Source organism: Terrisporobacter glycolicus ATCC 14880 = DSM 1288 (assembly GCF_036812735.1).
Taxonomy (GTDB): domain Bacteria; phylum Bacillota; class Clostridia; order Peptostreptococcales; family Peptostreptococcaceae; genus Terrisporobacter; species Terrisporobacter glycolicus.
Genome location: NZ_CP117523.1, coordinates 634385 through 692055, shown reverse-complemented (window position 1 = coordinate 692055; position 57671 = coordinate 634385). Strand labels below are relative to the sequence as shown.

Sequence of the window (57671 nt, the reverse complement as noted above, 5' to 3'; positions counted from 1 at the left end):
AAAATGACGGAATCTAAAGCTAAGTCAAAAGGCTATAGACCTTGTAAAAGGTGTTGGAGGTAATATATAAAAAAGACATTATCAATTTTGATAATGTCTTTTTTGTGATTTTATCACATAATAAAAGGTTATAATTTGTTTAAATAAACAGAAATTAAACACTTTAACCATAGTATTATATTAATTTTTCGGATATGATTTATATAAACAAATCATAAAAATTTACTTGCCATGTTAAGACTTCAAGATTTACACTTAGCTAAGGTAATATTATTTACCACATGATTTAATTAGAAAATATAAGACTTATATCAGGATTTGATTTCGGCAAATTAACTTTACTTAATATATCACCACAATATCCATCAGTTTTTAATATAGGATACATGGGATTATTCATTACTGGAGTTTTATTTATGCTATTTAGATACTTTCTTCCGAAATCAATCCTGAAAAATAATTTTGGAGGATATATAATGGATAAAGAGTATTATCTTAAAGAAACTCTTCCTTTTTTTAAGAATCTAAATAATGAGGAGAAGAATGAATTAATTTCAAAAAGCTCTATAGGCAAATATGAAAAAGGTGAACTTGTTCATTCTAAAGATTCATCTTGCACAGGACTATTGATTACTATGAGTGGAAATTTCAGAGTATTTATTTCTGCCCCTAGTGGTAGACAAATTACCTTGTTCAAGCTATATGACAGAGATGTTTGTATGTTGTCGGCTTCTTGCGCATTTAAAAATATAACTTATGATGTTAATTTAGAGGCCCAAAATGATGCTAGCGCTATAATTATTGATAGTTCATTATTAAAAAAATTGTCTCAATCTAATATTAATGTTATGAACTATATCCTTAGCCTTACACAGGATAAATTATCTGAAGTAATGTATGTATTGGAACAGGCAACCTTCTTTAGCTTGGATGAAAGAATTACGGATTATCTATTAGAACAAAGTAGATATCTAGATTCAAATATACTTTACATTACTCATGAAAATATTGCTAACGAATTAGGCTCCTCTAGAGAAGTTATTAGCCGTATACTTAAGAAATTTGAAAAAGAAGGAAAAATAGAGGTTTCTCGAGGAAAAATTAAACTTATTAATTTGTAGTAGTTAAAAAAGAGTTATTTCAACAATTATAACTATGTTGAGATAACTCTTAATCTTTCTAGTGTATTAATCCTACTGGGCTATGATTTCCATAATGTCAAACCCATATGTGTTAACATTATGGAAATCATAGAAGCCGTTAATATTGATACTTTTGCTAAGTTTATAACATTTTCATCATATACAGTTTAGCTGCTATATAACTAAAAGATACTACACCAAGTGGTTTTCCAATAACTAAACCACATATTATTTCTTTGCACTATTATTAGCAATTAATACAGAAACTACTGTTATAGCAATAAGTACTATGCCTGGTAAACACCTCTTATTGTTCTATTTTTTTAATTATGTCCTTCGTTACATCGATCTCCCATATTAGTTCTGTATACAAAGTACTTTTCTAGCATAGTTCCAAAACATGTTTTAGTCAACGTTTTTACGCAATAAGGTTAGATTTTTACATGTTCTTTACAAAATATATATGAGAGAGTCATGTAATTCTTTTATTTAACTTTCTTTATTATTTAAATCTAATCCCAAATAAATTACATCCTTTATAGGACTATTATAATATTCCTTTATTTCATTAAAACCTAGTTTATAATATAAATCTACAGCTCTTTCCAAGTGCAAGAATGTATCTAATACTATTAAGTCATAATTTAATTCTTTCCCATCCTTGATTATGTATTCCATAAGCAATTTTCCTATACCCAAGCTTCTAAATTGATTTCTTACATATAATCTTTTCACTTCACAACAATAATCATCTAATGGTCTAAGTCCAACACACCCAGCAATTTTACCATCATATTTTGCAATGTATAATCTTCCCTTTGGTAATGCATATTTATCCTTTAAAGTATCTAACTCCTCTTGAAAGCTTACAAAACAAGAACTTACCCCTTCCACGTCCTTATATGTTTCTACTAGCATATTTCTATATTCTGTAAATAGCTCTTTTATTGAATCAATTTCGTCATAAGCCAATTTTATTTGAATTTCTTGTTTTTCCATAATAACACTTCCTTTTTGCTCATTGTTATATATTTATTTCATCTTATTAATAATAATTTCCTCTATTAATGTAAAAAACGTATTGAATTAACAATACGTTTTTTAACCTTTTATTTTTCTTCATGCACATTTAAATCAATAATCACTACATCTCTTGGCACAAATCTTTCTCCCATAAATTCATTTAACATTTTACAATATTCTTCTACCCATTTAGCCTTTGATATATTTTTGTACATATGATCATCAACAATATTTAGAAAAACTAATTTAACCTTATATCCCTTTTTCATAAGTTGGTGCATAAAAGTAAACCTATTAGCTATTTGGTAATAAGTATCAAACCATTTATTAAAATCACCTTTTATTCCAAGCTCATCATAAGTTTCTTTCATTGAATCTAATATTAATCTTTTATTATTCTCATTTGTAGACGCTAACTTACTTCTCAATTCTTTAATACTGCTTTTATTTTCCACTAAGACGATCATTTTTTCCTGTGAATCTTTTATAGCTGCCAAACCGATTCCATCCCATACAGGCTCTCTTTGTGGCCAAAAACTCAAATCTTCTTTTTTCAATGCAACTCCATTATTGTTTAACTTCTCTAGGAGAGAAGGTGAATTTAGCATATACTCTCTAAAATTCTCATTTTCTAGAGGTGATAGCCACTCTATAGACTCAATTCTTGTATCTCTATTAATTATTCTTTCATTCAAGACAGATCCATTATTCTCTTTAATAACCTTTCTTATCCAGTACTTCCCACTTACTTTTTCATTTAAATCAATGCTCACGCAAATTCCTCCTCATAATTGCATTTATATACAATGAAGGATTTATTTATGGTCTAAATTTTTAAAATAGACAATAAAATTCTTTCCTCATATACTTTTATATGATTCCTTCATATGAAAAGTGATTAAATAAGACATATTTAATCAGACTTCACCTTATAATTATCATAATTCGGCTTAAAGTTGTTTATTCTCTATCCAAAGTTCCCCCTGACTTTTCTTCTACATTATGCATTATTGATATATTATCCACCACCATTTCTTATAGTAAAAACTACTTGATAATATGTAAAAATATTTGAAAATATTACAATTGTTAGTATGTAGTTTTTAATAAATTTGATAAATTTTCTCATTTAAAAAGGCTATAATTATACTTTTGCTTCAAAATATAAAAATCGTATCAAAATTAAATTGATACGATTTTTATGTGTTAATCTCTTTTTTTAGCTTTATGATAAAGTTTTTCAGTTTTAGTTTTATTTGTACCACAATCTCTAGCGCCTATTTTTTGTCCATTTTCTATTCCAATGTCTGCTCCATGCTCAGAATACATTTTTCTAAGTTCTGGATTTGATTTTGGTCTATCTTTCATTCTATTTTTATTGTTATCCATAATGTAATTCTCCTTGATGATATTTTAATTATAATTTATCCAATAAAAATCGCTTCTATTCTTTTAAAATTATTTCCTATTTCTTAAAATTTGTAAAAATCCTTTAACATAATGTTTATTTAATAAATTCACAAATCCTTGTATTGATTTGCGATTTATCGCTCCTCTAGTTACCATAGCAATTAGCCTAAAAGGTTGATCATTTAATGATTCTTTTACTGTAATTTCCATGGCTTTATCTCCACTTACAAATTTATTTGCCTTTTTATTTATGGCAGATATAATTAAATCACCACCATAAATACTTTTAATATCATTTATTGTAGAATTTGTAGTAAATGGATATATTTTCTTGTTAATAATCGGTAGTTCCTTATTATATATATTCTCAAATTCTGACTCTGTTGGATCTAGTTTCTTTTTATATAGTTCATAATAAGATGGAGATTTTGCTTTATAATCAATAGTTTTCACACTATCTCCTCTTTTATTTACTACTGTAGAAAATTTAATATTTCTACATGATGAACCAATACTTATACTATATTGTCCTTCTTCAACTTCATATTGATTGCTTTGAATATTATAATAAGCAAAGCAATTTTCATCTAAAATAAAAGTTACTTCTTTACTTTCCTTAGGTTTTAAATTTATTTTTTTAAATCCTTTTAACTCTTGCTTTACTCTAAACAATTTTGAGTATAAACAAGAAATATAAAGTTGGACTACTTCTTTCCCTTCCATATTACCAATATTGGTAACAGTTATGGATACTTCCATATTATTGTCATTATTATATTTTATTTTCATATTACTATATTCAAAAGTTGTATAAGAAAGCCCAAAACCAAAAGGATACTTTACATTAATATCTGCACTATCAAAATATCTATATCCCACAAATATACTTTCTCTATATTCAACATAATTATTATCTCCAGGGTAGAATCCTATCGATGGATAATCGTCAAAAGTATTTGCATAAGTTTCACTTAGCTTACCTGATGGGTTTTCCTTTCCTAATAATAGATTTACGGTCGCATTTCCGCCTCTACAACCACTTAAATGAGTTAGTAAAATAGCTTTAGGAATGTGACTCCATGGCATTTCCACAACAGATCCACATTGTAATATTACTACTAAATTTTTATTAATTTTGCTAATTTCATAAACTAAATTATCATGAGACTTTGGCAATTTTAAATTTTTGCGATCATATCCTTCTGCCTCATAATATTTAGGTAAACCTACAAATAAATACACTATATCCTTATTTTTTGCCACTTCTATAGCTTCTTTCAGTAAAACTTCATGAATTTCATCATTTTCTAAATAATATCCATCAGCATAATTTATATTGCAATTATTATCTAAAAATACATCATATGCATTGTCTATAGTATTAGAATTAACATGTGAACTACCCAATCCTTGGTATACAGGTTCTTTTGCAAGCCTTCCTATTAATCCAATTTTTTGTAAATTATTTCCTGGGAGAATATTATTATCATTTTTAAGTAATACTGCACTACTTTCAGCTATTTCCTTTGCCAAGTCAATATGTTCTTTAAAATTACATTTATATGGTATTTTCTTACCTTCTTTATATTTTAAAATTAGTTCAATTACTTTTGTAACAGAATTATTTAATATTTTTTCATCTAATTTGTTATTTTCTACAGCCTTTTGTAAAATCTTATAATAATCATCTTTATATCCTGGCATTTCTAAATTTAATCCATTATTTATACTAGAAATAATATCATTAACACCTCCCCAGTCACTAATAATACATCCTTTATAATTCCATTCATTTCTAAGTATGTCTTGTATTAAATATTTATTTTCACAACAGTACTGCCCATTTAATCTATTATATGCCATCATTACAGACCAAGGATGAGCATCTTTTATGGCTATTTCAAACCCTTTCAAATATATTTCCCTAAGAGCTCTTTCATCAATAATTGAATTAATAGTCATACGATATTTTTCCTGGCTGTTTCCTGCAAAATGCTTTAAACAAGCTGCTACGCCTTTGTTTTGTATTCCTCTTATAAGTGCTGCTGACATCTTGCCACTTAAATAAGGATCTTCACTAAAGTATTCAAAATTTCTTCCACAGATAGGTAGTCTTTTTATATTAATTCCTGGACTTAAAAGTACTGCCACATCCTCTTTTCTACATTCCTCACCTAGTGCCTTTCCCATACGATTTATCAATTCTTCATCAAAGGTGGAGGCTAAAGCTGTAGCTGTTGGAAAGCAAGTTGATTTTATGACTTTAGGGCTCATAAACATAAAACTATCTATATCTTCTTTTCTAAGACCATGAGGTCCATCACATAACATAATTGATGGGATATTTATTTCATCTATTCCAAATGAATGCCAGAAATCTACTCCACAACAAAATTTACACTTTTCTTCTAAAGAAAGTTTTTTCACTATGGAAGAAGCCTCTTCATACAAGTTCATACTCTCCCCCCCAATACAACTAATTTTGTCTTATGTTATATTTTATGTTTGTGACTATAATAGGTTGTTAAATTTATTTTTATGTACATATGTAAAAGGGTTATAACAATTATTTTATTTTGTTATAACCCTTTTATATTCATTATATTTTTATTTATATAATTTCAGATTCACTATGAAGTTGTAATGTTTTGCTAAAGGATAATTTAATCAAGAAATAACTTAAAATAATTCCTAACATAACTATAAATAATTCATTAAATTTACTTAAAAAGTCAAATAGTACCCATGTGTAATCTTTAGTCAAACAATTCCCCACCATACTATTAACAAATATTAATATAATCCACGTTAGTACTCTTTTCTTTTTAATTTTATTGTATTTTGTAGGAATCATTACACAAATAGTAACAACTGACATGAATAATTCTGCTATAAATCTGATTAAATAATTTGCTTGTATACCGTTATTTTGTACAATATGATTACTTATCCAAGATAATAAAAATATTTCTGAATCTGAATTAGAAATATTTTCTGCAATTAAAATTAAAATCATTGCAATTAAAAAAAACATTACTATGAAAATCAATTGCATAAATGAAGAAATATATTTATAAGAAACATATTCTTTATTATTTATTGGAAGAGTTTGTATTAAATTATTAACTTTTTTACGGTTATCATCAGTTTCAAATCCATAGTAGAAAACCAATATTACAAGTCCCATATTAAATGACATATTACCAAAAACAAATAGCATAATAAAAAATACAGGTATGTACATCCTATAATATTGTTTTAAAAATTTCAAATCTAATCTTAATAATTTTTTTATCTCTGTCATTACTTATTCCCCTTACTAAATATTAATACATCTTCTATTTTAGGTATTTCATATAAAACTTCTTGCCCAAATATATCTTCTGCTTCTTTTTTATTATTAGAAATTCCTCTAAATCCAAATTCATTTTCCACTATATGTTGAAATACTTTTTTGGTTTCTTCATTTAATAGTACTTTTGATCCCTTTACAATAGTATAATTATTTCTTATATTTTCACTATCTTCATTAAAAATAATTTTTCCTTTATCCATTACAACAAAGTAATCTCCTATTTTATCCAAATCACTTGTAATATGAGTACAGTATAAAGTTGTAGATAAATCTTTTTCCATTCGTAATTGAAGAACTTCTAAAAATTCAGTCCTAAATATTGGATCTAAATTTGCTGTTGGTTCATCTAAGATTATTAATTTGGGATGATAAGACAAAATCATAGCTAAATCAAATTTCACTTTTTGTCCTTTTGATAAATCTTTATATTTTTCCTGAAGATTTAAATTAAAGTCTTCAGTATAATCATAAAATAGCTTTTCATCCCAATTTTTATAAAATATGCTTATAGTTGATTTTATGTCATCTAAGGTAAAATCTTCTGGATATAGTGTCTCATGCCCTAAATACCCTATTAATTCTTTAATATGTTTTTTGTCTTTATTGAAATTTTCTCCCAATATTTTTATGCTACCTTCCTCTTGATTTAATATATTCATTATTAATTTCATTAAAGTAGTTTTTCCAGCTCCATTTGTCCCTATAATACCTGTAACAAAGCCTTCTTTTATTTCTAATTTTTCTATATTTAATTTAAAATCTCCCATAGCTTTTTTTAAATTATTAATTTCTATTAAATTCATAATGTACCCCACTTAATCACTTAAATTATATAGTTCTTTAAAAATCTCCATTCCTTCATCTAAGGAAATATCTAATTCTTTAGCTCTCTTTACTATCTCTTCTAGTTTACATTCCCACTCATATATGGCTAGTTGCCTCATTTTTTCTGTATTTTTTGCTGAAACAAAGCTACCTTTTGATGGAACTGTTTCTATATATCCTTCACTTTCTAAAATATCATAAGACTTTTTTACAGTAATTATACTTACCTTAATTTCTCTTGCTAAAGTCCTAATTGAAGGCAGAGGCTGTCCTGGCAAAAGTTTTTTAGAAACGATTTGTGATATAATTTGATTTTTTATTTGCTCATAAAGAGCCACTGGTAATGAATCAGAAACTACTATATCCATATTTTATCCTCTCCGTTATATTTCGTATATGTTGTATATATACAGAATATAACACAGTATATACAAGTGTCAATGTTCTTTTTATAAAAAATAAAAAAGAATTGCAAAACTGTTTGCAATTCCTTTTTGTTTAATCCATAAATTCAATTATTTTTACATTACTTTTGTTAATGGAAAAGTTACTCCCCAAGTCTCTACCAAATAAAACTAATGATGGAACTACACTTCCCTCATTAAAATCTTCCATCCAATCTATTAAAGATCTAAAATTTCTAACATTACTTTCTTCTACTATTCTTTCAAAATTATTTTTATATAGTATTCTTATTCTATCTTTTTTCAATTAACTCATCTCCTAGCTACTCAACTAAGTAATATTATAGTTTTATTTTTACTATAACTCAATGATCTTATTAATATTACCCAGTTTTACAATAACATAATTTTTTTAATAAGTTGAGCTCTCATATTATTAATAATATTAACATAAGATAGTTTTTCTTCATAAATTAGAAGAAGATATAAATTTAATTTAGATGGGGGTTATTATGTCTGATTCTAATAATAAAGTTGTTGTAGACAGTTTGTCAGCAAATATAGTTGATAAAAACTCAAAAGATAAAGTAATTTTAGTAGGAATTTTTCCTTATGAAAATAGTTCTTATAGTCAAAACCTTGAATTAGTTGTAAATCCTGAGGTTGGATATCCAGTTAATATGCAACTACCTTATTCAGGTTATGATATACAGTTATTCTGTGGAGATTTTACAAATGACGGCAAAGATGAAATTATGGTAAGAGGTAGCTTTGGAGGTTCTGGTGGATTTGAAATTGGTGTAATATATAAATTTGAAAATAACAAAATCAAAGAGATTTTTAATCAAGATGATATTTCGAAAAATAACCCTTGTAGTGCAAAGTTTAAAGATAATTACAAGGTTCATGTAAGTTGCGGTGAAAAGAAATATTCTATTAACCTAGCTACTAGGCCAAAAGATTATTTGGAGTTAGCCTATGATAAAGATGGAAAAGTACTTCCTGGCGTGGAGGCTTATGTCGATGCTCCTAATGCACTTTTCCCAATAAAAGACGTGGATAATAGTTACTATGAATTACTTATACAACAAAGAATTGTTGGTGTAGTTAATGCGGATACTTTAGGTATTATTCAAACTGTATGTAATTTTTTAAGTAATAAATTTAATGTAGTTACTAAAGGATTGTACTTTACCTTTGACTCCGACAAAAAAGAAAGTTAGCAAAAAATTCAAGGTTGAACTACTACATAGTCCAACCTTTTTCTTTTTATAAAATTTTAAACTTCTTTGCTTTCTTTTAATTTAATAAAACTTATAACAAAAAATGTTATTGATAAAATAATCATTGCATTTAGGTATATATTTATACTATCTAAATCATTAGTTTGTTGCAAATTTTCTAGACAAATATATACCCATCTAGTTGGCATAAATCTTCCTATTACTTGGAAGTTTTTAGGCATTATATTAAAATCCCAAAATACCCCACTTAACATACAACATGGAACTATTATAAGTACATTTAACATTGATGATGTATGTCTTCTTCTAGTAAAACTAACTATGCACAAGTTAAAACTTAGCGCAACAAGATTTAGTAACAACATAACAACTAAGAAGTCTATTATATTTACCATTCCAAAGTCTAATTTGAAAATTATTAATATACCATAATATATTAAAGTTGACATGGAACACATTATATAAAAAGTAACTATTAGTGATAAATAATATTTCCATTTGCTAATTCCATAACTGAGTTTCTTAATTCTTCCTTTATTTTCTATATCCTCAATTAAGAAGTTAGATACTTTTCCAGCTACAATAAATATTATAAATATAATTAAACCTAATGAACTTTCTATATACCCTCTTTTTTCATTGACATCGTTTAAACTTAATATTGTGTTTTTATCAGCGTAATTTTGGTTTATTTCCTTAAATTTATTTATATCTCCTTCGCTCATTTTTGCAATCATAGACAAGTCTTCACATTTCATATCTATCATAGATTGAGCAACTAATTTTACATCGTTTTCATTTATAGTTTTAATTTTTATTTCATTATCTTTTGAGTTTAGCAATTTATTTTGAAAATTATCATTTATAATAACAACCATTTGAATTTGCTGTGTTATTAGTAAAATTTCAGAATCATCTTCTTTTATTTTTATACTTTGAATACCTTCCAAATCATCAATAGTTTTTATTATTTCATTAGATCCATAGGAATTATCATTGTCTATTACACCTACTTTAAGCTTATGATTTCCTGTAAATTCAAAACTAAAAAATACAGCTATAAATATAGGTATAATAATTGCAACCATTATATAACTTTTCTCTCTAATCAAGGCTCTCATTGTATTTATTATTAATTTAATCAAAACTTCCACCTGCCTTCAGTTTTGATATTAACCTTCCTAGAATTAGCATTAATAATGATAAACTTAATGAAATAAATATGGAAAAAATATAATATTTTGTTTTTATATCATAACTTAAGCTAAGTATAGATATATTTGCCCAATAACTTGGAATAATTTTAGATAGAAAGCTTGTAATCCTCTCTGACTTTACTAAACAAATTGGTACATAAGAACCGCCTAAAAATCCCATAATTATAATTAATATATTATTTACCATATAACATGTTTTTTTATTTGAGAAAATAGTAGCCATAAATATTCCAAGTATGGAACTAAATATTATAAGAGAAATTAATACCATAAAAATGTATAATAAATTTTCTCCCCAACTTACGTCAAAAAATTTAGTGCTAGTAATGTAAACTATGATTATTTGTAAAATACCTATAACTATTCCAAAAACTATCTTAGACAATAATATATTTATTTTCTTTTTCTTATGACGTTCAATTTTTGTTATTGTATGTAAATATTCACCCTTATACATTGATACAGACGTAAGGTTGGATATATATAAAATAATTAAGATAAGTTCTGCAAAGGTATAGTATGCAAATGCATTTACTTGCTTTTGATCTATACTTTCATCTTTTAACCATATTTTAATATCATAATCTAAAACATCTTTTATTTTTTCAGTATTTGATTTATAAATTGATTGTAAAAAAGTATATTTTTTCATATATTGCTCGTACAAATTTCTAAATATTATACTTTCTGTACTCTCTATTTTTTTATTCCTAAAATAATTAATATCATTATCATAAATATCCATGAAACAAATTGCTTTATTATTGTTTACATCATTTGTAGCTTTTTTATAATTATTATTTTCTATAAAATTAACATTTGTGTTTTTTTCAAAATGAATCATAAAATCATAAAAACGTTGCAAGTCAACTTCATTTTCAATTGGAGTATTAACTCTATAATATATAATTTTATTATTAAATATGTTTTTATCCATGCTTACAGGTCCATTAAGTGATTTCCCCATTATAAAAATAAGTATAATTGGAAATATAAACATCATAATTATATTAATCTTATGTTTAAAAAACTGCTTAACTTCTTTTTTTATAAGAACTAACAAAATAAAATTTTAACCTCCTTATTTGCTAATTTTTTAGATTATCACCAATAAAATTTAAAACTCGTTTTCATAAGTGTTAATATTATTTTTTATGTTCTATTAATATTTATGAATTTATAAAGCTGTCTATTACTAGCAAGTTTGTAGATTCATTCAATATATCTATATTCGTGATACCATAATAAAAAATGCACCTCAGTTCTAAGAGGTGCATTTCAATTACTGCGCAATAATATTTACCTTAACAAGTTTTAAACATTATTTAAAATATTTCATATATATAATAAATTTATTTTCTTCTCTATCAAAATTTCCATAAATAGTGATATGTTTTCCTTCATATAGATTTTGTATATATTCAATACATTTTGGAGTGATATCATATGCCGTAGCCTCTAGTTTATATATATCATTACCTTTCAACTTTATTCTTAAAATATTATTTTTTTCATCAAGCTCAATATGCGATATTACACCCTTTAGCTTTATGTATTTTCCCTCATATTTTTTATCTGACCAATATTCGCTTCTTTTATAAGCATCTAATAACTTATCCACGTCCATTTCTATCTTTACCTTCTTGCTTAAACTAAAAATATCACTTATAAATATGATTGATATAAACATAGCAATACAGTAAAGTATAATAATATCTATAGTATTACTACGAAAAAATATCATGGGCATAAGCATTAATAAAGATGAATATATTATTTCCTTTGAGCCTGGTGAAATCTTTAATTTACTGCACCTGATTATTTTTTGCAAAGAATCTCCTCCTCTTAAAATAATTTTTACTTATGTAAACAATTAAATTACTATATACTAGGCTATTTTTAAATTTATTATAATTTCTTTAATAAGCCATACAATTTAATTATATGATTTATCTATACAAAGTGGTATTATTATGAAAAATTAATTTATTCAAAGAGTTATTATAAGTATTAAAAAAGCCCCTTATTATTATAAGGGACTTTTTATTTTATTTAAAATTCTATGCAGTAACATCTTGTGAATCAGATTTAGCGTTAGAGCTATTTGATTTAATAAAGAATCCAATTGTAGATGCAACTAATACTGGTACTACCCAGTTAAATCCTAATGAATGTAATGGTAAACTATTTATCACTGGAACTTTTATACCAAAGTTACCTAGTATATTTAATATTCCCATTGCTAATGCTGTATATGTTGCAAATTTAAATATATTATCATTTTTAATATGTTGTCCTAATAAAGTAAGTACTACTAACACTATTGTTGGTGGGTAAATCACTGTTAATATTGGAGCTGAGAATTGGATTATTGTATCAACTCCAAAGTTAGAAACTACTAAACTAAATAGACATACTACAATTACTATTGTTTCATATTTTATTTTATTATTTGAAAGCTTTGAGAAATATTGCCCAGTTGCAGATGTTAATCCTATTGCTGTTGTTAAACAAGCAAGAGTTACTATTATTCCTAATATAACTTTTCCTGGGAATCCTAATAACATCTCTGTTATAGAAACTATTAATCCAGCTTGTGATACATTTGAATCAAACATAGTTGATACTGTAGCACCAAGGTAAGTAAGTCCACCATAAACTAAGAATAATCCTGCTGCCGCTATTAATCCTGCTTTAAATGTTATATTTATTTTTTCTTCTTTTTTTGTATATCCCTTATTAGCTATAGTCGTAAATATTACAGCTGATAAAGATACTGCTCCTAAAGCATCTAATGTTTGATAACCTTGGAATATACCTTCAGAGAATACACCATCTATAGTTGCTGGCTCTATACTTCCTAAAGGATTAAATACTCCCATACCTATTAATGCTAGTAAGGCAATCAAAAGTGCTGGTGTTAAATATGATCCGATTATATCAACAACTTTTGATGGTCTTATTGTTAATAATAATGTCACGCCGAAGAATATTATTGAGAATATTATTGAACTGAAACCACTAAATATTGGTTGAACCCCCATTTCAAATGTTGTAGCTGCTGTTCTTGGTATAGCAAGAAGTGGTCCTATACAAATCATTATTGAACATGCTAACACTAGTGCTATTTTATTGCCTGCCCTAGAAAAGATTTTACCTACATCTCCATCACATTTTGCTATTGCAAGTATAGCTAAAAGAGATAAACCTACGTCTGCTAATATAAATCCTGTAAAACCAGTTAACCAACTACTTCCTGATATAAGTCCTAAAAATGGTGGGAAAATTAAGTTACCTGCTCCGAAAAACATTGCGAACAATGCAAAACCTGTTATTATAATATCTTTATTCCTTTTATTCATTGTGACCTCCTAATTTAAATCCGTATTTCGTTTCATACATGTATTATATACGACATCTATTTGAATAGTCAATAAAATTATAATTTTCTGTATATTCAAATTATAAAGCACATATTAAAGTTGAATATTTATTCTGAAAACAAGGTAATTTTCAGAAAATTTAAACTAATATTTATATTCAAAATTATTTTTATATTCTTTTTTTGATTTTTTCAACAAAAAAAGACTTGGTAAAACCTCCAAATCTTTTTTTTAACATATTTTTATTATAACATAATAACTTTGACATTCATAATTATTTAATATATATAAATCCTTTAGCTGATTTTACCTCTACTTTTTTTCCTAAATATACTTCTAATGCATCAGAATATTTTTCAAAGTCTGATTTTCCAAGGCCTATAGGACACAATACTTTGTAAACGTTTTCTTCCTTATTTAAAATAGTTTCTACTACAATGGGATATTCTTGATCTTTATTACAAAGGCCTACTTTGTTAAAAAATATATCCAATAGTTCCCTTTTTTCTTCTTTTTTTCTAAACGCCCTTACAATAATTTCTCCAGTACCCCAAATTCCATCGAATATAATTTGAAGCAAATTTCCATCACTACTCATTAAATAACCTCTCCTTTATAAAGTAATATGAAATATATGTGGTAATTTTTTCTATATTTCTAAATATTCACAATTTACTTTCTTTTAAATTTTCACAATAATTGGAAAATGATCTGAATAGAATACTTGGTCGACTTCATATGATTTTATATCAATTATTGAGCTTACAAACACATAATCTATCCTTGAAGTTTTAAAAGTTGGATAAAAATCCTTACATAAATATTTAGCTACATCCTTATAAGAGCTTAAATTAATATTTCTTTCATTAAAATCACCACAAATCACAATATTTTTATTCTGATTTTTAGCAAAATCCAAAATTTCACTTATTTGTGTCTGTCTTTCTTCCATGTCCAATCCTAAGTGTGTATTTATAATAATTTTATCATCCATATCTATACTCAATAGCCCCCTTTGCTCTTTTTTACTACTTAGCAATACATGTGAACTATAATTTATTTTATTTTTACTTAATATACATATACCAAATTTCATTTTTCTATTATTTACATGCAATCCAAATACGCCATCCATCTTTAATAATATTTTCATAAGCTTAAATTGATAATATAAAACTTCTTGAAGACAAATAACATCACAATCTAAAGATTTTAAATATCCTATAAGTTGAAATAATGTCATTCTTCTAAATTCATCCGTACCTATATGTATGTTATAACAAATTAACTTCAAATTATTTCACCTCCTATCATAGGTTTATTACAAAATAATATTCATAAGATTAAATAATTATCCTTTTAAATTTTTTCATAATAAAAAGAAGACAATTTATTTGTCTTCTTTAATATATACACTTAATTTATAAATTAAAATCTAAAATCTCTTTCTCCATTTGCAATTTTTATTAATCTCTCTTCTACTATTTCTCTAACTTTATCTTTAGGTATTTTTTTAACTTCTTTTTTTATTAAATTTTCACCAGACTCTTTTGTTGATTCTGATGCATAATCTTCTAAGTACTCTTTTAAAGTCATAATAGCATTTGGTTGACAACAATTCGCTATTTGACCATTTTTACATAGTGCCATAAATCGATCTCCTGTTCTTCCCTCTCTATAACAGGCAGTGCAGAAACTTGGTATATAGTTCATATCTAGTAACCAGTTTACAACTTCATCTAAAGTTCTATCATCATCCACGTCAAATTGAGCACTTGTAATTTCTTCTTTTACTCCTTCTGCCCTATCTGCATATCCTCCTACACTTGTTGATGATGCACCACTTATTTGTGACACTCCTAAATGTAATACTTTTTCTCTAGTTTTTTGAGATTCTCTTGTTGAAACTATCATTCCTGTATAAGGTACTGCTAAACGAATTATTGCCACTATCTTTTGGAATATTTCATCTGATAAAGCTTCTGGGAATTCAGATACATCTATATCATCAGCTGGACGAAGTCTTGGCACACTTATTGTATGTGGTCCTACTCCAAATGCAGCTTCTAAATGTTCAGCATGCATTAATATTCCTACTAATTCATATTTATAAGTGCTAAGACCATACAGTACACCTAAACCTACATCGTCTATTCCAGCTTCCATAGCTCTATCATGAGCTTCTGTATGATAATTATAGTCATGTTTTGGACCTGTCGGATGAAGCATTTCATAAGATTCTTTATTATAAGTTTCTTGGAATAGTATATATGTACCTATACCTGCATCTTTCAATTTTTTATAGTTTTCTATAGTTGTAGCAGCTATATTTACATTTACTCTGCGAATTGCTCCATTTTTATGTTTTATACTATAAATAGTATCTATAGATTCTAATATATACTCTATTGGATTATTTTTTGGATCTTCTCCTGCTTCTAAAGCAAGTCTTTTGTGACCTAAATCCTGAAGCGCTATTACTTCTCTCTTTATTTCTTCTTGAGTTAGTTTTTTTCTAGCTATTTTCTTGTTTTTTAAATGATAAGGGCAGTATACACATCCATTTACACAATAATTTGATAAATATAATGGCGCAAACATTACAATACGATTTCCATAAAATCTTTTTTTAATATCTTCTGCCATTTTAAATATTCTTTCAATTAATTCTTCATCTTCACATTCAAGCAAAACTGCAGCTTCTCTATGAGTTAATCCTTTTGCTCTATTAGCTTTATCTAATATTCCTTCAATTAATTCTTTATTTCCTTTATTAGATTTTGCATACTCTAAACTTTGTAAAATCTCTTCATGATTGATAAATTCTTCTGCCTTTCTTGATTTTGGATCATAAACCATACTATTTCTCCTCCTAAAAATGTTTTCGCTGACAAATTAGAAGACATATATTATTAAGCACAAAAAGCCTTCGCCCAATGCGAAGGTCATCATAGACTTAATATATAACTGTCTTTTTACTTAAGATTTGTCTTAGTAATCAGACTAATTTTATATTATGATTACCTTCCCCTTCAGATGAAACTTTAGGGTCAGCCTAATTAAATAATAGCACTTTTTACATATTTTAGGTTGTTTTTATTAGATTTTTAATCAAATAAATAAAGCACTCTCATAAGGTTATGGGGGTGCTTTATTTATCTATTTACATACATAATTTCTTTTTGATATTTCGTAGTTTGAATACATTGAATCTTTTGTTACATCTGCCTTTATATTTAAAAAATCTGGAAGTAATATCTTTCCATTTTGATCTGTAGCTTCTATTTCTAATATTCCATACTTTTTATCATTGTTAAATACATCTAATTTGAAATATTGATTTTCATATACAAAACAGTGACGAGTCTTTATTATTGTAAATAATTGGTTATCTATTTCAGATAAATATGTTAAGTATAGTTTATCACTTATTTTCTTTTCTTTTCTAAAGGTTCTATAATTGTTAACTCTTTCTTTTTCAGTATAGTAATATGAGTAATTCTCTCCATTTCCTATTTGTCTAATCCTTCTTTCCACATTTGGATTAGAAGATTTTAAGTAATGCTGAACTATATCCATCTTTTCTGAAGTATTTATTATATTATTTATATCAATATTTTTAACATCTACTAAGTATTTACGTATAGTTCCCGTTGGCATATGTTCATCTAAATCATTGTATATTTCTTTTAATACTCTTTCTACTTTTCCTTCAAAATCTGTAGAGTTATCAAATATTCTTAGACGAGGATGTCCTACCCATGCATTTAATGTTAATTCATCTATTTGTCTTGCATCTTCTAATGATTCACTTCTCGCTGCATTATTAGCTAATGTGTAATGTTCTTCTGCTCCATTAGCAGTTGTTACTAAATGTAATACTAAATCATATCTATCTATTAATTCATTTTCAGTTGTTCCAAATTTGTCTAATATTACTTCAAATTCTTCCTTTGATACATAAGCCTTGTTGTCTAATAATCCTCTATCATAAAGTATTATTATCTTTTCAGAATCCATTTCTTTAGCTGCTTTTTCATAAACTTCTTCTTTCTTAAATTGAAGGTTTAAAAGGTAGTCCTGAAATATGAACATGTTCTCCTTACCTCCAAGTGGTGAAACACCACCTCTAATTAATTCTGTTGCTGTTTCTGAAACTATTAAAACCTTATACCCTTTTTCTTTAAAAGTATTCTCTATTAAATTAAGCATTGTACTTTTTCCAGAGCAAGGACCTCCAGTTATTACAATTTTTTTTATAGCTTTCACGTTGTTTCCTCCAATATTGTCAAATATCTTGTTATATTTATATATAAAACATTTTCTGTTTTTGTAATCATAAAAAGCGACACTTTTCTATTATATTGCATTTTTGTAAAAAGTGAATAGTTTTTTTGTTTCCAATTCTATTATTCGTATTAATATAATTTTCCTACATATATTATTCTTTATAATTTCATATAAATTATTATAAAAATACAAATAATACTATTAAATAATTCTCTAATAGATTAAAGAAAGGATCTTCTATGAAAAAAATCGGAATGAGAAATATAAAAACTGGCATTGCCGTTTTCTTTGCAACTCTAGCTGGATATTTAGGCATAGTTGAGACACCAGTTTATACAGTATCTGTTTGTGTATTTTCTATAAAAAACACTATTAAAGGTTCTATTAAAGATTCCTGGTCTAGAGTTTTAGGCACCTTACTTGGTGGTCTAATTGGTTTTTTATGTGCGCTTTTTTTCAAAGGTAATATTATTTCAGCTACTTTTGGAGTAATTTTAATTATATACATTTGTAATATATTAAAAATTTCTGATTCATCTGCCATCGCATCTGTAACATTTATTTCTATATGCCTAGGAATTAGTAATAATCATCCACTAAATTATTCTATTATGAGAACTATAGATACTTTAGTAGGAGTAATTATAGCTTTAGTTGTTAATTATGCTGTAAGTCGCAAAAGATATATAAAATACTTGTGGTCATCTTTCAACGCTGCTTATAATGACTGCCTAAATATTATTCATTCTATGGTAAAGAACAAAGACTTTTCTTCATTATATATAAAACTTAACAATAAACACTTTGAATTAGAAGAATATTATAATCAATTACTAGATGAAATTCCTTATTCTAAAGAAACTCATGATATAAATACTTTATATTATAAATTTGACATTGCAGAACAGTTAGTACATCATGTTCATGGGTTATACTTAATAGAAAAAAAAGTTTCCTCCATTGATACTAATTTAAATAAACCTATATATAAATATCATAAAGACAGTATTTTATCACTTCTAGATCAATCTATTGATCAAAAATAAAATCCAGAAAAAATTATTATCTTTTCTGGATTTTTTCTTCTATTATTTTATTGCTTCTAAAGCTTTTTCATAATTAGGTTCATTTGTAATCTCTTCTAGATATTCTACATATACAACTTTGTTATTTTCATCTACAACAAATACTGCTCTAGATAAAAGTCCAAGTTCATTTATATAAACTCCGTAATTATTTCCAAACTCTCTATCTTTGTAATCCGAAACTGTTTTTACTCTATCTATTCCAGCACCACCACACCATCTTCCTTGGGCAAATGGTAAGTCCATAGATACTGTATAAATTGTTACATTTTCATCTAGTTTAGTTGCTTCTTGGTTAAACTTTCTAACTTCCATGTCACAAACTGGAGTATCTAAAGATGGTACTGTTAAAAATACTCTTTTTCCTTTTGTATCACTAAGCTTTAATGGATTTAAATCATTATCTACAACAGTAAAATCAGGAGCCATATCTCCTACCTTTACTTGAGTTCCTTTTAATGTTAATGGGTTTCCTTGAAATGTTACTTTCATCATAATACCTCCTACAAAAATTATTACTATAATTAGTTTTAAGTTTTACTGTATTATTTATACCCATTTTAATTTTTATTAAATTAATAATTTCAATTTATATAATAAAAATGTATAAACAAAGTAAATTGCTTATACATTTAATATGTAAATATAATTTAAGCACTAAGCTTATTATCTTTATGTTTTTTGTTATATACTTTTGTCATATAGAAGTATAATGGCACTACTAAAATCATACCACCAAGTCCCCATACTATTTTCATAGGTGCATCTATTCCTGCTTTTACTAATAATATTACACTTAATAATGTTGCAAATACTGGTATAAATGCTCCACCTGGTATTTTAAAGCTTACTTCTTTATCTGCAAATTTCTTTCTTAATATTAACACAGCTAAACACGTTGGTATATATTGTATAAATCTAGATACAACACTTATTTGAGATAGTGTTGTAAATGAACCTGACCAAGCTATTAAAAGTGTACCTATCACTGATATTATAACTGACACATAAGGAACTCCTTTAGAGTTAGTTCTTCCTAAAAATGCTGGCATTAGACCTTGCTCAGCTAAAGCCGCTCCTGATCTTGGTGTAAATATAGAAGATGCTATATTTATACCACCAACAGATATTATAGTTCCTATTGTTATTATATATCCACCAGTACTTCCCATCATTACTTTGGCTGCATCTGCAACTGGATTCGCCGCTCCGCTTAAATCATTTCCTAAAATACCTATACTTACTGCTAAAACTAAAACATATACTAAAGACACTATAAGCATAACTACTGTTAAAGCTTTAGGTACATTTTTTCTTGGATTTTCCATATCATTAGCAGCTACAGCCAATGATTCAAATCCTGTAAATGCATAAAATAAAGAAATTGCAACAGCAACAAATGCTGAAGATGTAGTTTGTCCTTCTGGTATTATTACAAAAGGTTGGAAATTACCACCTTTTATAAAGAATATACCTACCGCAATAAAAAATACTAATGGAACAAGCTTTCCAATTGTCATTATATTGTTTAATATTTTTGATGAATCAACACCTCTTAAACTTACACAACCTAAACCAACTAATAAAATACCTATAATTACATTTTTAATAAATGGATCTGCTGCTTGTGGCCAAATTGATGATAGAACAACTGCAAAGAAATTTGCCATTGTTGCCCAAGCTATCATACTTACTGCCCATTTCATTACTCCAACTTGAAAACCTACAAAATCACCAAATGCTTCTTTTGCATAAAGGTAAGGTCCTCCATTTTCTTCAAACCAACTTCCAGCTTCTGCAAAACATAGTGCGATGGATATTGCTAAAAGCATACAAAAACCTAGTACTAGTATACTTGATGGTCCCACTTTAGAATAAGCTTCTCCTGGTAGTCCAAATATTCCTGTTCCTATTATGGCATTAATCCCTAACAGTACAATACTTCCAAATCCCATTTTTTTAACCGTATTTTTACTCATGGTTAATCCTCCTAATTAAATAATTATCTTGTTTTAGAGTTTTTTTGTTACTTCCGTAAACTGTATTAATAAAAGTATTATTTTATTTACAAGCTTCTTCCACTAAAGCTGTAAATATTTTTTTCATTACTGTATTTTCTTTAGCCATCATTTCTGGATGCCATTGAATACCTACTACAAATTGTTCTCCTTCTTTTTCTATTGCTTCTACTACTCCATCTTTGGCATTAGCACTAACAATATATCCTGGAGCTACTTTATTTACTGCTAAGTGATGAAAACTATTTGTTAGTACAGTATTTTCACCCAATATTTTATGTAATCTTGTTCCTTCTTTTATTTCTACTGTATGTGTAGCTACATTTGATAAATGCTGTTGGTTATGTTTTATGTAACATCCTTCAATTAAGGATAAATCTTGATATAAGCTTCCTCCTTCTGCAACATTTATTATTTGCTCTCCTCTACAAATTCCTAAAATAGGCTTATTCATTTCTAAAGCAATTTTTAATAATTTTATATCAAATTCATCTCTTTTAGGTAAAATACCACCTAGTTTACTATGCGGCTCTTCTCCATATTGTAATGGATTCACATCATGTCCACCTGATAATATTAAAGCATCTAAATTTGATACTTGGCATCTTATAATATCTTCATCATTTATCATTGGCACTATATAAGGTATTGCATCACAACTTGCCACACTTTGAACATAATCATTATTTACATAAGCTCTTTCATAACCAGGAAACATTCCTCCTTCATCCACTATCATGCTACCTGATATACCTATAATTGGTTTCTTCTTCATATAAATCGCTCCATTTCTTTGATGTTATAAAACTTTTCTCATCTAAATATATTAGCAATTTATGTGCCAACTTTTCCAAATTATTATATTTTTTAAATTTCATTTTATATTTAGTAGTTTCACATTAAAATAGTTTAATTCTTAACAATTTTAAGAAAAATTTTTCTTTTTTTTATAATTACATATGATTTTGCATTTACTTTTATTTAAATTTTGTACTTAAATAATAAAATAGGTAGATAAATAGGTTTAAAAATAACCTGTTTATCTACCTATTTTATTTAGTAATCTTATTCCTTTATTAGTTAGTTCACTACCTTTTCTTCCAACTTCACTTTCTATAATATCAAGTTCCTTTAATGAAGTAAGTATATTTCTAACTTCACCTTCACTAATAACAACTTCTTTCTCCATTAATCTATTCATTATGCTATTTCTTCCAGCTGATTTATTTTCCAAATTAAAATTTCTAATTATATTAATTACTTCTCTTATTTTATTTAATTCAAATTTCATTTGTATATTTTTAATATCTTCATCTAAATCATAATTTAAAAGATAATAAGGTAAATTTTCTATTATCACTTTATTATTTTCAACCATTGTATCTATATACAGTGCTACATTTCTCAGCTCTCTAATATTACCTGGCCAATTATATTTATTTAAGATATTTTTTACTTCATCACTTAATTCGCGTTTATTTGATATAAATGATTGTAATAGCATAAGTATATCTTCTTTTCTATCTTTTAAGGCCGGTATATTAATAGGTAGAACATTTATCCTATAATACAAATCAGATCTAAACTTTTCTTCTTTAACCATCTTTAATAAATCTCTATTGGTTGCAGCTATTATCCTAACATCAATATTTATGATGTTGTTTGATCCAATGCGCATAACCTGTTGTTCTTGTATAACACGAAGTAATTTTGTTTGAAGATATACTGGCATATCTCCTATTTCATCTAAGAATATTGTCCCATTATTAGCTTGCTCAAATAATCCTTTTTTACCTCCTTTTAATGCACCTGTGAATGAACCTTCTTCATATCCAAACAACTCACTTTCCATTAAATTTTCTGGCATAGCTGCACAATTTACAGCAATAAAAGGCTGATTAGCTCTTAAAGATTCATTATGTATAGATTGGGCCATTAATTCTTTTCCTGTACCACTTTCTCCAGTAATTAATACAGTATGATCAGATTTTGCAATCCTTTTCGCTAACTTTATAGTGTTTTCTAAAATTGGAGATTGTGTTTTAATATCATCAAAATTATATCTAGCTATCTGTCCACTATATCTTAATTTTTTACTAAGATTTTGCTCTAGTTTTTTAATATGAGTAATTTCTTGAATACAAAAATAAGTACCTGTATTTTTTCCAAAACTATTTATTTTATATTTGTTTATATTCAAATATTTATTCTTGTACTTAACTACTTCATCTTCAGCTTCTTTTAATTCAAAAATTTTTCTTATTTCTACATTATCTATATCTGTAACTTTCTTACCAACTATATATTCATCCATATCTAATATATTTTTTAAGCTTTCATTACATATAGTTATCTCATTTTTATTTGAGATTAATATCATTCCATTTTGAGATAAATTTATTATAGAGTTTAATTCTTCATTTATAATAGTTAAATACTTATATGTGTTATTAATTCCAGAGTATAAACTTATAACTTCATCACAATATTTAATTAAATTTTTTGTAACATCTTTATCTTCAATTTTTAATTTAGTCATTATTTGAATAAATGTCGAACTATCTATGTATCTATGACCTAAATCAATTATATTTTCTATATAATTGGGAACTAAGTTTGACTCTCCAGGTGTAACTGCAACTTTGATATTGCTTTGGTCTATATTTTTATTGTATAAAACAAAGTTAAGATGATTTACTCCTAAACCATATAAACTTGAGATTGTTTCTATTATAGTATGTTCATTATCATTTACAACTAAAACATCCATACCTTCTGGTAATGCAAATAATTTATATATATCCTTTTGTCTAATACTTCTATTTATTTTTATAATTTTACTAGTATCATCTACATACTCTTTCACTTTTACAACTCTATCATTAATCATAACAAGTATTACATCGTCATTTATTAAATGATTTTTTTCAAGATTTTTAAACTGATAATTATTTATTTTTACTTTTTCACCAAATATTAATCTAATATTTTCATTTAAAAATATTTCTAGTTTTGTTACTCCATCTGTAACTATTCCTATTGTTTTCATCTTTTCCCCCAGCTATTAATATATTTTTAGCTAGATTTAATTTTATCATAAATTTAGAATCTTAAAATTACATTTTTTATTTTTATTCAAATTTTACATTTAATAAATTTTTATATTTTCTTTGCTTAAGTTCATCAATACTTAAGTCCAAAAGTTCTTTCAATTGTTTCCTTCTTATTACAACATCCTGTGTATTATTTATTATAAACTGCCTATTTTCACCCAGTAAATTTACATACTCTTCATAACTTTCATCGTAAACTTCTCCTAATTCTTTTCTTATCTTTGCTGATAAAGAAGGGCTTTTTCCACCAGTAGAGACACTTAGTAATAAATCTCCTCTTTTCACAAAAGAAGGCACTGTAAAATTAGATAAATCTACATCATCAACTACATTTACTAATTTTGCATATTCTATACAATAAGTTCCTATTTGATGATTTACATCTTTATTATTAGTAGCAGCAACTACAACAAAAGCTTCTTTTATATATTTTTCATTATAACTATCTTCTATAATTTCTATTTCCTCTTTTATATTTTCAAACTCTTTTATAAATTCTTCACTTACTACTACTAATTTTTTGTTAAAAGCAAGAAAGTTTATGCATTTTCTATATGCTACCTTTCCACCACCTATAACAACAATTTTCATATCATCTATTTTTAAATTAATTGGATAATACATAACATCCCCCCTATTCTATAATTATGTAGTTCTAATTATATTTTAATATAATTTTTAATAACTAAAAATACCTTAAAGAAGTTTTGTAAACTAACTTTAAGGTATTTCTAATTTCTACTTTATTGAAAATCTATAACTATTTTGTGATTTAAAATCATCTTGTTTAACTTCTATTCTATAATTAAATATTGGTCCATCTACTACAAATGTATGATACTCGCCATTTTCTCCACAAGGATCAGAACCAGTAGATTTAATCTTTTCCACCAATTCTTTTGTTAGCGTTTTTCCCAAGAAATCTTCATTCATATAATCTAAGTTTACTTTCTTAATTATAGCTTTGAATCCATTATCTATAGCTTCATGAACAAGTTTTTCTCTATTTTCTTTCCATAAAGGAAATTCATAGTTTAAACCTGTATTGATTGCCCTATCTATTCCCCACTGTTTATGTAGTTCAATATCAATATCTCCATATACTACTGAAGTTGCACCCATTTCCTTTGCCACCTTAAGTTTTTCTTCAAACTTAATTTCGTATTCTGAAACATCGCATTCTGCATAAATAACAGGTATTTCTAAGCTTTTGCTAACTTGTTCAAGTAAATCATAGCTTAAACCATGAGTCCAAGTTTCACAATCAGATTTTTTCACAGTAGTTAGAAGGGCTACTGGAATACACCCTTCTTGTATTTTTCTATATAAAGCTAACATACAATCTTTTCCACCACTATATGATAAAACAAATTTATTATTCATAATCTTTCCTCCAATATGTTTTATCACTTATATTAGCTAGTTATTTTTTAACATTTTAGCTATGTCTTTAGCAAAATAAGTGATTATTATTGTAGCTCCTGCTCTTTTTATAGACATAACTGCTTCATAAATAGCACTTTCATTTAGTAATCCTTCTTTAACAGCTAATTTTAACATTGAGTATTCTCCACTTACATTATAAGCCGCTATTGGTAAATCAAAGTTATCTTTGAATCTTTGTATTACATCTAAATAAGATAGGGCTGGTTTAACCATTATTATATCAGCACCTTCTTCAACATCTAATTGTCCTTCTATTACTGCTTCATTTGTATTTGCTGGATCCATTTGATAAGTTTTTCTGTCACCAAATTGAGGTGCAGAGTTTGCAGCTTCTCTAAATGGTCCATAGAATGATGATGCATATTTAGCACTATAAGCCATTATAGCTACATTTTCAAATCCATTACTATCTAAAACTTCTCTTATTGATTCTATTCTTCCATCCATCATATCAGATGGTGCAACCATATCAGCTCCAGCCTGTGCATAGCTTAAAGATATTTTTGCAAGGTAGTCTAAAGTTTTGTCATTATGTACATATCCAGTATCAGTTAATATTCCACAGTGACCATGGCTAGTATATTCACACATACATACATCACATATAACATCCATTTCTGGATTTATTTCCTTTATTTTTCTTACTGCTCTTTGAACCCCACCTTCTGGATTAAATGCTTCACTTGCACAACAATCTTTTTTCTCATCATCTGGCACACCAAATAGTAATATGTGCTCAATTCCAAGTTCTGTTAATTCTTTTATTTCATCATCTAACATATCAACTGAAAAATGATAAACTCCTTCCATTGATGATATTTCTCTTTTTATGTTTTCTCCATCTACTATAAATAATGGATAAATTAAATCTTCCACTTGTAATTTTGTTTCTCTAACTAAATTTCTTATAGCTTTACTACTTCTTAATCTTCTTGGTCTTCTTAACATGTTAGTTCCCCCATTTGTATTTTTTCATTATTTGATATTGCATCTATCATACTGTCAATTGTCGCTACTTCAGCTTCTCTATAAACTTCTAATCCAAAGTCCTCTATGGTTTTGCTAGTTATTGGACCTATGGATATTATATTTTTGTTTTTTAGTTTTTTGAGATTTTCTTCTCCTATTAAAGTTATAAAGTTTTTAACTGTTGAAGAGCTGGCAAAAGTAATATAATCAACTTTTTCATCTTCTATTACTTCTAGGGCCAAATCTTTTTTATTATTATCTATAACTGACTCATAAGTAATAACTTCTTTAATATAACATTTCTCACTTAATTTATTCACTAAGAAATCTCTAGCATTTTTTGCTCTTGGAATTAAAATTTTATCATTTTCATTAATAATATTTTTTAATTCTTCATAAAGGCCTTCAGCCACATATTTTTGTGGAACTATATCAGCAATTACTCCTCTTGATTTAATAGATTTTGCAGTTTCTCCTCCAACAGCGCAAATTTTACTATTGCAAAGAACTCTTGAGTCATATCCCATTTCATTTAACTTATCAAAGAATATATCCACTGCATTTTTGCTACTAAATAGTATATAAGTATAATCTTTTATTCTATCTATTTCTACTCCTAGTTCTTTATTATCCTCAACCTTTTGGATTTTTATAGTTGGGATTTCGATTGGATTTCCACCCATATCACTAATTTTCTCAGCTAATACACTACTTTGTGTTCTACATCTAGTAACCACAATATTTTTTCCAAACAGTGGTCTTTCCTCAAAGAAGTTTAGCTTCTCTCTAAGGTTTACAACACTTCCAACTACTATTAAAGTAGGTGGTTTAACATTTTCTTCAATTGCTACTTCATGAGCATTTTCTAAAGTAGCTGTTACAACCCTTTGATTAGATCTTGTTGCCCAACTAATAAAGGCCACTGGAGTATTTTTATCTTTACCTTCTTTAATTAGGTTTTCGCTTATATTTTTTAAGTTGGCAATTCCCATCAAAAACACTAAGGTACCTTTTACATTTGCTAGAGCATTCCAATTTATTTCCTTTGTTTCTTTCCCATCTTTTCTAGGATGGCCTGTTATAATGTGGAAAGATGAAGCATGATCTCTGTGAGTTATAGGAATACCTGCATAACATAGACCTCCTATTGGAGAAGTTATTCCTGGAACTACTTCAAAATCAATATTTTCATCACGAAGAAGTTCTGCTTCTTCTCCCCCTCTACCAAATACATAAGGATCTCCACCCTTTAATCTAACAACAATCTTTCCTTCTAATGCCTTATCAGCAATCAATCTGTTTATGTCATCTTGTGGTAATATATGATTACTAGACGCTTTTCCTACATTTATAAATATACAGTCTTTCTTTGCTTCTTCTAAGTATTTAACGTTAGCTAACCTATCATAAACTATTACATCTGCTTTTCTTATACATTCTAACCCTTTCAGAGTTATAAGTTTATAATCTCCAGGTCCTGCCCCCACTAAGTAAACTTTTCCCTTCATAGTTTTCATACTCCTTAAATTCACTATAACTTGTTGTATTCCTTAAGAACTTCTTCTGCCAAATCAAATCCTATTTTAGCAGAGTCTTTAACACTTCCTTCTATTGATTTTACAACTAGTTTTTTACCTTCTTCGTCTCCATAAATACCGGTTAATATTAATTTATCATCATTAATTTCACAATAAGCCCCCATAGGAACATGGCAACCTCCGTTAACTCCTGCTAAAAATCCTCTCTCTGCTGCTACTTGTATTTCTGTTGTTTCATCTTTAATATGAGAAATTATTTCTTCCATATGTAAATCATTTTCTCTTATTTCCAGAGCAAGTGCTCCTTGAGCTGGAGCCGGTATCATTATATTAGTTGGTAGGTAATAACTAATACGTTCCTCCAATCCTGCTCTTAATAAGCCTGCTGCTGCTAATACAATACCATGAAGATTTTCATCTTCTATTTTTCTTATTCTAGTATCGATATTTCCTCTTATAGGTACTATTTCTAAATCAGGTCTATATTTAAGGAGTTGATATATTCTTCTTTTACTTCCTGTACCAATTCTTGCTCCATGAGGCAAATCTTCTAGTGTTTTGTAGTTTCCCTTTAAAACAAGAATATCTCTAGGATCTTCTCTTCTTGGCACATTTGCAAATTTTAATCCTTCTGGAAGACTTGATGGCATATCCTTCATACTGTGTACAGCTAAATCTATTTCTCTATCTAAAAGTTGCTGCTCAATCTCTTTTGTAAATAGGCCCTTATCTCCTATTTTATGCAAAGGTAAATGCGTCACTAAATCACCCTTTGTTTTTATTACCTTGATTTCGAATTCAATGTCTGGATTAGCTTTTTTTAATTCTTCAACTACCCAGTTAGTTTGAATAAGGGCTAATTTACTACCTCGTGTTCCAACTACTATCTTCATATTAATTCTCCTTATTTTATAGGAATTCTGTTTTAACAAGATATTATCTTTTACTTCTATTTTTATTTACTAATATAGTTGAAAAATATGATATCTTCTCATCAATATGTTCATCTCTTAAATTAGTAAATACTTCTTCTTTATCTTGAGATGAATTACTAACTAGTATAGCATGATCAATTAGATCATGTTTTTTCAGTTTATCTATTACCATATTTATTTTTTTGTAAACTTTCATTAATACTAAACAATCATATTTTTCAAGAGCTTCGTCTATTTTATCCTCTTCCATAGTACATGGTATTACTATTAATGGATCTGTGTCCATTACTAGAGGAAAGTTTTGGTTTGATGCTATATTAGAAAATGATGAAATACCTGGTATAGTTTCTACTTCTATATCTTCCATTAATCTTTCCATTACATATACATAAGTACTGTATATCATAGGATCTCCCAATGTTACAAAACCAACATTTTTGCCTTTTTTAACATCTTCAACTATTTCACCTGATATTGAATTCCATACTTGTATTTTTTCTGTACCATTAAAATTCATAGGAAAATGTCTAGATTTTATTTCTAAGCCTTCTGGTAAATACTCATCAACTATTGATAATGCTAAGCTTTCTCCACCTTTTTTAGATTCTGGTGTATATAATATATCTAAATTTTTTAGTGTATTAACTGCCTTTACTGTTACTAATGAACTATCTCCTGGTCCAGTTCCAATTCCATAAAACTTTGCCATATTAATTTCCTCCAATTATTAAATGCTTACTTCTTCTAGTTCTTTCATACAATCTAGTGCATGGTTAACAAATTTCTCTTGTATGTATGGATTTTCTCCAAGTCCTTTTAAATGAACTTTCACATTAAATCCTTTATTTTCTAAAATAGTTTTCCATGAATCTTCCTCGTCACTGGCCATATCATTTATAGCATGATCACCTGCTACCAACATAAATGGCATTAAGTCTACTGTTTTTACATTTCTTTCTTTTAATAACTTAATTACTTGATCAATTTCTGGATATCCTTCAACCGTTCCAACATAAGCATTTATTCCATAATCTCTAAACATGTACTCTATGGCTGGATAAGAAGCATGACTTTCATGTTCTGTGCCATGTCCCATGAATACTAGGGCTTCATCTATATCCATTTTTTCAATATCTTGTTTTACAGCCAAAACAGTTTCTCTATAATCATCTATATAAGTTAATAGAGGTCTTCCTAAAGAAATTCTTTCAAATTTATCTTTAAATCCATCTACCATCTCTTTAAGTTTGTTATATTCTTCTCCACATATAATATGAAGGGATTGTACTATTACTTCTTCATAACCTTCATTATAAAGTTTCTCTAAAGCTTCTACTGGATTATCAATTATTAAGTTATCTCTTTTCTTTAATTTTTTTATAATCATACTCGAAGTAAATGCTCTATAGAAATCATAACCTTCAAAACTCTCTTTTATTTTATTTTCACAAGGCTCTATAGTTTTTTTCCTAGTTTCATGATAGCTAGTACCGAAACTTACTACCAATATAGCTTTTTTCATAACGTCTCTCCCTTATACTAAATCTAATTATTTACTATATTAAATCAATTAAATCTTGAATTTTTCCAACAGTATTTGGATAATTCATTTCTTTTCTCTTTATAATAATCACAGGAATATTTAAGTTTTCACAAGCTTTAATTTTTTCTAAAAATCCTCCTGCTACTCCACTTTCTTTTGTAATTACTAAGTCAATATTATATTGTTTGTATGTGGACTCATTCATTTCAACAGAAAAAGGTCCTCTCATAGCTATAATATTGTCTGCATTAAATCCTAATTCTTCACAACTAATTAACACTTCACTCGTTGGAAGTACCCTAGGAATCAAGTTTTTATTTTTTATTTTTTCTTTATATAAATATAAGTTTTTACTTCCTGTTCCAATAAAAATATTATGACCAATTTTATTGGCTATTTCACAGGCTTTTTCTATATCATTAACTATGTACTTATTTTTGTAATTTACCTCTTTTATTAAAGACTCTCTTTCAAATCTAATGTATTTTATATTTGTAATTTGTGACGCTTTAATAGCGTTTCTAGATACTTCTATAGCATAAGGATGAGTAGCATCTATTATTTTTGTAATACAATTTTCATTTATAAATTTAACCATATCTCCTATAGTTAGCTTTTTTAATATAATTTTATTTGAACATTTCTTTGCCAAATCTTCTCCATAAGAAGTTGTTACAGAAACTACATAATCAATATTTTTTTCATTTAATTTATGACATATTTCTATACTGTCCGAAGTTCCACCTAAAACTAAAATCATACTTCGTATCCTCTCGGAGTTATAATCAAATCATTATGTATATAAGTCGCTTTATTTCCTATAATCACCATAGTAGTCATATCAACTCTTTCAAATTCCATAGTATCAAATGTGCATATGAATTTTTCTTCCTTTTCTCTTCCCACATCTTTTACTATTCCTACTGGAGTTGATTTGTCCTTAAATTCTCCCATGATTTCAAAGGCCTTAGCTAAGTGCTCACTTCTTCCTTTACTTCTTGGGTTGTATAAACAAATAACAAAATCAGCTTCTGCAGCCAGCCTTAATCTTTTTTCTATAACTTCCCAAGGAGTCATCAAATCACTTAAACTTATATGGCAAAAATCATGCATTATAGGTGCTCCAAGTACTGCTGCCGCTCCTATACTTGCTGTAACACCTGGTACAACTTTGACTTTTATATCAACACCTTCTTTTGTTACTAACTCTAGTATAAGTCCTGCCATTCCATATATCCCAGCATCTCCACTACTTATAACAGCAACTTTTTTCCCTGTTTTTGCAATTTCTAAAGCTTGCTTACATCTTTCTATTTCTTTTCTCATTCCATTTTGCACAACTTCTTTGTCTGCAATAAATTCTGTTACTAAATCAATGTAAGTTTTATATCCTACTATAACTTCAGCATCTTCTATTGCATTTATTGCTTCAATAGTCATCAAGTTTTTGCATCCTGGTCCAATACCTACAACATATATCATATATTAACTCTCCCTACTGAAAATGTAATTCCATTGTATTTATGTTTTTCTATTATTAAATTTCCATTACTTAATAAGTGAGCCACAGGTTCTGCCACAGAGTGAACACCCACATTTTGTTTTACCCACTGTGACTTTTCATATAAATGTTCTACTTTTGATATTTCATCAGCTGTAAATGTTTTAAAAGGAATATTTAAATATTCACTTAAGTTTATCAAGGCTACTTCATTCTTTTTGATATCTATACTTCCTATCTCTTTTATTGCATTTATATCAATATTTTGCTTATGTAAAAAATCAGATAATGAATTTATCATATATTCTTTATCAATATTTTTTCTACATCCAATACCTATTACAATATTTTTAGGTACAACTTTAAGAATATTATTATTTATTAAGTTTAAATTTTTCTTATTACTTATTACTATTACTTGGTCTAATTTATTTACTTCATCCTGCTTGCATATATTAAATCCTCTTGTATCTATGTTGTAATCTCCATCTATAAAAAGATTCACAACTTCACCATTAACTAGCATAGAGTTTATTTTTAATACTTTATTTCTGAAATCATAAATATGAGCATTTAGTTTTTTTGCAATCATATCTAATGATGATTTATGGTTAACATCTGTAGCCGTAGTTATTACTGGATTTGAGTTTAATAAATTGCTTATATATAAAGTCATCTCATTTGCTCCACCCATGTGTCCGCTAAGCAAACTTATAATGTTTTTTCCCTTTTCATCGCTGACTAAAATAGCAGGGTCTATAAATTTATTTTCTATCAATGGCGCTATAGTTCTTACTACAATTCCGCATGCCATTATAAATATAATATAGTCATATTCACCAAAAATTTTTGGCACAAACTCCTTCAATTTTTTGTTTACATAAATAACATTATCTGCTTCTTTAACAGCATCCTTTTTTACATAGTATAAATGAGCAGTAGACATATTTCTTTTTATTTTTAATCCAAGCTCTTTCCCATTTTTAGTAATGGATAATATGGCTATTTTTTTATCCTCTGTATTCATGAACAAAGTCCTTATCATATAATTTTGAATTATTATATTCTTTTCCTAAAAATTCTCCCACCATTATTAATGCTGTTTTTCTTATATCAGCTTCTTTTACTTTTATTGCTATGTCTTGTAGAGTTCCTTTTACTACTTTTTCATCTGGCCAAGTTGCCTTATATACAACAGCTATTGGTGTTGTTTTATCATATCCACCATGAATTAGTTTTTCCACAACTTTTTCTATTTCTTGAACTGAAAGGAATATTACCATTGATGTTTGGTGAGCCGCAAAAGATTCTATTGATTCTTTTGGTGGCACTGGAGTTCTCCCTTCCATTCTTGTTATTACTACTGATTGAGATATTTCTGGAACTGTATATTCCACACCTAAAGCTGATGATGCTCCAAGGAAAGAACTCACCCCTGGAGTGCAATCATAATCTATATTTAATTTTGCTAAATCTTCAACTTGTTCTCTTATAGAACCGTATATTGAGAAGTCTCCTGTTTGAAGTCTAACAACTGATTTTCCTTCTTTAATTCCTTTTTCCATAACTTCTATTATTTCTTGTAAGTTCATATATGCGCTGTCATGAATTTCGCATCCTTCTTTACAATAATCTAAAAGCGCTGGGTTAACTAATGACCCTGCATATATTACCACATCTGCATTAGACAATAACTTATATCCTTTTAATGTTATTAACTCTTTATCTCCTGGTCCTGCTCCAACAAAATGTACTTTATTCATGTTCATCTTCTTCCCCTTTTTCGCATGATATTATGTAAATAGGATTGTGAGGTTTAAAATAATCTCGTCCTCCTAATTTTTCTAGTTTACTTATATTTAGTAGTGATACATCCACATTTTCAAAATTATATTTTTTTAGTAACTTCATTGTGTCATAAAAATTATCAATTAATATAAAATTGGCTACTAATCTTCCTCCTGGTATTAATAAATCTTTTGACCATTTTATTATTTCTTCCAGGTTATTTCCTGTTCCACCCAGAAAAATTCCATCAGCTTTTTCCTTTATTTCAATAGGAGCATAAGCTTGTATAACTTTTATATTTGATAAATTGAATTTTTCCACATTCTTGTTTATCAAATCTGTAGCTTCATGGTTTCTTTCAATCGCTATAACATTTAAATTATCATAAGTCTTGGCTGCTTCAATAGAAACACTTCCTGTACCTGCCCCCACATCTATAAAAGTTTTAGCTTTTTTTAAGTCTAATTTATTTAATGAGATGCTTCTAACTTCTTCCTTTGTTATAGGAACTTTTCCCCTAATAAATTCATCATTTTTCATCCAGTATCACCACAACATTCATTTCAAATTTTTCAACTGCTAATATGTCTTCAGCTTTTCCTATAGTTATTCTTTCATTATCATAAGATAAGTTTTCTCCCACAACAATTACTTTATTTAAGTTTCTTTTTTGTATTTCTTTACAAATTTCACGAGGACCTATTTTATTGTCAGTTACCATACATACCTTTTTATGGGATAAAATATAATCAAAATCAGGTATTTTGCCATGACTACTAGTAATATACACATCATTCATATCTACAAATATTTTTGAGAAAATATATTGTAATGAACTTATTCCAGATACTATATTTAAACTTTTATGATCTATATTATTTGATAAATACTTTCCTATTCCATAAATAGATGGGTCTCCTGATGCTATAACGCTTATGCTTTTATGTACATTTTTTTTAATATATTCTAAAACTTCCTCAAGATTAGTGGATAATACTATCTTCTCTCCCTTAAAATCTTTTACAGATTCTAAATTTCTTTTTCCACCAATTAGAACATTTGAAGAATAAATTAATTTTTCACCTAGTTTAGTTATATAATCAAACTCTCCCGGCCCCAGACCTATTATATTTATCATCTAAAATCCTCCATTAATAAATCTGCATTCTTTGATTTCCCAATCATTGATTTATCCATTCTAAACATATAAACTTCCACTTGTACATCTTCATTTAAATATTCTTCAGCTCTTTCTTTGCACTTGTTACAAAGTATGTTATATATTCCTGTGTAATTACTTTTATCTATTATTTCAACTGCACCTTCTGCCGTTACACATTCATTTATCTCTTTTAGAAAATCCAAATGCGCTCCCATTAATGCTAAATTTGCAATCATTATCTCATTTCTAGCATCACAAATCTTACTATGAGTATTAAAAATCCCTGCAGATATTTTTATAAACTTTCCAATATGACCTGCCATAAGTATTTTCTTAAATCCTAGTCTTTTTGCTTCGTTTAACATATATCCCACAAAATTGCTCATCCTAACACAGTTACTCATATCAATTTTTAGATAGTCTCTTATAAATTCCTCTCCATGGTTTCCTGGAACTAAAATGATTTTATCCATTCCTTGAGCTTTTTTCATTTCAAGTTCTATGGATAAAGATTTTTTCCAACCTTCTTCACTCATCGGCTCCACAATTCCAGTAGTACCAAGTATAGATATTCCACCAAGTATTCCAAGCTTTGAATTAAAAGTTTTCTTTGCTACTTCCTCACCTTTAGGGGCAAAAATAGTTATTTTTAATGATTTGTTATTTAATAAATCACTCTTTTCTCCTAAAACTTTTCTTACTTCATTTTTAATCATTTTCATTGGTACTGGATTTATAGCATGCTTTCCAACCTCAACACTTAAACCTTTTTTAGTTACTATTCCTATTCCTACTCCACCAGTTACAATAATATCTTCAGTATCTTTGTTTACCAATTCAGCTTTTGCAAATATATCCATAGCATGAGTTGCATCTATATCGTCGCCACCGTCTTTTTCTATGGAGCATATTGAATAATTATTTTTAATCTCAATATTTTTAACTTTTAATGTTAGTGGTATCCCTTTTGGCGTGTCTATATTTATACTTCCTATACTTTCTTTAGTAAAAAGCATATGTACAGATGCCTTTGATGCTGCTGCTGCACAAGAACCTGTAGTATATCCTCTTCTATATTTTTTTCCCTCAATATATACATACTCTTCCATAAACATTACCTACATTGCATATAAGATAGCATTCATTATGGCTGCAGCTATATTGCTACCACCTTTTCTTCCCTGTACTACTATGTGAGGAATAGAAGTTTTTTCTAATTCATATTTAGATTCTGCTGCTCCAACAAATCCAACTGGTGCACCTACAATAGCTTCAACACGATCTCCATTATTAACCATTTCTATAGTCTTATAAAGAGCAGTTGGAGCATTTCCAAATACAAATAGCTTTTTACCTTCTTCATTCATTGCTATTTCCACAGCGGCCATAGATCTAGTTATTTCTTTTTCTTTAGCCAATTCTTTAGTTCTTTCATCGGCTACTAAACATCTGTATTCACATCCAAGGGCATTTAGTTTCATCTTATTTATTCCACTAAGCGCCATATTTGTATCTGTGTAAATTATGCATTTATTGTTTAAAGCATTTATTATTGAATCTACTGCTGTATCTGATATTTTTAATATATCTAAGTATTCAAAGTCAGCACTTGTATGTATGCAACGCTTTATTATCTTTTCTTCTATCTCATTTTTAAATTTATATCCTGGTCTAATATCATCAATTATACCTTGTATAATTTCAAAACTTTTTACCTCTATCATCTTAGGGTCTTTAACATATTCCACTCTATTTCCTCCCTTTCTTTATGTCCTATAATTTTGGATAAATGTATCTTTTTATAATAATCATTAAAAGATTCTTCTCTTAAATGATTTATTATTCTCTCATGATCCATATGGTTATCAATTAATATTCCAACAACTGTACCACTGTGAGCAATATTAACTCCATGTGCTCCCATCTTATTACTGATTTCTATAATCTCATTTAAGTATGGTTTTTTATGTATATTTTCATTTGCCATACTACTTAGTGTACAAGACTTACCTATTAACTTTAAATCCTTTTCTCTTAATCCTTGTTCTAATAATTTAAAGGATTTATTTATAATTACTTCATTTTCCAATTTAATATGTAAATAATTTGGATTGCTTCTTATTATGCTTGTTTCCAACATTTCATCTGGTTCTAAAACTATTACTCTAGCATTATATAGGTTGGCTAAATATTTTTTTACCTGACCTTTAACAGGATTAAAAATTGAGTTTTTATATAATAAAATAGAATCTGTAGGTTCTATTTCTGAAGCAATACGAGATATTTCTTCATTACCTAAATCTTTATTTATCATGGATAAAGTTGCCTTAATAGTTGCTCCTATGTCTGCTGTAGAGCTGGCCATTCCCTTACCTATAGGTATACTGCTGTTAATTTTTAGAGATATATTTTTACATTCCCTTAGTGGAATATTAAATCTTTCAAATACTTTTTCTATAGCTTTTCTTGATTTTTTAGGCCCTAAATTAATATTTTCTTTTTTTTCTTCAAGGGTAGCAACTGAAAACATATCAATTGCATAAGATGATAAATATTCTTCACTATCTAATATACCTTGAACAAATTCTCCACAAGATGCGGGACATATTCCATAAGATTTCATATTATTCTCCCAACAATTTATTTAATTCCTTCAAAATCAATTGGTTTTCCTCATGACTTTTAATTGCTATCCTTATGTGTTTTTCACCTAAACCTATAAAGTTTGATGCATTTCTTATTAATATATTACTTTCCTTAAATAATTTAAACTTTAATTCATCTGCTTTTATATCTTCTAATTCCATTAATATAAAGTTTGTATCTGTATCATATACATGTATATTTTCAATTTTTCTTAATTCATTTATCATATATGATCTTTCTTTAAGATAATACTCCTTACTAGATTTTATATATTCTTCATCCTTAAAAATATAATTAGATAAAGTATCAGCAAATGAATTTACTGTCCAAGGCTCTTTGTATCTATAAATATCATTTATAAGTTTTTTATTGCTTGTTACACCGTAGCCTAATCTAAGTCCAGGCATTCCGAAGAATTTAGTCACTGCCTTTATAATGAATATGTTTTTATATTTTTCCACATATTTTATTAAACTGTAATTTTCTTCTTCATGTACAAACTCCATAAAGGTTTCATCTACTATTAATAACTTATCATTTTTTATTATTAATTTTAAAAGTTTTTCTATATTTTTTACCTTTCCATTTGGATTGTTAGGATTACATATAAATAAACTATCAAAATTATCTATATTGGTTTCTATTTCCTTCAAATTCACGCTAAAATCATCTTCTTCATTTAGCATTAAGTTTATCAATTCTAAATTGTTTAATTTAGCTCCTCTTTCATATTCTGAAAATGTAGGGTTTAATATTGCCAATCTTTTTTTAATATTTTTCATAAGAAGGTATATTATTTCTGTTGCTCCATTGCCTGGAATAATATGTTGTGGATTAACATTTATATAATTTCCAATATTTCTTCTTAACTTTGTGTAATTAATATCAGGGTAACTTTTACACTTACTTAAACCTTCCAAAATATATCTTTCCAAATTAGGAACAACTTTTGGATTTATATTCGAGCTAAAATCTATTATATCTTCAGCATTTTTATTAAAAGTTTCTGCCATAATATCCACATTAGCTCCATGTCCTAAATCTTTCATAACTTCCTCCTTTCTTTATAAACCATTTATTAGATAGTAAATAGTTGTAAAAATTATTATTGATATTATTGATGATGAATACATTATTTTGTTTGTTCTTACAATATCTTCAATTTCTATTTCTCTTTTTTTATCTCCAATAGTTGGTTTATACACTTCTTTTCCAAAATAAACATTAGTACCACCAAGTTGTATTCCTAAAGCTCCAGCTACTGCACCTTCCGAAAAAGCACAATTAGGACTTTTATGATTTTTTCTGTCCCTTATTCCAATTTTTAAAGCATCTCTAAAATTAAATCCAACAAATAAACTTCCAAGAGAAAGTAAAATCACACCTAATCTTGCTGGTATATAGTTTGCAATATCATCTATTTTTGCTGATGCAAACCCTAGATAATAGTACTTATCATTCTTATAACCTACTGTTGAGTCTAAAGTATTAATAGCCTTATATGCCATAGCAAAAGGAGCTCCACCTATAAATCCATAAAACAATGGTGCTATTATCCCATCTACCGTATTTTCTGCCACAGTTTCCACTGTTGCCCTTACTATTTCTTTTTCACTTAAATTTGTTGTATCTCTTCCTACTATATATGAAAGCTGAATTCTAGATTTCTCTAAGTCTCCAGTTTTTAATACCTTATATATTTTTTCAGATTCATCCTTTAAACACTTTGTAGCTAATGTTGTATAAATTAATATGGAATTTACTAAAAAGTAAGCTACTTTATTAAACTGAAATAAACGTAGTACAATAGAAGTACTACCTAGTGTTACTCCTACAACGACAAACCAAAGAAAAAAACCAGCTATTTTTAATCCCTTATCTCTCTTAGTTATCTTTCTTATTTGTTTTTCTAGAAAACTAATAAGTTTACCAATAAATCTTACTGGATGAGGGAATGAATATGGGTCTCCTATGATTAAATCAAGAGCATATCCTGTATAAATGGATAAAAGGTTCATATTATTCACATCCTCTTTCTATAAAATTAGATATGCAATCTAAGTTATTATAAAAATGCGTATGCAGATATGTTGCTAGAGTATTTCCCTTACTATAACCACCTTCCCATTCATCAATAATCTTGTTATTCTTCAATTTTCTCATATAATAAGCACATTCTTCTTGGCTATCAAAAATTGAATGATGAAACTCATGACCTTTAATTATTTGTCCTTTTTTAGCTAGAATAGTATCTTCCTTAGCCTCACCTAAACAATATCCAAATCTTTTAAGTGAAGATGTCATTTTGCTACATCCTTTAAAAATTCCAATCATATTATAAATATCATTATTTGGATTTTTTAATGTTTCTCCAAGATACATTAGCCCACCACATTCTGCATATATAGGAATATTATTATAATGAGCATTCATGATAGAAATTCTAATTTCTTGGTTTTCATCCAACTCTTTTGCAAAAACTTCTGGGAATCCACCTCCGATGTAAATATAATCACACATCGGAAGTTTCTTGTCACTAATAGGGCTAAAGTACTTTATGTTCATGCCTAGCTTTTCAAATAGTTCTATGTTTTCTCTATAATAAAAGTTAAAAGCTTTATCATAAGCTATGGCTATTGTTTTACCTGTTGCCTTATTTTTTTCTATGAAATCTTCTAGATTAAAAGAAGTATTAAAATCCTCAGTTTCAGATATTTCAATTATCCTATCAATATCTATATACTTTTCTATTTCATCTGCCAAGTTATCAAACTTCGCTTTTAAAGAATTTATCTCAACTGAAGGTACTAGTCCTAAATGTCTAGATTCTAAAGAAAATTCTTTATTAGGAGGAAAATACCCAAGTACCTCCACACCAGTATATTTTTCTATAGATTCTTTTAAAGTATTATAATGCGATTCACTTTTTACATTATTTGTAATAACCCCAGCTATATTTACATTTTCATCTAACATTTTATATCCCAGTACCATAGCAGCAGCAGATGTTGCCATTGCCTTTGCGTTTATGACTAAAATTACTGGTGTTTTTAACATTTTTGAAGTATATGAACTAGTACAATCATCTAAATCTATTCCATAACCATCGTATAATCCCATTACACCTTCAATCACTGAAATATCTGCATCTTTTGAAGAATTTTTAACTATATATTTAATTTTTTCATCTTCAAGCATATATGAATCTAAGTTTCTTGAATATCTTCCAGTAATAAATGTATGATAAGAAGGGTCTATATAATCAGGTCCAACTTTATAAGGCTGTACTTTTAGATTTCTTTTTGTCAATGCTTGCATTATTCCTAAGGAAATTGTAGTTTTTCCTACTCCACTATTTGTTCCTGCAATTAATATTTTTTTCATATTACCACCTAATTCGAATTATTTTAAGCAAGGTCGTTGCCTGAAGCGGTCGCAAAGGCATCTCGTTGGCGCTATGAAGTGAAGCGCCCACGCAGTGGCTTAAGCGTAGCTAATTTTAATTCATTATTTCATATATTTTTTTCATATCTAAATGTTCTCTTAAAAAATCTGCTAATTTATCATATTCTTGATTTTTAAACTCATCAAATGACTCAACTTTACTTTCAACAGGCTCTAAGTTTTTCATTTTCCTTATGTTATTTAAAATAGTTCTTGTAAAATCTATATCATCAAATATTCCATGTAGATAAGTTCCAAAAACATTACACTGATTATTTACGCTACCAACCTCATAGCTTACAATCTCGCCAAGTTTTTCTGTTACAGTGGCAAAATTATCACTATTTTCTCTTCTTCTTGTCATTCCCATATGAATTTCATATCCATTGACTTCTTTTTTATTTAAATTTGCAAGGTATCCATATAAATTATCTCCTAATATAGCTTTAACTTGAGTTGTAGTTTTTTCTAGTTCGAAAGTCGTCTCTACATCTAAAAGACCTATACCTTCCACTTCTTCCAGATCATTTTCCACATGATATGGGTCTTTTAGCACTTTTCCTAACATCTGATACCCACCACAAATACCCAGTACAAGTTTTCCTCTTTTGTGAAGCTCTTTAATTTGATTCTCTAAGCCATTTTCTCTCAAGAATATTAAGTCATCTATTGTTGACTTGGTTCCTGGAATAATTACCATATCAGGATTTCCAAGAGATTCTCCATAATCAACATACCTAAGACTCACATCTTCTTGTGTTTCAAATATATTAAAATCTGTAAAGTTAGACATATGAGGTGTTCTTATCACTTCTATATGAATATCTCCTTTGTCTACTTTTTTCTTAAATCTAGTAGTTACACTGTCTTCCTCTTCGATTTTTATGTCAGTATATGGTATAACTCCAAGAACGGGAACTTTTATAATATCTTCAAGCATTTTTACACCAGATTCTAAAAGTTCTTTTCTACCTCTGAATTTATTAATTATTACACCTTTAACTCGTTCTCTGTCTTTTTCAGGAAGTAACATTATTGTACCTACTATTGATGCAAATACTCCACCTCTGTCTATATCACCAATTAATATAACTGGTGCATCTGCAATTTGTGCCATTCCCATATTTGATATATCTCTATCCATTAAGTTTATTTCAGCACAGCTACCTGCACCCTCCATTACAACTATGTCAAATTTTCCCTCGAATTCTTTAAATATGTCATCTAATATTTTCTCTAGCTCTAATTTATACTCATAATATTCTTTCGAGGACATATCTCCTACTACTTTTCCTCTTACTATAACTTGACTTTTGTTATTTCCATTTGGTTTTAATAATATGGGATTCATATCTGCAATAGGATCTATTCCACAAGCTTCAGCTTGAGAAACTTGAGCTCTTCCCATTTCCAAACCTTCTTTTGTTATAAAAGAATTAAGAGCCATATTTTGAGATTTAAAAGGTATTACTTTATAATTATCTTGTTTGAAAATTCTACATAGTCCCGTAGTTATTATGCTTTTTCCCACATTTGATGCAGTTCCTTGAAGCATTATTTTTTTTCCCATAGCATTAATCCTTTCCATTTTATATAAAATACCAAAAAATCCCAGCTCTAATGGCTAGGATTTTACTATGTAACATAAAATCAAATCTTCACCCCGAGATTTTCTATATATAATTAGTTTTGGCAGGTATCCTGGCTTAACATCATTTTACTCCCATACCTTCCCATCAATTTGACAGTGGTAATTATGGTTTCATCCGTTTTACAGTAGCGGGGGCTGCAAAGGCTTTTACCTTTTTCCCTAAAACCTAAACTAATTTTATTAAATTTTACAATTCTCTTCTTATTTCATAAAAAAATTTATATATTTTAATTATAGTTATTTTTACTATTGTGCAAAACATATTAATATTTTTTATATATATAAATATTATTAAATAGTTATTTTTTTGTTATTTTTGTTAAAATTTTAATTTATAAATTGTGAATTGCTCTCAAAGATTCATAATTACACTTTATTGTATATTCAATATCTTCATTGCTATGAGCATAAGATAAAAACATAGCCTCAAATTGACTAGGACCTATTAATACTCCCCTATCTAACATTTCCTTAAAGTACTTATTATATTTTTCTATGTTGCTTTCTATTGCATCATCGTAATTTTCTACTGAACCTTCTTTAAAGAATAAACAAACTAAAGAGCCAGCTCTATTAACTGTATAATTAAGATTTAATTTTTTTAAATTATCCTTTATTCCTTGCTCTAGCTTATCTGCCTTTTCATTTAATTCTTCATAAATTCGCGGATTATCTCTTAATACTTCTAAATTTCTTTTTCCTAAGTACATGGCAAGAGGATTCCCTGATAAAGTTCCAGCTTGATAAACAGGTCCTATTGGCGATACAACTTCCATTATTTCCTTTTTACCACCATAAGCTCCTACAGGCATTCCCGCACCTATGATTTTACCAAAACAAACCATGTCAGGTTTTACTCCAAAATATTCTAATGAACTGTTGTAAGATAATCTAAATCCAGTTATAACTTCATCGAAAATTAAAACAGTTTTATATTCATCACATATTTCTCTTAAAAATTCTATAAATTCTTGCTTTCCTGGTACAATACCCATATTTCCACCAATAGTTTCTACTATTATGGCTGCTATATCTTCCCCATTTTCTTCAAATACTCTTTTCACATCTTCTATATCATTGTATTTACATACTAAAGTATTTTTAACTATATCTTCTGGAACCCCAGGACTTGTTGGAACTCCAAAGGTTATTGTTCCTGATCCCGATTTTACTAGTAGACCATCCGAATGACCATGATAACATCCTTCAAATTTTACTATTTTATTTCTTTTAGTAAATCCTCTAGCAACTCTTAATGCACTCATAGTTGCTTCTGTTCCTGAGTTAACCATGCGAACTTGATCTATTGCTGGATAAGCGTCAACTATTAATTTTGCCATTTCAACTTCAATCTCAGTTGCTAAACCAAAACTTGTTCCACTAGCAATCATTTCACCTATACCTTTAGATATCTCTTCGTTACTATGACCTAACATTAATGGCCCCCAAGAACAAATATAATCTATGTATTCATTATCATCCACATCTGTAATTTTACTTCCATGTGCTTTCTTTGCAAATATTGGACTTATCCCAACAGAATTAAAGGACCTTACAGGACTATTTACTCCTCCTGGTATGTATTTTACAGCTTCTTTATATAACTCTTCAGATTTAGTATGTTTCATATGTTTCCTCCTAAGTAGCAAATAATTCTTCTATTGTCTTTATATATTCTTCTCTTTTGCCTTTGTTTTTTGCTTGTTTTAAATTAATAATAGGCTCTCTAATTAGTCTTTTTAATGCTGAAGTTAACATTTTATCAATTATTTTTTGCTCTCTTTGATTTAAATCAATTTTCCTAAAAATATAGTCTAGAGTATCCTCTTTTATTTCAAAACATTTGTTATTGAGAGATTGAATAGTTGGATCTATATTGGAAACATCTACCCATACAATAAACTCTTTTATTTTTTCATTGATTATTTCATAAGCTTTTTTTGATAAACTAATTCTCATATTATCATTTTTATGCTGTATCTCTTTTAAATCATCAATACAATAAACTTTGGCATGTTTTAATTCATTAATTTTAAAATCAATATCTCTAGGCAACGCTAAATCCATAAAATAAATATGATTATTTATAATAGGCATATCTTCATATTTAATAACTAAATGTGGTGCTGACGTTGCACTTATCACTATATCTATTTTATTCTCTCGTAAAATATTGTATCTATCTTTGTATTGCACATATTCTATATTACTATATTTATTTTGTATTTCTTTAAATTTATCTACACTTCTATTGGCAATATAGATGGTACCCACCGTTTCTTCTTCTAGGTGCTTTATTGTTAATAGGTTCATTTTGCCTAAACCTATTATTAATATATTCTTATCCTTTAAGCTACCTATTTTTTCTTTTAAAAGTTTTATACCTATATAACTTATGGATAAAGGCTGCTCAGAAATTTTAGTTATAGTTTTAACTTCTTTTGCTGTTGTAATAGCTTCTCTAAATAGTTTATTTAAAAATTTTTTAGTAGCTCCTAATTTCATGGCGAACTCATGTGAACCCTTTACTTGACCTAAAATTTGGTCTTCTCCAAGAACTAGGGAATCTAACCCCGAGGTTACAATAAACAAATGGTTTATTGCTTCTTCACTCTTTTTGCTAAATAAATATTCTTTAATGTTATCTAACTCAAAAAATTCTTCATAAAAATTTTTAACTATTTCAACACCCTTTTCTAAATTATCACAGCTAATATAAATTTCACTTCTATTGCAAGTAGAAAGTATTACTATCTCGTCAATATCCTTATCTAAAAGTATATTAATTGCTTCTATTTTATGTGCGTCAGTAAAGGATACTTTTTCCCTAATGCTAATAGGTGATAAATTATGATTTATACCTACAACTGCAATATTCATTTTCTACCTCCATATTCGTTTGTTTCTTTATTTATTAGAGAGTTAAATTCTATCATGAAAAATAAAAAAAATCCATATTTATAGCAAAATATGGATTTAATCTATTTTTTTATATCGTATTTTTTATTTAGCTATTTTATTTAAATTAACTCCCATATTTTCACTCCAATAATTATATAAATCTTCCTCTTTTCTAAACAAAGGCAAGTTCATATTCTTATTAAGTTTTACAAGCCACGGAAGTTCTAAGCCTGCTTCTTCTATTTTTTCTTCATCAATAAATACTTCTTCCACATTACCTTCATTAATTATTTTTCCTTGATTTAGTACATATACATAATCACATATATCATAAATCAAATTCATATCATGACTAGTAATTACTATTTTCTTTCCTTTTTCGTACATTGTTTTAATTATGTTTACAATCGCTCTTGTGCTTTCTGGATCTAAACCTGCTGTTGGTTCATCTAATAAAACAAGGTTATTTTCCATAGCTATTACTGATGCAATCGCCACTCTTTTTTTCTGGCCAAAGCTTAAACTATGTACTGGTCTATCTATAAACTCTTCACCATTAACAGCTTCTAGAGCTTTGCTAATTCTAGCTTTTATGGTTTTTTCATCCATACCAATATTTCTAAGAGCAAAGGCCAAGTCATCATATACCATTGAATAAAAAATTTGTTTTTCTGGATCTTGAAACACTATACCCACTTCTTTTCTTAAATTGTATAAACTTTTCTTATCATATTTAAGCTGACTGTTTTTATATAATATTTCTCCTTGTGTAGCTTTTAAAATCCCCATTAAATTATTAAATAATGTGGACTTTCCAGATCCATTTGAACCTATTATTCCAATAATATCACCATTATTAAAATCCATAGTTATATTATTTAAGGCTTTTCTTTTTTTGTCATATTGATATGTTAAATTATTTATTTTAAACATTATTAATCTTCCTCTACAATATAAAATGTGCCATCATAAAGCTTCATATCTAAAACTATACTCATCTCATCATATCTTATCATCATCCTTTTGAATAACATATTTACTAATAACCCAAAAGAGTTATATCCATTTTTCAAATTTATATATCCAAATCTAAGTTCTTGAGATTTTCTTATATCTGAAACTTCTTCCATAAATATAAATATAAATCTATACATTAACATGGAAATTTCTAAAACTATATCTGGTAAATGTAGTTTTTTAAATACAAATATTAATTGATTAAAAGGTGTTGTAAGCATTATAAAATAAATACAAGTCAAACATGATAATGCTCTAAAAAATAAACGTGTTGATGATACTATTGATTCATTTGAAACACCTATATATAAACTTCCTATATTTATACTGTATAATAATGATTCTTTATCTTTAGAAAAATTTAAAAGTATCATAATTATACTTAAAATTAAAAATACCAAGGGAATTTTAATAAAATGAATATAATCTTTAAATTCAATTTTTGCAATTCCAACTATAACAAAACTCATTATACCTATAACCAATAAGGATATATAATTGTAAGGATTAATTAAAGATAAAATTAGTAGTAGCATGCCTATGGCAAATTTCATATTTGGATTTACTTTAGATAGCTTATTTTTATAAGCATAATCATCTATTATCATTTAAACTTTCTTCTCTCATTTTTTTCTTAGTTCTAGTAGTTCCTATATAATATCCTATTATTCCTGCTCCAAGTGCTGCTTGCGATGCAAATAGTAAACTTTCAATTTCCCCACTTGCAGGTTCTACTAAACTACTAAACCATGGCTCATACTCTGGATTTATCTCAGTTATTACACCTTCTGCCTCTCCATCTGCTCCTCCAAACTCCGCACCTTTTTGAGTTATTAATGGAACAATAATTATAGCTAAAACTAATAGAAACAAAATCACAGTTAACTTCATATTACTAGACTTTTTTGTTGTTGAACTTTGCATTATGCTAACACCTCTCTCTCCTCATTTTCAGTTATAAAGTTATAAATTATAACTGTAAGTAATCCTTCTGCTATTGCTATAGGTACTTGAGTAACAAAGAATACTCCTAGGAATTTTACTGCCGAAGCCATAAATCCACCTGCTGGATCCGGGAAAGCAAGACCTAATTGGAATGATGTTACTGTATATGTTAACAAATCACCTAAGGCTGCTGCTAAAAATACTGCAACTTTTTTATCCATTTTGTCCTTACATAGCTTCCATATTCCAAAAGAAACTAATGGCCCTACAATTGCCATTGAAAAAGCATTTGCTCCTAAAGTTGTAATTCCACCATGAGCTAATAACAATGCTTGGAATAATAATACTATTGTACCTAAAACAACTGTTGCACTAGGTCCAAATAATATTGCCGCAAGTCCTACACCTGTTGGATGTGAGCAACTTCCTGTAACTGATGGAATTTTTAATGCTGATAATACAAAGACGAAGGCTCCACAAAGAGCTAATAATAATTTCTTTTTAGGTTGTTCTTTAACTATTTTAGCAATATTTTTAAGTCCTACTACGAAAAATGGAATAAATATTACCCACCAAATTATTGCCCATTTTACTGGTAAAAAACCTTCCATGATGTGCATTGCATTTGAGACTACTGGTGTGATCATTAGCATAAATGCTGCTATTAATGACCATTTTACATTACTTTTTTTCATACTACATACATCTCCCTTTTAATTATTTTTAGGGTGTATATCTTATTATTTTGATTCATTTAACTAGGTTTTCTTGTTGTAACTAAATATTATGTTTCCTTATTTGTTGATAATTAAAAAAACCTAACCAAAAGGCCAGGTTCGTATCTTTTAATTTCCAACATAAAATGTTTTCTAATAAGATACTTCCTTCACCCCGAAGAAATTTCTTTTGATATTTTAGGCAGGTATCCTGACTTAGCTTCATTCTACTCCTCACCTTCCCATAGTTCATACTACAGTGGTTTGCTGAGTTTCGTCCACATTACAGTAACGGGGGTTGTAGAGGGGTTTCACCTCTTTCCCTATTAATCGTTAAAGAACCTAAAATATTTTTTATTATTCTTACAATTTAATTCTATACCAAATTATGTTTATATTCCATAAGAAAAATTTATTTTAATAAAAATATGTTAAAAATTTATCTTTAAGATTCTTTTAAGGTTAAATTATTATACTCATATTATAAAATACATTGCTAAAGAGGTGATAAATATGGCAATAAAATCATTTAAACGCTATGAGAAAAAATTTTTAATATCAGAGGGCCAATATAATGAGATACTTCCAAAACTTCTGGATTATATGAACCATGATAAATTTTGCCAAAACAACAATACTTATAGTATCTATAACATCTATTATGATACAAAAAATAGTGATGTCATAAGACATTCCATATCAAAACCATATTATAAAGAAAAACTTAGACTAAGAAGTTATAAGGTTCCAACTAATACTAATGATAAAGTATTCTTGGAGCTAAAGAAGAAAATCAACGGTATCGTTAGTAAAAGAAGACTTTCTCTTTCCTTAGGTGATGCTTATGAATTTCTTTATAATAATAAAACACCCCTAGTTGAAGATTACATGGATAATCAGGTTCTTAGTGAAATAGAGTACTATCTTAATAATACAAAAGTTTATCCTACTGTGTTTATTTCTTATGATAGAAATGCTTTCTTTTGCAAGGATAATCCTGAATTTAGAGTTACTTTTGATTCAAGGGTTTTAACTAGAAGAAATCACCTTCACTTGGAAGAAGGTAGTTTTGGTGAAGATGTAGTTGGAGAAGGAAAATACCTTATGGAAGTAAAAATATTAGGTGCCATACCTTTATGGTTTACAAGAATTTTATCTGAATTGGAAATTTATCCAACTCATTTTTCAAAATATGGTAATGAATTTATGAAATATTGCTTAAGTAATAAAGAAAATAATGAAATAGGAGCTGAGATATGTTAGAAACAATAATCGCATCAACAACTGGAGAATCCTTTACTCTGACCAATTCTCTTATAGTAATAACCACGTCTATAGTTTTAGGAATTTTAATTAGCGTGGTCTATATGAAAACAAACAAAAAATCAAATTATAACTCAGGATTTAGTACAACTTTAATTATGCTGCCTGTAATAATATCTATAATTATTTTACTTGTTGGCAACAATGTAGCTAGAGCTTTTTCTTTAGCAGGAGCATTTTCCATAATTCGTTTTAGAAGTGCACCTGGAGACCCAAAAGATATTGCATATATATTCTTTACTTTAGCCATTGGCCTTACTTGTGGTATGGGATATATTACTTATGCTGTTTTATTTACATTAATATTATCTGCGGTAATGATAGGCTTACATATAACTAAGTTTACAGAGCCTAAAAATAAAACTATGCAATTAAAAATTACTATACCTGAAGATTTAAATTATGAAGGTGTCTTTGAAGAAATATTAGATAATTATACTGCTTCTTATAATATAGAACGCGTTAGAACAAGAGACTTTGGCTCTTTATTTGAATTAAGCTATTTAATTAACCTTAAGCCTGATGTAAATCAAAAGTCATTTTTAGATGAATTGAGATGTAGAAATGGTAACTTAAATATTACCCTTACCCTTTCTAGTACAAGCTATGGTGATAATTAATTTGTTTCCCCTTAAAATTTTTTAAGGGGTTTTGTTGTATAATATAATAAAATTCGCTTTATCTTAGAGATGTGTAGGCACCTTTAAACTTTGAATAAAGACCTTGCTCAAGTTGAAGCTTCTTGGAGGAAAATATATTGAAACTTTTATTAGTAGAAGATGAAAAACAACTTTCTGAAGCCTTAAGTCAAATATTAATTAACAATAAATATAGTGTTGATGCAGTTTATGATGGAGAAAACGGATTGGAATACGCTCTAACATGCATTTATGATGTAATAATTTTGGATATAATGCTTCCTAAACTAAATGGATTGGAAATTTTAAATAAACTTAGAAAAGAAAATATTTCAACACCTATACTTTTATTAACGGCCAAAGACTCCGTTGATGACAAAGTCACTGGTCTTGATTTAGGCGCGGATGATTACTTAGCAAAACCTTTTGATCCAAAGGAATTATTAGCAAGAATTAGAGCAATTTCACGAAGAAAAGGTGAAGTAATAAATGATAATTTATTAAGTTATGGTGATATTAATTTAAATATATCCAATTACGATTTAAGTTGTAAAGATGCTAAAGTAACTCTCACTCAAAAAGAGTTTGAAATACTAAACTATTTTATGCAACGACCTAAAAATATTGTAAGTAAAGATGATTTAATCACTAAACTTTGGGGATTTGATTCTGATGTTGAATACAATAACATAGAGGTTTATATCTCCTTTATTAGAAAAAAACTAACTTTTATTAACTCTTCTGTTAAAATCACAACCATAAGAAGAGCTGGATATAAACTGGAGGAGCAATAATGTTTAAAAAACTAAAAACAAGATTTATTTTAATAAATATGACTTTGCTAACTGTAGTTTTTATAAGTATTTTTGGATTTCTCTATTTTATGACCAACCATAGCATTAACAGGGAAACAAATATGACTATTGATTCACTTATGAATAATGCTCCAAAACAAAAACCTAATAATGGAAATATCATTGTAGAACTTGATAATAGTGGAAGTATAACAAATTACTTTGTTCATCTCAATTACGACATGACTGCTGCAAAATTACAAAACTGTATAAACAGTATTTATAAAAATACTAAGGATAGGGGCAAAACTAAAATAGATGATTATACTTATAAATATGAAAAAAGGTCATTTGGAAATTATTCAAAAATTGTACTTTTAAATATATCCTCAGAGGAAAGTTTAAAAATAAGATTAATACAGATTTTTGTTTTAGCTGGATCCATAAGCCTTGTTATTCTACTAATAATAAGTATTTTTCTTACTAATAAAAGCATCGAACCTATTAAGGAAACTTTTAATAAGCAAAGGCAATTTATTGCAGATGCTTCTCATGAGTTAAAAACGCCCTTAAGCATAATTAAAACAAATACTTCATTATTAATGAGCAACCCTGAAGATACAATAAAAAATCAATCTAAATGGATTAAGTATATTGATTCTCAGTCAGATCGAATGTCTGATTTAGTAAATGAAATGCTTTCTCTTGCAAAGTTAGATGTGAAGGAAAATAAATTAATATTTTCAAATATGAATCTTAGCAATATTGTATATAGTATGCTTTTAACTTTTGATGCTGTTATTTTTGAAAATAGAATCACACTAGAAACTAATATAAGTAAAAATATCATGATAAATGGTAATGATGATAGTGTAAAAAAATTGCTTAGTATTCTTATGGATAATGCAGTTAAATACACAAATAAATGTGGCTCTATCTCTGTTGTATTAATTACAGATAAAAATAAAGCTAAATTAATAATAAAAAATACTGGAGATGGTATTCCTAAGGATAAGCTAAATAAAATATTTGAAAGATTTTATAGAGTAGATGATTCTAGAGATAGGGAAACTGGTGGATATGGACTAGGTCTGTCAATTGCAAAATCTATTGTTGAACAGCATAAAGGAAAAATTTATGCTACTAGTAATTTTAATAAAGATGCAACCTTTACGGTGGAATTACCTCTTTCTTTGTAAAAATAAAATCTATTTTTAATTGGCTATTTTATATAAATATATTATAAAAGACTGTATATAATTTAATTTTCATACAGTCTTTCTTCATTAATAAAGCTATTCTTCCTGTTCTTCATCTATCTCATAACTTATTAAATAAGTATCCGTTTTTATACTTTCCCATGAACCTTCACTGAGTTCTCTCATAGGCATATGGCTTATAGCAACAGCATTATCTAGGGGATTTTTTGAATTTAATTTTTCTGTTGAATAATTGCTCAAGTCTACAGTATATAAACTATCATCATCCTCGTAAAACTCTTCTTCATCTCTATATATTACAGTATAATAAGCACTATTTTCATATTTCTTAAATTTTATATTGCTTATAGCATCTAAAAGTTTTTCAATGTACATATTATAATTATCAATTGAACTAAACATTGAAATTTCATTTTCGTTTTCATTTGTTTTTCTTGTACTTATACTATAGCCATTATCATTCCCTGATATATAATAAGTCTTATTGTTTAAATCTTGTATAGTATAACGTAGACTTCTTATTTTATTATTTTCATTGTACTCTAATTCAAAAGACTCCACACCTAACATATGCTCTATATCTAATTCTTTTTTTATAATTTCATAATCATTTTTTAAACTTTTAATACTTATGTTTTTTATAGGTATTTCTCTATCTCTATATTCTACCTTATTATATATTAATGAATTTAGCCCCCCTAAGCAAAGTATAACAACACCTAAAACACTTGCCTTTTTCTTTATTATATTATTTGCTCTTTCTTTGTTTTTCATAAAAGCTAAATATATAATAAAACCTACAGGAATGATTAAAGTAAAGCTATCAAGATTAAAATTAAATGTAAATGCCCCTAATAAATAGAATCCTACTAATTTTAATCCTAGATAATTTTCAGTTTCTTCTTTATTTGTGTATAAGTACACTAAAAAGAAGATTACAAAAATCAGTAAACCAATGCTTAATATACTATTTTCATTTATATATTCAATGAATTTATAAATATATTCCATACCCATTTCCCCCTCAAAATATTGTACTTATATAAATATTATCATATCACCATTTGCTTATATAATTACAATAGATTACAATACTTCACTAGATTAAAATAAATAAAAAAGAGACTACCTAAATAATTTATTTAGATAATCTCTTTTTTTAATGACCTTTACATATTTTCCATACTACTATTATTTCCAGAAGGAGGAGTCATCTTTTCGCCTCTATTTCCTCCAACGCCTCCTGGTTGATTACTATTACTTGACACACCTTCTTGAGTAATATTAGTTATTACATCTGAAATTTCACTACTTCCTACCTCAGTTCCCTTAGTGTAACTTCCACCTGAGTATAATCCATCTTTTTCTTTTCCACTACAAGATCCTCCCACATATACCTTGTATGTTTCTTTTGATTTTATATTAGGAGTACATATAACTACTGATGAATAAGTTTTAGCAGGTGAAAAAGTAACTATATCATCACCATTTTCTGATTCTACCCTTATTAAAGTATTAGCTTCTTGAGAAGTTAAACTTACATTTATGGTATTTAATTTTGATGAAGAACTTGGAGTTTGAGCCATTCCTAAACTTCCTGCTGCTATTAAAGTTCCTCCACTCATATTGAAATCACCATCATAATCTAATGATCCGTTTCCTCCATTAGTTGGTCCATTTACTATGGCAGTTCCTCCTGTCATTGTTAAATTGCCATTTGCATCTAATCCATCTCCATTAGCATTTATAACTAAGTATCCACCGTTTATAGTTGCTGTGCCACTTGTTGTTGACTCCATTTTATTTTGCCCTGGTCTTCCATTTGTAGACGATCCATCTGCTCCACCTGCTGCATTTAATCCATCATCACTGGATACCACATGTATATCTCCGTCATTTATAGTTATATCTGTAGCTTCTATTCCTTCATAAGACTTTGTTATATTTAATGTACCACCGTTGATTTCTAGTTCAGCATCTGCGTGAGTTCCATCATCTCCAGAAGACAAGTTAAAATCTCCATTGTTTACAATCAATTTACTATTTGAATGTATTGAATCATCAGAAGAGTCTATATTAATACTTCCATCATCTACTTGAATTACAGAACTTGCTTTAATTCCTTTTGCACTAGTAGTGTCTTCTGTTTCAGTAGTATTACTTTTCATAGATTCTCCTGGTTTACCACCGTCCCATTGGCCCCATCCATCTTTACTGCTACTATTTTTGCTTCCTCCACCAGTTGTAATATCAATATTTCCACCAGCTACTAACAAGTTAGTTTCTGCTTGAACTCCATCTTGTTCTGCTGTAATTTTTATAGTTCCATCTTCTAAAGATACATAACCTTTATCTTCTTCCTCAGCGTTATATGCTTGAATTCCATCTCCACCTGCATCTATAGTTAATTTTCCGCCTCTAACTACAATAGAGTCTTTTCCCTTTATTCCATCTGCCACTGATTTTACACTTATATTCCCACTTTCAATCATTAAATCATCTTTGCTCACTATTCCCTTATCGTAATTCCCATTAACTTGCAAATATCCATTTCCTATAAAAGTAAGATCTTCTTTACTAAATATTGCTGCATCTTGGTTATTTTCTGCTTTATCATAAGTTTCCCCATCTGAAATTTTGTTTTCACTATCATCAGCTATGGCAAATACAGTTTTTTCAGAGCTTAATATTTGAATTGGAGAATTACTTTTACATGTAATATCAACTCCATCTAGAAGAATATAAGTCTTCTTTTCCTTATCTGTATTTACTATAATTTGTCCATCACTTAACTTTCCGCTAATACTATACGTTCCTGCCGTATTTATAGTAATTACATTTCCATCTACATCCACACCACTACCTTCAACAGTTGTATTATTATCACTAAGCTTTATATATGTACCGATATTTCTTATTGTTTCTACTTCTTCACTTGATTTACTTAACAAGGTTGTAGCATTTTTGTTAGTTGTTGTACTAATATTTGTGCTACCAGCTTTACTTTCTTTTGATGTATCATTATTTTTATTTGAACATGCCGTCATACTTACACATAATGAAAAAGCAGATAAAACTGCTATTAATTTTTTATTCATAAGTTCATCCTCCATAAAATCATTTATCCTTATGAAAAAATCATATCATTCTTATCTTAAAGTAATCTTAAATCACATAATTTATAATATTTTAGCACATAAAAAAAGAAGGAACTTAGTCCTTCTTTTTTAATCATTTATGCTTATATCTCCTGTTTTTACATTTGCTATAATCTTATTCACTGGATTATTTCCATATTGTCCAATAAAAGAATCTGATGATTGTGATACATTGTTAAACTCTAATTTTGTATCTAAATCTCCAAAATTATTATTTCCTTCAAAAATAAAACTTAAATTTTTATTTGTATATAACTCCACGTCTCCAACCTTTGATTTAATCCTAAAGTCTCCATTTAAATTTTCTATATCACAAGTTATATCTCCAACTTGAGATTCTATACTACCTTTTCCACTAAATTTGTCTATATCAATATCTCCAGTTTTTCCTTTAATAGATACTTCTTTCCCATATAGATAATTAAAGTTCACATCTCCAACTTTGTTGTTTATAGTAATTTTATTAGAATTTATTTTTTGATTTCCATCAATATCTCCAGTTATAACATCAATAGATAGATTATTTAAATTTAAATTTGAATCAAATGTTATATCACCTACTCTGTTGTTAATAGCTATATTTTCCTTATAAGATTTTGGGATCTTTATTTCCACTTGTAAAGAATATCCATTAAATATTCCAAATATATTTCTACTTGATTTATTATTAAAATCCTCAAGTTTTAATGTATCTGAATTAATGTGCGCATTGATATACTTATTATTTTTTAATATTTTATTGCATTTCACAATTACTTTTATATTATCTTCATTATTTTCAGTAATAATTAAATCACTGGCGTTAAAATCAGTTTTTATACCCTTTATATGATTTATATCATCAAATTTTAATTCTTTTACTACTTTCATATTTGAGGCTGTAAAGCTTCTATTAAAAATATTACCTGAAAATACATTTCCACCCCATCCTTTTATGCCTACTGCTAATACTAGTGATAATAAAATTGCAACAATAGACCAAATGATCATTCTAAATTTGACCCAATTTTTATCATTCATTAATCTATCTCCTTATATTCAAAGTAAGCTCTTATTACTTTTTCTATAGCTGCACCTATTATAAACATTATCCATGTTATATGCCATGCACCTGTTGTAAAGCTTATTAGTAAATATATTGCTGTAATTATTGCCCACATAGCACTTTCAATAGATTTTCTCACTCTTCTACTTTTATTAGTAGTACTTTTCCATTCTTTAAAATCCTCTACTAAAGTATCATCTTTTTTAATATATTGTGGCTTTGTCATATTGTTATAAATTAAAAGACCTGTAGCTCCTGCTATTAATAAGAACATTATAACTACTCCTAAAGTTTCAAATCCTAAGCCTTCAAAAACTATTACACTTACAGGGCATAATATATACATCATTACTGATATTGCAGTAATTTTTGCACTTTTTTTCTTATCCCAACTTTCCTTCGTTATTTCTAAAGGATCTTTTTCAAATAAATTATCAATATTTCCTATACTTGAAATAACCTTATTGTAAGCTATCTCATCGTCCATATTGCTTTGTAATAAGTCATAATATTTATCTAATAAATTTGCTAATAATTCTTCTTTAAACTCTTCTGTTCTTCGATTTTGGGGCGCATTTTCAAATAGTTCTTGTACATAATCCTTTATTTTCACTTCATAGTTTCCTATCATAATATACCATCCTCCTTAAATTAAACTATCAATTATATTTTTAGCTTCTTCCCAATCCAACTTATTCTGTTCATAAGTTTGTCTTCCCATTTCAGTGATTGAATAATATCTTCTTCTAGCTCCACTTCCTTCATTTCCCCAATATGATGTA

The 57671-nt window shown here is 27.7% G+C and carries 59 protein-coding genes and 2 riboswitches (2 of these 61 running past the window's edge); of the genes, 8 read left to right on the top strand and 51 right to left on the bottom strand.

Translation table 11 applies throughout. The features are described from left to right. Positions 1-63, top strand: partial view of an Ig-like domain-containing protein gene (locus tag TEGL_RS03555; RefSeq protein WP_018592267.1) — the final stretch only. It extends 477 nt beyond the left edge of the window; the window shows 63 of its 540 coding nt (coding positions 478-540); the start codon falls outside the window, past its left edge; it ends in the stop codon at positions 61-63. Between the two features lie 413 nt (positions 64-476). Beyond that, positions 477-1121, top strand: a complete 645-nt coding sequence (locus TEGL_RS03550) for a helix-turn-helix domain-containing protein (protein ID WP_018592268.1) — start codon at positions 477-479, stop codon at positions 1119-1121. A 510-nt stretch (positions 1122-1631) separates the two neighbouring features. Here the strand turns inward: TEGL_RS03550 and TEGL_RS03545 are convergent. The 8 genes from TEGL_RS03545 to TEGL_RS03510 form a co-directional block, all read right to left on the bottom strand. Then, entirely contained in the window at positions 1632-2141 is a 510-nt protein-coding gene (locus tag TEGL_RS03545; protein WP_018592269.1) for a GNAT family N-acetyltransferase, read from the bottom strand. A 110-nt stretch (positions 2142-2251) separates the two neighbouring features. Continuing rightward, a complete protein-coding gene (locus TEGL_RS03540; RefSeq protein ID WP_018592270.1) occupies positions 2252-2938 on the bottom strand; it encodes a hypothetical protein in 687 nt (228 codons plus the stop codon). Positions 2939-3371: 433 nt separating this feature from the next. After that, entirely contained in the window at positions 3372-3554 is a 183-nt protein-coding gene (locus TEGL_RS03535; protein ID WP_018592271.1) for a hypothetical protein, read from the bottom strand. Between the two features lie 69 nt (positions 3555-3623). Beyond that, positions 3624-6032, bottom strand: coding sequence for a beta-glucosidase (locus TEGL_RS03530; RefSeq protein WP_018592272.1), 2409 nt, complete (start codon positions 6030-6032; stop codon positions 3624-3626). Between the two features lie 154 nt (positions 6033-6186). After that, positions 6187-6879 carry an ABC-2 transporter permease gene (locus TEGL_RS03525; protein ID WP_018592273.1) on the bottom strand — a complete coding sequence of 231 codons (693 nt, stop codon included), beginning with the start codon at positions 6877-6879 and terminating at the stop codon, positions 6187-6189. Next, positions 6879-7733, bottom strand: a complete 855-nt coding sequence (locus TEGL_RS03520) for an ABC transporter ATP-binding protein (RefSeq protein ID WP_018592274.1) — start codon at positions 7731-7733, stop codon at positions 6879-6881. The genes TEGL_RS03525 and TEGL_RS03520 overlap by 1 nt, the downstream gene beginning before the upstream one ends. A 12-nt stretch (positions 7734-7745) precedes the next feature. Further along, a complete protein-coding gene (locus tag TEGL_RS03515) occupies positions 7746-8123 on the bottom strand; it encodes a GntR family transcriptional regulator (RefSeq protein WP_018592275.1) in 378 nt (125 codons plus the stop codon). A 130-nt stretch (positions 8124-8253) separates the two neighbouring features. Next, positions 8254-8466, bottom strand: coding sequence for a hypothetical protein (locus tag TEGL_RS03510; RefSeq protein ID WP_018592276.1), 213 nt, complete (start codon positions 8464-8466; stop codon positions 8254-8256). A 205-nt stretch (positions 8467-8671) separates the two neighbouring features. On the opposite strand from TEGL_RS03510, the gene TEGL_RS03505 reads away from it, so the two are divergent. Further along, the gene (locus TEGL_RS03505) at positions 8672-9382 is read left to right on the top strand and encodes a hypothetical protein (protein ID WP_018592277.1); all 711 of its coding nucleotides are present in this window, start codon (positions 8672-8674) and stop codon (positions 9380-9382) included. Positions 9383-9438: 56 nt separating this feature from the next. On the opposite strand, the gene TEGL_RS03500 is transcribed toward TEGL_RS03505, so the two are convergent. The 8 genes from TEGL_RS03500 to TEGL_RS03465 all read right to left on the bottom strand — a co-directional run bounded on the left by TEGL_RS03500 (position 9439) and on the right by TEGL_RS03465 (position 18272). Next, positions 9439-10557, bottom strand: coding sequence for an ABC transporter permease (locus TEGL_RS03500; protein WP_026255192.1), 1119 nt, complete (start codon positions 10555-10557; stop codon positions 9439-9441). After that, positions 10541-11683: an ABC transporter permease gene (locus TEGL_RS03495; RefSeq protein WP_018592279.1), complete on the bottom strand. Its 1143-nt coding sequence runs from the start codon at positions 11681-11683 to the stop codon at positions 10541-10543. The genes TEGL_RS03500 and TEGL_RS03495 overlap by 17 nt, the downstream gene beginning before the upstream one ends. 258 nt (positions 11684-11941) lie before the next feature. Then, a complete protein-coding gene (locus TEGL_RS03490; protein WP_018592280.1) occupies positions 11942-12451 on the bottom strand; it encodes an OB-fold protein in 510 nt (169 codons plus the stop codon). 229 nt (positions 12452-12680) lie between these two features. Continuing rightward, positions 12681-13982 (bottom strand): branched-chain amino acid transport system II carrier protein, encoded by a 1302-nt coding sequence (gene brnQ / locus TEGL_RS03485; RefSeq protein ID WP_018592281.1) that lies wholly within the window; start codon positions 13980-13982, stop codon positions 12681-12683. A 295-nt stretch (positions 13983-14277) separates the two neighbouring features. Next, positions 14278-14601: a hypothetical protein gene (locus TEGL_RS03480; RefSeq protein WP_018592282.1), complete on the bottom strand. Its 324-nt coding sequence runs from the start codon at positions 14599-14601 to the stop codon at positions 14278-14280. Positions 14602-14685: 84 nt separating this feature from the next. After that, entirely contained in the window at positions 14686-15297 is a 612-nt protein-coding gene (locus TEGL_RS03475) for an endonuclease/exonuclease/phosphatase family protein (protein ID WP_018592283.1), read from the bottom strand. Between the two features lie 134 nt (positions 15298-15431). Beyond that, on the bottom strand, positions 15432-16862 hold the full coding sequence (gene hydG / locus TEGL_RS03470; protein WP_018592284.1) for a [FeFe] hydrogenase H-cluster radical SAM maturase HydG: 1431 nt from the start codon (positions 16860-16862) through the stop codon (positions 15432-15434). Between the two features lie 300 nt (positions 16863-17162). After that, positions 17163-18272 carry an AAA family ATPase gene (locus TEGL_RS03465; RefSeq protein WP_018592285.1) on the bottom strand — a complete coding sequence of 370 codons (1110 nt, stop codon included), beginning with the start codon at positions 18270-18272 and terminating at the stop codon, positions 17163-17165. Between the two features lie 260 nt (positions 18273-18532). On the opposite strand from TEGL_RS03465, the gene TEGL_RS03460 reads away from it, so the two are divergent. Next, entirely contained in the window at positions 18533-19339 is an 807-nt protein-coding gene (locus TEGL_RS03460) for an FUSC family protein (RefSeq protein WP_018592286.1), read from the top strand. Between the two features lie 42 nt (positions 19340-19381). Here TEGL_RS03460 and tpx read toward each other — a convergent pair whose 3' ends face one another. From tpx to TEGL_RS03310, 30 genes are all read right to left on the bottom strand, one after another. Further along, on the bottom strand, positions 19382-19873 hold the full coding sequence (gene tpx / locus TEGL_RS03455; RefSeq protein WP_330360112.1) for a thiol peroxidase: 492 nt from the start codon (positions 19871-19873) through the stop codon (positions 19382-19384). 155 nt (positions 19874-20028) lie between these two features. Then, entirely contained in the window at positions 20029-21357 is a 1329-nt protein-coding gene (locus TEGL_RS03450; RefSeq protein WP_018592288.1) for an APC family permease, read from the bottom strand. A gap of 82 nt (positions 21358-21439) precedes the next feature. Beyond that, positions 21440-22171, bottom strand: a complete 732-nt coding sequence (locus tag TEGL_RS03445) for a gamma-glutamyl-gamma-aminobutyrate hydrolase family protein (protein WP_018592289.1) — start codon at positions 22169-22171, stop codon at positions 21440-21442. 264 nt (positions 22172-22435) lie between these two features. Continuing rightward, positions 22436-24445 carry a sigma-54 interaction domain-containing protein gene (locus tag TEGL_RS03440; protein WP_018592290.1) on the bottom strand — a complete coding sequence of 670 codons (2010 nt, stop codon included), beginning with the start codon at positions 24443-24445 and terminating at the stop codon, positions 22436-22438. Positions 24446-24527: 82 nt separating this feature from the next. Continuing rightward, positions 24528-25133, bottom strand: coding sequence for a precorrin-2 dehydrogenase/sirohydrochlorin ferrochelatase family protein (locus tag TEGL_RS03435; protein WP_018592291.1), 606 nt, complete (start codon positions 25131-25133; stop codon positions 24528-24530). A 114-nt stretch (positions 25134-25247) separates the two neighbouring features. Then, a complete protein-coding gene (locus TEGL_RS03430; protein WP_018592292.1) occupies positions 25248-25892 on the bottom strand; it encodes a diphthine--ammonia ligase in 645 nt (214 codons plus the stop codon). A 36-nt stretch (positions 25893-25928) separates the two neighbouring features. Continuing rightward, a complete protein-coding gene (gene hemB, locus TEGL_RS03425) occupies positions 25929-26903 on the bottom strand; it encodes a porphobilinogen synthase (protein ID WP_018592293.1) in 975 nt (324 codons plus the stop codon). Further along, a complete protein-coding gene (cobA, locus tag TEGL_RS03420) occupies positions 26897-28432 on the bottom strand; it encodes a uroporphyrinogen-III C-methyltransferase (protein WP_018592294.1) in 1536 nt (511 codons plus the stop codon). Before cobA ends, hemB begins: the two co-directional genes overlap by 7 nt. A gap of 23 nt (positions 28433-28455) precedes the next feature. Then, a complete protein-coding gene (gene hemC / locus TEGL_RS03415) occupies positions 28456-29355 on the bottom strand; it encodes a hydroxymethylbilane synthase (protein WP_018592295.1) in 900 nt (299 codons plus the stop codon). 43 nt (positions 29356-29398) lie between these two features. Continuing rightward, a complete protein-coding gene (locus TEGL_RS03410) occupies positions 29399-30106 on the bottom strand; it encodes a cobalt-factor II C(20)-methyltransferase (RefSeq protein WP_018592296.1) in 708 nt (235 codons plus the stop codon). Between the two features lie 18 nt (positions 30107-30124). Continuing rightward, positions 30125-30919 carry a sirohydrochlorin cobaltochelatase gene (locus TEGL_RS03405; protein WP_018592297.1) on the bottom strand — a complete coding sequence of 265 codons (795 nt, stop codon included), beginning with the start codon at positions 30917-30919 and terminating at the stop codon, positions 30125-30127. Positions 30920-30953: 34 nt separating this feature from the next. Next, positions 30954-31700, bottom strand: coding sequence for a precorrin-6A reductase (cobK, locus tag TEGL_RS03400; protein ID WP_018592298.1), 747 nt, complete (start codon positions 31698-31700; stop codon positions 30954-30956). After that, positions 31697-32422 carry a precorrin-3B C(17)-methyltransferase gene (cobJ, locus tag TEGL_RS03395; RefSeq protein WP_018592299.1) on the bottom strand — a complete coding sequence of 242 codons (726 nt, stop codon included), beginning with the start codon at positions 32420-32422 and terminating at the stop codon, positions 31697-31699. The genes cobK and cobJ overlap by 4 nt, the downstream gene beginning before the upstream one ends. Next, the gene (gene cbiG / locus TEGL_RS03390) at positions 32419-33486 is read right to left on the bottom strand and encodes a cobalt-precorrin 5A hydrolase (RefSeq protein WP_242827335.1); all 1068 of its coding nucleotides are present in this window, start codon (positions 33484-33486) and stop codon (positions 32419-32421) included. Before cbiG ends, cobJ begins: the two co-directional genes overlap by 4 nt. Further along, on the bottom strand, positions 33452-34204 hold the full coding sequence (locus TEGL_RS03385) for a cobalt-precorrin-4 methyltransferase (protein ID WP_026255194.1): 753 nt from the start codon (positions 34202-34204) through the stop codon (positions 33452-33454). The genes cbiG and TEGL_RS03385 overlap by 35 nt, the downstream gene beginning before the upstream one ends. Beyond that, positions 34197-34769, bottom strand: coding sequence for a decarboxylating cobalt-precorrin-6B (C(15))-methyltransferase (locus TEGL_RS03380; RefSeq protein WP_018592302.1), 573 nt, complete (start codon positions 34767-34769; stop codon positions 34197-34199). Before TEGL_RS03380 ends, TEGL_RS03385 begins: the two co-directional genes overlap by 8 nt. Continuing rightward, positions 34759-35367: a cobalt-precorrin-7 (C(5))-methyltransferase gene (locus tag TEGL_RS03375; protein WP_018592303.1), complete on the bottom strand. Its 609-nt coding sequence runs from the start codon at positions 35365-35367 to the stop codon at positions 34759-34761. The genes TEGL_RS03380 and TEGL_RS03375 overlap by 11 nt, the downstream gene beginning before the upstream one ends. After that, a complete protein-coding gene (gene cbiD, locus TEGL_RS03370; RefSeq protein WP_018592304.1) occupies positions 35364-36500 on the bottom strand; it encodes a cobalt-precorrin-5B (C(1))-methyltransferase CbiD in 1137 nt (378 codons plus the stop codon). The genes TEGL_RS03375 and cbiD overlap by 4 nt, the downstream gene beginning before the upstream one ends. A gap of 9 nt (positions 36501-36509) precedes the next feature. Continuing rightward, positions 36510-37139, bottom strand: a complete 630-nt coding sequence (locus TEGL_RS03365) for a cobalt-precorrin-8 methylmutase (RefSeq protein WP_018592305.1) — start codon at positions 37137-37139, stop codon at positions 36510-36512. Continuing rightward, positions 37112-38014, bottom strand: coding sequence for a hypothetical protein (locus tag TEGL_RS03360; RefSeq protein WP_018592306.1), 903 nt, complete (start codon positions 38012-38014; stop codon positions 37112-37114). The genes TEGL_RS03365 and TEGL_RS03360 overlap by 28 nt, the downstream gene beginning before the upstream one ends. Before the next feature lies 1 nt (position 38015). Continuing rightward, the gene (locus tag TEGL_RS03355; protein WP_018592307.1) at positions 38016-39086 is read right to left on the bottom strand and encodes a pyridoxal phosphate-dependent aminotransferase; all 1071 of its coding nucleotides are present in this window, start codon (positions 39084-39086) and stop codon (positions 38016-38018) included. Positions 39087-39101: 15 nt separating this feature from the next. Beyond that, the gene (gene cbiB, locus TEGL_RS03350) at positions 39102-40055 is read right to left on the bottom strand and encodes an adenosylcobinamide-phosphate synthase CbiB (RefSeq protein WP_018592308.1); all 954 of its coding nucleotides are present in this window, start codon (positions 40053-40055) and stop codon (positions 39102-39104) included. 1 nt (position 40056) lies between these two features. Then, complete coding sequence (locus TEGL_RS03345; RefSeq protein ID WP_018592309.1) at positions 40057-41421, bottom strand: cobyrinate a,c-diamide synthase; 1365 nt, start codon at positions 41419-41421, stop codon at positions 40057-40059. A gap of 115 nt (positions 41422-41536) precedes the next feature. Next, complete coding sequence (locus tag TEGL_RS03340; RefSeq protein WP_018592310.1) at positions 41537-43051, bottom strand: cobyric acid synthase; 1515 nt, start codon at positions 43049-43051, stop codon at positions 41537-41539. Between the two features lie 104 nt (positions 43052-43155). Continuing rightward, positions 43156-43317: riboswitch (cobalamin riboswitch) on the bottom strand. Positions 43318-43464: 147 nt separating this feature from the next. Next, a complete protein-coding gene (hemL, locus tag TEGL_RS03335) occupies positions 43465-44760 on the bottom strand; it encodes a glutamate-1-semialdehyde 2,1-aminomutase (protein ID WP_018592311.1) in 1296 nt (431 codons plus the stop codon). A gap of 10 nt (positions 44761-44770) precedes the next feature. Further along, positions 44771-46012 carry a glutamyl-tRNA reductase gene (gene hemA / locus TEGL_RS03330; protein ID WP_018592312.1) on the bottom strand — a complete coding sequence of 414 codons (1242 nt, stop codon included), beginning with the start codon at positions 46010-46012 and terminating at the stop codon, positions 44771-44773. A gap of 123 nt (positions 46013-46135) precedes the next feature. Further along, positions 46136-46966, bottom strand: a complete 831-nt coding sequence (locus TEGL_RS03325; RefSeq protein WP_018592313.1) for an energy-coupling factor ABC transporter ATP-binding protein — start codon at positions 46964-46966, stop codon at positions 46136-46138. Between the two features lie 2 nt (positions 46967-46968). Further along, positions 46969-47658: a cobalt ECF transporter T component CbiQ gene (cbiQ, locus tag TEGL_RS03320; protein WP_018592314.1), complete on the bottom strand. Its 690-nt coding sequence runs from the start codon at positions 47656-47658 to the stop codon at positions 46969-46971. Then, positions 47645-47974 carry an energy-coupling factor ABC transporter substrate-binding protein gene (locus TEGL_RS03315; RefSeq protein WP_018592315.1) on the bottom strand — a complete coding sequence of 110 codons (330 nt, stop codon included), beginning with the start codon at positions 47972-47974 and terminating at the stop codon, positions 47645-47647. Before TEGL_RS03315 ends, cbiQ begins: the two co-directional genes overlap by 14 nt. Beyond that, on the bottom strand, positions 47974-48690 hold the full coding sequence (locus TEGL_RS03310; RefSeq protein ID WP_018592316.1) for an energy-coupling factor ABC transporter permease: 717 nt from the start codon (positions 48688-48690) through the stop codon (positions 47974-47976). Before TEGL_RS03310 ends, TEGL_RS03315 begins: the two co-directional genes overlap by 1 nt. 205 nt (positions 48691-48895) lie before the next feature. Next, positions 48896-49072: riboswitch (cobalamin riboswitch) on the bottom strand. Positions 49073-49224: 152 nt separating this feature from the next. Between TEGL_RS03310 and TEGL_RS03305 the strand changes: the two genes are divergently transcribed. The 4 genes from TEGL_RS03305 to TEGL_RS03290 all read left to right on the top strand — a co-directional run bounded on the left by TEGL_RS03305 (position 49225) and on the right by TEGL_RS03290 (position 52665). Then, positions 49225-49974: a polyphosphate polymerase domain-containing protein gene (locus TEGL_RS03305; RefSeq protein WP_018592318.1), complete on the top strand. Its 750-nt coding sequence runs from the start codon at positions 49225-49227 to the stop codon at positions 49972-49974. Beyond that, positions 49968-50654, top strand: a complete 687-nt coding sequence (locus TEGL_RS03300) for a DUF4956 domain-containing protein (protein WP_018592319.1) — start codon at positions 49968-49970, stop codon at positions 50652-50654. The genes TEGL_RS03305 and TEGL_RS03300 overlap by 7 nt, the downstream gene beginning before the upstream one ends. 137 nt (positions 50655-50791) lie before the next feature. Beyond that, positions 50792-51466, top strand: coding sequence for a response regulator transcription factor (locus TEGL_RS03295; RefSeq protein ID WP_018592320.1), 675 nt, complete (start codon positions 50792-50794; stop codon positions 51464-51466). Continuing rightward, positions 51466-52665: a sensor histidine kinase gene (locus tag TEGL_RS03290; protein ID WP_018592321.1), complete on the top strand. Its 1200-nt coding sequence runs from the start codon at positions 51466-51468 to the stop codon at positions 52663-52665. The genes TEGL_RS03295 and TEGL_RS03290 overlap by 1 nt, the downstream gene beginning before the upstream one ends. A 96-nt stretch (positions 52666-52761) precedes the next feature. Here the strand turns inward: TEGL_RS03290 and TEGL_RS03285 are convergent, their stop codons facing one another. From TEGL_RS03285 to TEGL_RS03265, 5 genes are all read right to left on the bottom strand, one after another. Further along, positions 52762-53697, bottom strand: a complete 936-nt coding sequence (locus tag TEGL_RS03285) for a hypothetical protein (protein WP_018592322.1) — start codon at positions 53695-53697, stop codon at positions 52762-52764. A 158-nt stretch (positions 53698-53855) separates the two neighbouring features. Beyond that, a complete protein-coding gene (locus tag TEGL_RS03280; RefSeq protein ID WP_018592323.1) occupies positions 53856-55784 on the bottom strand; it encodes a carbohydrate-binding domain-containing protein in 1929 nt (642 codons plus the stop codon). Between the two features lie 129 nt (positions 55785-55913). Next, entirely contained in the window at positions 55914-56864 is a 951-nt protein-coding gene (locus tag TEGL_RS03275; protein WP_018592324.1) for a DUF4097 family beta strand repeat-containing protein, read from the bottom strand. Beyond that, positions 56864-57520, bottom strand: coding sequence for a permease prefix domain 1-containing protein (locus tag TEGL_RS03270; protein WP_018592325.1), 657 nt, complete (start codon positions 57518-57520; stop codon positions 56864-56866). Before TEGL_RS03270 ends, TEGL_RS03275 begins: the two co-directional genes overlap by 1 nt. Positions 57521-57535: 15 nt before the next feature. Continuing rightward, positions 57536-57671: the final stretch of a PadR family transcriptional regulator gene (locus TEGL_RS03265; RefSeq protein WP_338460401.1), read on the bottom strand. Its footprint extends 194 nt past the window's final position; 136 of the gene's 330 nt are visible here — the last part of the coding sequence; its start codon lies beyond the right edge, outside the window; the stop codon is at positions 57536-57538.

Excerpts from the sequence above, each read along its gene's own strand:
- TEGL_RS03550 (WP_018592268.1), top strand. The coding sequence starts at position 477 with ATGGATAAAGAGTATTATCTTAAAGAAACTCTTCCTTTTTTTAAGAAT.
- TEGL_RS03545 (WP_018592269.1), bottom strand. The coding sequence starts at position 2,141 with ATGGAAAAACAAGAAATTCAAATAAAATTGGCTTATGACGAAATTGAT.
- TEGL_RS03535 (WP_018592271.1), bottom strand. The coding sequence starts at position 3,554 with ATGGATAACAATAAAAATAGAATGAAAGATAGACCAAAATCAAATCCA.
- TEGL_RS03530 (WP_018592272.1), bottom strand. The coding sequence starts at position 6,032 with ATGAACTTGTATGAAGAGGCTTCTTCCATAGTGAAAAAACTTTCTTTA.
- TEGL_RS03525 (WP_018592273.1), bottom strand. The coding sequence starts at position 6,879 with ATGACAGAGATAAAAAAATTATTAAGATTAGATTTGAAATTTTTAAAA.
- TEGL_RS03520 (WP_018592274.1), bottom strand. The coding sequence starts at position 7,733 with ATGAATTTAATAGAAATTAATAATTTAAAAAAAGCTATGGGAGATTTT.
- TEGL_RS03515 (WP_018592275.1), bottom strand. The coding sequence starts at position 8,123 with ATGGATATAGTAGTTTCTGATTCATTACCAGTGGCTCTTTATGAGCAA.
- TEGL_RS03505 (WP_018592277.1), top strand. The coding sequence starts at position 8,672 with ATGTCTGATTCTAATAATAAAGTTGTTGTAGACAGTTTGTCAGCAAAT.
- brnQ (WP_018592281.1), bottom strand. The coding sequence starts at position 13,982 with ATGAATAAAAGGAATAAAGATATTATAATAACAGGTTTTGCATTGTTC.
- TEGL_RS03480 (WP_018592282.1), bottom strand. The coding sequence starts at position 14,601 with ATGAGTAGTGATGGAAATTTGCTTCAAATTATATTCGATGGAATTTGG.
- hydG (WP_018592284.1), bottom strand. The coding sequence starts at position 16,862 with ATGGTTTATGATCCAAAATCAAGAAAGGCAGAAGAATTTATCAATCAT.
- TEGL_RS03460 (WP_018592286.1), top strand. The coding sequence starts at position 18,533 with ATGAAAAAAATCGGAATGAGAAATATAAAAACTGGCATTGCCGTTTTC.
- tpx (WP_330360112.1), bottom strand. The coding sequence starts at position 19,873 with ATGATGAAAGTAACATTTCAAGGAAACCCATTAACATTAAAAGGAACT.
- TEGL_RS03450 (WP_018592288.1), bottom strand. The coding sequence starts at position 21,357 with ATGAGTAAAAATACGGTTAAAAAAATGGGATTTGGAAGTATTGTACTG.
- TEGL_RS03445 (WP_018592289.1), bottom strand. The coding sequence starts at position 22,171 with ATGAAGAAGAAACCAATTATAGGTATATCAGGTAGCATGATAGTGGAT.
- TEGL_RS03440 (WP_018592290.1), bottom strand. The coding sequence starts at position 24,445 with ATGAAAACAATAGGAATAGTTACAGATGGAGTAACAAAACTAGAAATA.
- TEGL_RS03435 (WP_018592291.1), bottom strand. The coding sequence starts at position 25,133 with ATGTATTATCCAATTAATTTAAAAATAGATGATATGAAAATTGTTGTT.
- TEGL_RS03430 (WP_018592292.1), bottom strand. The coding sequence starts at position 25,892 with ATGAATAATAAATTTGTTTTATCATATAGTGGTGGAAAAGATTGTATG.
- hemB (WP_018592293.1), bottom strand. The coding sequence starts at position 26,903 with ATGTTAAGAAGACCAAGAAGATTAAGAAGTAGTAAAGCTATAAGAAAT.
- cobA (WP_018592294.1), bottom strand. The coding sequence starts at position 28,432 with ATGAAGGGAAAAGTTTACTTAGTGGGGGCAGGACCTGGAGATTATAAA.
- hemC (WP_018592295.1), bottom strand. The coding sequence starts at position 29,355 with ATGAAGATAGTAGTTGGAACACGAGGTAGTAAATTAGCCCTTATTCAA.
- TEGL_RS03410 (WP_018592296.1), bottom strand. The coding sequence starts at position 30,106 with ATGGCAAAGTTTTATGGAATTGGAACTGGACCAGGAGATAGTTCATTA.
- TEGL_RS03405 (WP_018592297.1), bottom strand. The coding sequence starts at position 30,919 with ATGAAAAAAGCTATATTGGTAGTAAGTTTCGGTACTAGCTATCATGAA.
- cobK (WP_018592298.1), bottom strand. The coding sequence starts at position 31,700 with ATGATTTTAGTTTTAGGTGGAACTTCGGACAGTATAGAAATATGTCAT.
- cobJ (WP_018592299.1), bottom strand. The coding sequence starts at position 32,422 with ATGATATATGTTGTAGGTATTGGACCAGGATGCAAAAACTTGATGACT.
- cbiG (WP_242827335.1), bottom strand. The coding sequence starts at position 33,486 with ATGATAAGGACTTTGTTCATGAATACAGAGGATAAAAAAATAGCCATA.
- TEGL_RS03385 (WP_026255194.1), bottom strand. The coding sequence starts at position 34,204 with ATGAATAAAGTACATTTTGTTGGAGCAGGACCAGGAGATAAAGAGTTA.
- TEGL_RS03380 (WP_018592302.1), bottom strand. The coding sequence starts at position 34,769 with ATGAAAAATGATGAATTTATTAGGGGAAAAGTTCCTATAACAAAGGAA.
- TEGL_RS03375 (WP_018592303.1), bottom strand. The coding sequence starts at position 35,367 with ATGATAAATATAATAGGTCTGGGGCCGGGAGAGTTTGATTATATAACT.
- cbiD (WP_018592304.1), bottom strand. The coding sequence starts at position 36,500 with ATGGAAGAGTATGTATATATTGAGGGAAAAAAATATAGAAGAGGATAT.
- TEGL_RS03360 (WP_018592306.1), bottom strand. The coding sequence starts at position 38,014 with ATGAAATCTTATGGAATATGTCCCGCATCTTGTGGAGAATTTGTTCAA.
- TEGL_RS03355 (WP_018592307.1), bottom strand. The coding sequence starts at position 39,086 with ATGAAAGATTTAGGACATGGAGCTAATGTGGATATTATGGCAGAAACT.
- cbiB (WP_018592308.1), bottom strand. The coding sequence starts at position 40,055 with ATGAACCTTTTATCCATTTATACAGGATATGCTCTTGATTTAATCATA.
- TEGL_RS03345 (WP_018592309.1), bottom strand. The coding sequence starts at position 41,421 with ATGAAAAAAATATTAATTGCAGGAACAAATAGTGGAGTAGGAAAAACT.
- TEGL_RS03340 (WP_018592310.1), bottom strand. The coding sequence starts at position 43,051 with ATGGGAAAAAAAATAATGCTTCAAGGAACTGCATCAAATGTGGGAAAA.
- hemL (WP_018592311.1), bottom strand. The coding sequence starts at position 44,760 with ATGAAACATACTAAATCTGAAGAGTTATATAAAGAAGCTGTAAAATAC.
- hemA (WP_018592312.1), bottom strand. The coding sequence starts at position 46,012 with ATGAATATTGCAGTTGTAGGTATAAATCATAATTTATCACCTATTAGC.
- TEGL_RS03325 (WP_018592313.1), bottom strand. The coding sequence starts at position 46,966 with ATGTTTAAAATAAATAATTTAACATATCAATATGACAAAAAAAGAAAA.
- cbiQ (WP_018592314.1), bottom strand. The coding sequence starts at position 47,658 with ATGATAATAGATGATTATGCTTATAAAAATAAGCTATCTAAAGTAAAT.
- TEGL_RS03315 (WP_018592315.1), bottom strand. The coding sequence starts at position 47,974 with ATGCAAAGTTCAACAACAAAAAAGTCTAGTAATATGAAGTTAACTGTG.
- TEGL_RS03310 (WP_018592316.1), bottom strand. The coding sequence starts at position 48,690 with ATGAAAAAAAGTAATGTAAAATGGTCATTAATAGCAGCATTTATGCTA.
- TEGL_RS03305 (WP_018592318.1), top strand. The coding sequence starts at position 49,225 with ATGGCAATAAAATCATTTAAACGCTATGAGAAAAAATTTTTAATATCA.
- TEGL_RS03300 (WP_018592319.1), top strand. The coding sequence starts at position 49,968 with ATGTTAGAAACAATAATCGCATCAACAACTGGAGAATCCTTTACTCTG.
- TEGL_RS03290 (WP_018592321.1), top strand. The coding sequence starts at position 51,466 with ATGTTTAAAAAACTAAAAACAAGATTTATTTTAATAAATATGACTTTG.
- TEGL_RS03285 (WP_018592322.1), bottom strand. The coding sequence starts at position 53,697 with ATGGAATATATTTATAAATTCATTGAATATATAAATGAAAATAGTATA.
- TEGL_RS03280 (WP_018592323.1), bottom strand. The coding sequence starts at position 55,784 with ATGAATAAAAAATTAATAGCAGTTTTATCTGCTTTTTCATTATGTGTA.
- TEGL_RS03275 (WP_018592324.1), bottom strand. The coding sequence starts at position 56,864 with ATGAATGATAAAAATTGGGTCAAATTTAGAATGATCATTTGGTCTATT.
- TEGL_RS03270 (WP_018592325.1), bottom strand. The coding sequence starts at position 57,520 with ATGATAGGAAACTATGAAGTGAAAATAAAGGATTATGTACAAGAACTA.